Below are 57,671 nucleotides of genomic sequence, written 5' to 3'. Positions count from 1 at the left end.
AACTTCTTATGGTACAGGGGTATGTTAGTGCAAGTTTTCTAACAGGAGGCAAATATGAAAGTATATGGAGACTTATTAGTAGAGACGATATCAAAGAATGAACCATTAATTAGAGTTTTGAAGGTTCTTAAAGAATTAAATCTACCTTTTGAATATTATGTTGGTGCAGGTTGTATCACAAACACAGTATGGAATGACATTTCTGGCTATCCTCTTGAATATGGAATTTCAGACATTGATATAGTTTATTATGAATCTGAAGATATAACTTCTGAAAGTGAGAAGATTCTCAAAGATAAATTGTTAAATCGACTCGGAGATTTTCAATTTAAGCTAGATGTGAAAAACCAGGCAAGAGTACACCTTTGGTATGAGAATAAGTTTGGCTTTTCCATAAAGCCATACGACTCTCTTGAAGAAGCAATAGATAGTTGGCCAACCACTGCAACTGCTCTGGGATTAAGGGAAGAACAAGATGGTTCATATAAAATCTACGCGCCTTACGATTTGGATGATTTATTTTCAATGGTAGTGAGACCAAATAAACTGATGATAACTAAGGAAATCTTTGATAATAAAGCAAAGAAATGGCGAGAAAAATGGCCAAAACTTATGATAGTTCCTTGGTAGGCCCGTATTTGTTGTTAGAAATTCTATTCAACTAAAAATAGGTTATTTTTGAACTAATAGGTGCAATAGCATATGATGTTTATTTTAAAAAGGTGTATTACTTTAATATAAAGAGCTGTCGTTCATAGTAACGGATTTAGTTTTTAAATGGTAAAATTGAACAAATGGTAAAATGGGGGGGAGATTATGTTCATACATAAGATTGATGAAAATGTTTCATTAAAATTAATTGAATTGAATGACACTGAAAGAGTTTTCGAACTAACGGAGCAATCAAGAAGTCATTTAAGAGAATGGTTGCCTTGGCTTGACTTTACCAAGAATGTGGAAGATACAAAAGAATTTATTCAAGGATGTTTAAAAGGTTATGCTGAGAATAAAAGTTTAAATACCGTTATTTTATTCAATGAAGAAATTGTTGGAGTGGCAGGCTTCAACAGTATAAATTGGTCCAATAAGACAGCATATATTGGATATTGGCTTGGCGAAGAATATCAAGGAAAAGGGATTATGACCAAGGTTGCCAAAGCATTGACCAACTATGCTTTTAATCATCTTAATTTAAATAAAGTGGAAATTCGAGCTGCTGTGGAAAATAAAAAAAGCAGAAGCGTTCCCGAACGATTAGGCTTTATGAATGAAGGAAGCATTAGGCAAGCAGAATGGCTTTATGATCATTTTGTTGACCATACCGTTTATGGGGTTTTAGCAGAAGAATGGAGAGAGAATGATTAATAACGTTAAAACCCATTTAAAAGCACCTGATTGTTCAGGTGCTTCAGACTGTAGACAAATTCGAATTGTTTCGGATTCGTCTACAGTCTTTTTCTTTTGTATAGGAAAAATCAAACAAAGAGAACGAAATAGTTTGAAACCATTCTTTTTTGAGATATGATGAACGAAAAAAGGATGCGGTTTTGTTGGAGAAAATTACTTCATTAGAACAATTACAAGAAGTGGCAAACTTGCCTGGATTGCAAATAGTGTTTATTAAGACAAATAATTGTGGGGTATGTGAAGCCGTGTTATATCGACTACAACAGGAGCTAACGGAAGCACAGCTTGAGCATTTGTATCTTGTCCAATCAGAAGAATCGAAAGAAATTGTTGGGCAATACTTACTTTATGCAGCCCCAACGATTCTCTTTTTTAATGAAGGAAAGGAAATTCATAGAGAATCACGTTTTGTGTCATTTGAAAATATCCATCGATTGCTTACCACTTTTGAGGAAGAATGAAAATAAAAAATAGAGGTTAAAATGAAAAAGGCATCCGAATGAGCTTCATTCGGATGCCTTTTGTCGATAGATTTCAAATGCGGTAAATATAATCAGTGCAAGCAATAGTGTTAATAAGGCTGAGCTAACATTGGTTTCTGGAATATAAACTTCCCAAAATGAATTAATGAAGGCATGAAAGATCATACATAGAAAAATACTTTTAGTAGCTAAATAAATGACCGTCAGTAAAAAAGATAATGCCAAAGCAATCAACGTAAACCAGAGAAAATTCATGTTCAATTGATTGGAGCCAACGACAAACCATAACGGCAAATGCCATATTGCCCAAATCGCCCCGACAATAAGTGTACTTGTGAATGGTGACCATCTTTTTTGTAATGTAGGCTGTAAATATCCCCGCCAACCTATCTCTTCTAAGCCACCTCCGATTATCATGATTGGCACATTAATGAATGCTAGATATAGAGGGTTCTTCATAGTTGCACCACCCCAAAGAGTTGGCAAGAAACAAGCCAGAAATGCAAGGCCAATCGTCAATACATACCATACGAATGGATACCGAGGATTTTTGATATTACCGATAAATGATGTGAATTCTGCTTTCGAGCTATACTTCTTTTTTAGCCAAATCTCACAAATAGCAGGTGTCACGCCACCAAGAATAAATAATATATATGATAATGCCGACCCAAATGTAAGTAGATGAAACTGTGTTAATAATGCTAAGGTACCCCATAGTAACCATGATGAAAAAAACGTAAAGAAAAGGAACCTTCTTACCTCTTTCAGCATTGGTTTTCCTCCTTATTTAGATCCCAATAGTAATAGTATAGACTTGCAAAGCGTATTCATTAGACGATTTTCATCAAGGAGTGCTTGCTCATTTCGGAACATCCCATAACATTTTTGTAAAACAACATCTCTTACAATTCCATCAATCGATGTCATGATAAAAGTAAATAAATCTTCGAGTGCTAATTCAGATTGAAAGGTACCTAAAGAAATTCCTTCATGAATAGCATTAATCAATTGATTGATTAAGTATTGTCCGCTTTCATTTTCCGTAATGTGGGGTAAGATTTTCTGTTGCCTTTTCGGATTGTTAGCAAAAAGAATCGTGAGTTCAAATTGAATCTTGCCAACCGTTGATAAGTTTTCTTTAATATAGTTTCCGAGAAAAGCAAACAGCTTTTCTATCGTTTCTTGAGGAGTATTACTGCTCTCAATAATGGCATCTATAGCCTGCTTATAGTTCGCATTCGCATTAGATTGATTAATAATAGCAACAAGTATTTCATCTATATCAGAATAATAGCGATAAATCCCTCCTTGGCTAACTCCAGAAGCCTTAATGATATCTCTCATCGTAATTTCATAGAGTGGCTTAACTTTGCATACGGATAAAGCTGCTTCTAAAATGGCTTCTTTCTTCTTTATGACGTATTCATGGCTTACTTTTGGCATATGTACCTCCTCATAAAAATAAAAGTGACACTATTGTCATTTTTATTTTATATCAAGAGTGATTGATTGTCATTTTTAACCATTGTAATTTATGTAAAAATTGTAAGAAGGTTAGTGGAACATTGATTTGTCAGATAAAATATGAGTAGGGAGGGGATTGGAATTAACTTAACGGTCAAAATTTTAGGAGTATTTTCAGGTCTTTTTAGTATTTGTTTATGGATTATCCTTAATTACTTTACTATTTATTCTAGTCCAACTAACTACGATACTAAGCTAATAACATTTTTACTGTTATTTCTTCCTGCATGCTTAGCTATCAGCGCAACTCTAAGATTCCAAAAGAGCTTAATGTTGCTTGCATTTTTAAGTTCATTACCAATTAGCTTATATTTAGTCGGAACGCCTGGGATTTTTGCTTTGTTTGGGGTCACTAATGTTTCTTATTTGATTTGTTTTTTATTGATGAAAGTAGCCAAGTAGCATTAGAAAAGGAGAGTACAATGTACACAATTGGTCAAGTAGCAAAGTTTTTAGGTATAACAAGAGATACGTTAAAATTCTATGAGGAAAAGGAATTAGTAAAGCCTCAGCAAGACATTGAGAATGGGTATAGAAAGTATAATCATTTTGATATATATGATATTACAACAATCAATTTCTATCGAGAAATGGATATTGAAATAAAAAAAATCCAGGAATTAAGAAAAAGTAAGAGTGTAGACGGAATACAGTCATTATTAGAAGAAAAAGAACAAGATATTTTAGAGGAAATTGAATATAAAAGGCTTCTTTTGAAAAAGCTTCAGAAGGTAAAAGAGGATTGTAAAAAAGTAAAACAATTCTTAGGAGAATATACGCTAAAAGAAATGAAGCCTTTAGAAATAAAAGGAGAATTAGAACATTTCACTGATTATGATGAATACGAAATTTTAAGAAAGAAAACAGATCGCTTAAAACAAGCAGTTACCTTAACTTCTTTAAGAAGAGTCATTCGATTCAATGAAGAAGGTATTATAGGAGAGAAGTTTATCATTGTAAGTAATGTAGAAGACAATCATCAAGAAATAGAAGGGGAAATTCTATCTCATCTAAAATGTCTTTACACTGTTATTGAAGATGGAAGATGGTCAACTGGAGGAAAAAATATTGATCATACCGTGGAAGATCGTTTAAGAAAAGCAGTAGTAGAAAAGGGATATGAGTTTTTAGGATTAGTGTATGTGAATATCTTACTCACCACCTATGAAGAGGGGCTTGAACGTATCTTTTTAGAAATCTATGCACCTATCAAATAATGCAATATGTATTGACCTGAGTCTAACTCCTAGGTTTACACTTATTTTGAAGGTATTAATTCAAAATGAGGATTGGTTCAGATGAGAAAAAAATTAAAAAGACCGATAGCAAGTTTTATTCTATTAACAAATTTGATTTTTTGGCCACTTTTTTTATTAGTGGTAGCTACTAAATTGTTAGGGCTACCTAACATAGTATTTGATTTCATGCTATGCGTATCATCTTGGTCGTCGACTTTTGCGTTTGTTATACTCTTTAGAAAAATGTATCCTGGGCAAAGTTTGATTGCGTATGTAAAAACGCAATTTAAAAATCGACTTCATTTTTCAATCATAACTGTAGTCGTTAGCATACAAGTCTTCGTAGCTATAGTAGTACTAGTTATAATGGCATCTGAAAATGACGGGTTAAGCTCTAGTTTTACCATTTCATCATTTGGAATGCTGGTATATTTATTTTTTAAAAACTCATTGGCGGGTCCGTTAGGTGAAGAATTGGGTTGGAGAGGATTTGCCTTGAATGAACTTCAAAAGAGATATTCACCATTAAGCGCATCAGTCATACTAGGTTTTTGGTGGGGATTATGGCATTTTCCAGTCTGGTTTACTACAGGATTCATAGGGGTTAATCTAATAAACTATATAGTCTTTTTTATGGTTGCTATAATATCAATCAGTATTATTATTACAGCATTTTACAACTTGAATAAAAATTTAGTTATTCCTATCATAATACATCTATTCTTTAATTTTTTTATCGGTTTGATTGGTGGAAATGCAATTGAACTAATCAAATACAATGCCATTTTATATGCTGTAGTGGCACTTATATTAATCGTTTTAAATCCTAAGAAAGTATTATTTGGGAAGAAAGAGACAAGCAGTGTAAAGAGTTCCCTTCAATTAGAAGTAAAAAAATAAATAAAAAAGGACGATAACATGTTAACGTAAGTTCATATTATCGGCCTTTTCCACTTTCTAATAACTGTAACTACAATCGCAAGAAGAAATACGATGAGACTATTGATGATTAAATAGTAGCCAAGTTGAAATCCGTAAAAAATCGCAAAGGCATCATTGAGGATGAATAGTGCTAATACTCCTCCAAAACCACCTAAAACGAAAGCAAGAATGAGTATGGTAAATGCAGATAAATAAAGGTTTTTCTTCTTTTTGAAAATGAAAAATGCAATGATGTTCGAAGCAATGATAAAAACGCCCATCAATGGCAATAAAATAGTTTCCACTTCATTCCCCCGTTCTTATAATATATTATACTCGTAATTTACAAATTTTGTAATGTGTCATTAAGTTACCTCCTGAATAAAAATTTTTACAGACAATAAAACAGAAATATATAGCGATTGAGGGCTTAGAACGATAAAAAGAAACTCTAATTATTCAATCAGAGTTTCTTAAGGCCGTTGAGAAAGTTGTTTTTAATGTCTCAATTACTGACCAGTTTTTTAGATTTATAGTTGTAACACAAAATCGAACATTTAATGATTTTTCTTTTTAATTTCTTTCTCTTTTTTATTATCCGAAATCCACATTCCGGCTACATATCCAATTATGGTTAAAGGAACCACAACCATTAAATACAGCCCTGTCGTTATACTTGGATTAGTCCAAAGGGGATAATTAATACCCTCCTCTTGCTTCACCTGAATACGTAATTCGATGAATAAATAAAGCGACAGGAAGGAGAGGGTGATAGCCGGCAAGTACGGTATCCATCTTTTGTTAAGAAACACTTTATGAAATTTGAACACTAAAATAATTAGTACATAAATAATCAAAAACCAAATTAAAGCCATTTTTCTACCTCAATTATTCACTAAATGAATTTGTTTTAGTTTAGCACTTTCCCATTACTAGCTCCAAAAATTCGCTCGACTGCAAACAAACATAAGAAGAAAGTACCGTATGCGAAGGATTTAGAGATAGATCCAGTACTTCACATCACTGGGAAAAACAAGGAAAGGATATTAAAGCTAAATCAATTATTATATATGAGAAATAATGGTTGATAGAAAAAAAGAGAGGGTTGAACACGACGGTATATGTGTTTAATCTTCTCCTTTGTCATGTAGCAATTACAGCGATAAATTAAGAAATTCAATAAAATTTCCACAGACTACTGAAATAGTCTTGACTTATTCAGACTACCGGAGTAGTATAAACTTACAGTAAATTATTGCAATAGTCTACTTATGTAAGGAGTACGCGCGTATGGAAATTAAATTATTTGATTCAGAATTACAGGTTATGAATGTTTTATGGGAAGAAGGGGATTTGACAGCCAAACAAATCTCTCAAATATTGAATGAACAAATTGGCTGGAATAAAAATACGACGTATACAGTCATCAAGAAATGTATCAAAAAGGGCGCAATTGAAAGAGTTGAACCGAATTTTGTTTGTCATCCTCTCATTGCCAAGGAGCAAATCCAAGAGCAAGAAACAACCGAATTGATTGATAAAATGTTTGATGGTTCAACATCTTTACTGTTTGCCTCTTTATTAGACCAAAAAAAATTATCATCTAGTGAAATTGATAAATTAAAACAAATTGTCAAAGATCTTGAGTGAGGAATACAACATGAATATTATACGCATGAGTTTAGACGCTTCGATTCTACTTGTTGTTGTCATATTGGTGAGGTTTTTAGTCATCAATAAGCTACCAAGAGTAACGTTTTTACTTCTTTGGGGCATTGTTGCCTTAAAGCTGACCATTCCCTATTCTTTCTATTCAAGATTTGATGTTCAGTCATTGCTGCACAATTTGTTTGCTTATTTCACGAATGTAGAGGGTTCTAGCCATATACAAGGTGCTGTTCAAGGTTCTCAAACGCCAAATCCCTTGTACAGTCAGCTTCTACTGTTGATGAAGAGTGATATGGTTCTAGCCATATGGTTACTTGGTGCTATCACGGTTTCTTTATTCTTTGTCGTATCTTATGTTAGATCATATAGGGAATTTCAAGCCGCAGTCCCAATCAAGAATAATGCTTATCTGAATGAATGGCTGCGAAAGCATAAGCTAAAGAGAAGCATTCAAATCTCTGTATCCGATAGAATTACATCACCTTTAACATACAAGCTGTTTAAACCAGTGATAATTTTTCCAAAATCAACAGATTGGAGCGATGAAAAAAGCATTCAATTTGTGTTGGCACACGAATATGTTCACATTAAGCGATGGGATGTATTGTGGAAAGTGCTATTGACGGCTGTTTTAGCGCTGCATTGGTTTAATCCTCTTGTGTGGGTAATGTATTTTATCGTCAATCGAGATATGGAACTGTCCTGTGATGAAAGAGTCATTCGACGATTTGGAGAGGAAGCGAAATCAGAATATGCTTTATCGCTTATAAATATGGCTGCAAAAACCCAGCAAATAAGCCCTCTCTGTAATAGTTTCAGTAAAAACGGAATTGAAGAAAGGATTGTATCCATCATGAAATTAAAGAAAACATCGATTTTAGGAGTAGCCCTTGCAGGTGCATTAGTAGTTGGAGGTATTACTATTTTTGCGACAACTGGACAAGCTTCAGAAGTGCCGAAAGAAAACATCAAACAGGTAGAGAAGCCAACTAATCAAACGATTAATCAAGATGTAAAATTACAGAGCGAAGAACAACATTCAGTTAAAATAAATGGGAAAGAAGTGAAAGGTGAAACAATTGAACCTCTCCTAGTAGAAACAACGGAAGGTGATTTTGAAATCTCTAAAAAGGGAAATATCATTACTATTAATGATGCATCAAATAAAGAGGTTATAACAGAGAGCCCTGGTGATTATCATTTAATAGCAGATACAGAGTCCAAATAAACCATTAAAAGAAGTAGCTTTACATGGGAACTGACATAAGTCAGTTCTTTTTTGTCCGTCGGGAAATTGAAAAAAACAAGTTATCCATGCAAGAACCATCAAGCATAGAATGATGATAAAACAATCAATCAAGTTATGCTAATAAGTATTATAGTTTTAAAAGTGTTCATAATATAATAATTCATCATATTAAATCAGAAAATTATCTATTAAAATAAAAATTGAATATGTATAATGAAATCGTAAATTTAGTTAGATTTTACTATGTCTATGAAGCAAGTTTAAGAATAATTGATATTGCAGGTGTTATTGTTAAATTTTGCACACTAATGTAAAGATTAATTTTATTAATATAATTGGTTACTCAATAGTTAAAGAATAATCAATTATGTAGACGTAGGAGGAAGTAATTTGAATGTAGATAGAATAATAGAACAAAATACTAGTTTTCGTAATGCACTTATAGATATTCTTCGCTTTAAAGACTCTGTACCAGAGTACGCTCTTCAAGAGATTATTGAACTCGCTAAAAAAGTACTTCATGAAAATCAGTCATGTATAACTGTTCTTAAACAAATCAACGGTGTTGGCCCCATTTACAAACTAGAAGTATGTCAAAATAGTTTAGAAGTGATCGAGCAAGAAGTTATTGAGAGGATTCCTTCTGAATGGTCTGTTGAAGAATTCTGTACTTTATTAGCTAAAGGTAATAGTTTAGAAATTACTATAACAAAACCACGATAGTTGGAATATATTTTATTATCTAATCGTTGCTACTAGTCATCATATTTGTTATTTTAATCGTAAATTTACTTTATTAATCTTTTCATTACTATTTTTTGCACAAAATGTGAAACTACATAATGAAATTAAACCTTTGATAGTTATTAGAAAAACAGTTCATACTAGGTGTCTGTCTTTTAATTCAATAATTTCAAAGGTTTTTTTTTGTGGCTTAAACGAAAAGAAAGGGAAAAATATCCAAAATTTTAAAAATACTGTCTTGAAATAACAAATAACAAAATATTTTAAAAAATTATTTGAAATACATTTTATATAGAAGTACCTTATCAATGAAGGGAGGAATAAAAGATGAAAATGACTATTGAAGAAATTGCTGAATCAAAGATTGCTTATTTTCGTAGTGTTGGAGAATATGGTGGCAAACAAAATAAAGAACGGATGGAATCCTTTAAAGAGTGGGCGCAGGTGAATGGTGTATTAGATGATTCGACTATTTTAGGTATACCTCAAGATAACCCGAATATTACGCCTAAAGAAGAGTGTCGTTATGACGTTTGCGTGATGATAAATCAGGATTTTAAGGTGACAGAACCAGCTCAACTGGGTACATTCTCTGGTGGAAAGTACGCTGTTTTCCTGCTCGATCATACAAAAGAAGCAATCAACGAATTTTGGGGCAATCTTTTTGGCGAAATTGAAAAAAAAATTTATCAATGAAAAAGCAACCAGTTGTAGAAAGATATACTTCGCACATGATTGATAATCATTTGTGTGAAATATTAGTGCCTATTGAGTAATAAACTGCTTAAGAGACTGTAAATGGAAAAGTGGTGTAGGGTATGAAAAAGTTTGAATATAAATGTGTATCCATTTTAGGTGGAGAAGAAAGGACTTCAAGAATACTTAACGAATATGGGCAACAAGGTTGGGAATTAGTAAGTACGTGGTGGATTTGGCATTATTTCAAAAGAGAAATACAGGATTAGAGTACACAAAAGATAGGAGCTATGGTTGGCTCCTATCTTTTGTGCAGCTATAAGAGGAAACTAGCTATATAACAAAAAACGGCGTATATATATATTAAGATTGGAAATTATTAATCATATAAAATCTAATTTAGTTTGATATTGATTTGTAAACTTTATGTTATGTATGATTTTTCATGTATTATACATATAAAATCAGTTACCGGGATAGTTGTTATCCTGTTAGGGATAGTAATGGTGGATTTTTTAATCTAACTGCCCATCAATTTCGAAGAACATTAGCTACAGATATGATATCCAAGGGAATTGAGTTACAAGCTGTTAAAGACCTTTTAAGACATTCAAATGCAAAAGTTACCTGGCAACATTACTCGGAGGTTAAAGATCAAGAAAGGATACGAATTTTCAATAATATCAGAATAATCGGTAAGGATCAAATAAAACAACTAAAAGAAGAATCTAAATGTAGCAATGCTTTTAAAGTTGTTTAATTTATTATCAAGACCTAAATTGTAAAAAGTCAAAAAAATAAAAAGTGATACATATTAGACATGAGACTAATATATATCGCCCTTTTACTTCATGTTCAACAATTGCTCCCTTTTTTCGAAGAACTTAGACTTAAAATCAATTAATTCTTCTTTCGCTAACACACCCGTTTATTTAAGTACATTTATTCACAAACTTATACTGTTTAATTCATTACAGAAATGCTGCCCCGATAGTGAAATAAGATTTGTTAAACAAGTTTATTATCTCTGCACATTTTTTTTATGTGGCTACGGTACAAGGGGAGAATATTCGTATTTAAGATAACTATTAGTAACATCCTGTGGTGTGATCTGAAATTTGACCATTGTGGCATTCCTAATTAATTCTACATCTTTTTCTGGATGAAAGTCTTTACCTTTTTTAGTTAAGATGTTAAAGAATCTCTTCTGATATTGATAAATTATAAAATCATCATATCCATTTATTTTCTCCACTTTTGATTGAGCATAAAGTTTCTCTATTTCTCTTTTGAAATCCGCAGTGGTATATATGACTTTATCATTTTTTTTAAAGGTACACTGAGCAGTATCTATAACCGTTTTTATAGGCAATTCACTCTGAAATGTAAAAATATCCGAATTTACTTGAAAATGAATAGATATGTTGGTTCTGTCTAATTGACTTTGAAAAACTTTTTGAAGGGTAAATCTATAATCCTTACTTATACTATTTAATACAAAAAAGTATTCAAAAGTAGTGTATTCTTTATCTATCGTTTTTTCTACTTCAATATCAATATTCCCTTTTTTGACTTGCACATCTCGTATAGAAAACATTTTATTAAATGTATGTGCATTTCCCATGACGACCTCAAAAGCTTTCTTCACCAATACAGCATTTTCGCTTTGAGAAATAGAGATGAATCCTACTAATATTAATACTAGAAAAAGGAGTATAAAACGAATATAATTCCTCATAGCAAAGCTCTCTTTCAATGTTGTTATTCTGTAATAATTTAATTTTAATTATAAATTTAGAGTATAGTTTGATATTACTTTGTCAAAGTAGAGGAATCGAAATAAAAAAACAGCTCGATTATTTTTTCCTATTAAACTATCCTGCTCCGTTAGCTGCATAAGAAAAGGAACTGCATTTACAGTTCCTTAATGTATTAAAGCACCCAATAATTTATTGTATCTATTTACAAAATTAGTTGGATTAGCATAACAAATCTAACCAACAAAAATATTCTTAATCAAAATGTAGAAAGCTGTTCAGAAAAAAGGTATAAATTAAGAGTGACAAATGCCACTAAACTGACCGTAATTCTCTCCAATTCATAGTAATCTTTGCAAATGCTTCAAAACGTATTTAAAATGAGTAAAAAAATTTTAAAAACTCTATATAACGAATACATAGCAGAGGGTAATGAAGTAGGGTTTCATGTTGTTTTCTAAAATAAAAAAGAAAAAATTTGTTAATTGTTGATTTGAAATAAAATGATGTTTATAAAAGCACGATACTTTTGCCTTGGAATAATCTCTAAGGCTTGTTTTATTTGGCTAAACCACATAATAACTCGTGAATAAGGAAACACAAGGGTGATTTTGCAAAAAAAGGATGCATCTTAAATTATTGAAGCATCCAACATACCTAACAGATAGGTTTGATAAATTTTACTGTATTCTTTTGGCGTGATATTGAATTTTTTACACACTGCATCCACTATGATTAAAGAATCATTTGAAGGGTCGTAGTATTTACCAAAGTGTGTAACTAAATTAAAAAAGCTAGTAGCATATTCAAGTATCTCTTTATCACTTTTTTCTGGTAAGTCAGCCAAGTATTTGTTCCTCTGTTGTTTGAACATACAAGAAGTATATGTTTTCTTACCGTTGCAATAGAAGGTACTTACACTCTTTGTAAATGCATTTCCATTTGGTACAACATTAGTGAAGTAGTAGTTATTGACAGAAGATTTAGCACTTAACTTTACTTTGGAATTTTTCATGTGAGAATTGGCACTAGTATTGCGCATATAGTATCGAATTTGCTTATGGAAGTATTCTAAGATACAAAATTGTTTGATGACATTGAGTTCGTCATATGCATCATTAAGATTGAGATCAAGGTTAATAGTATCTGTCTTTATGTCATATTGAGCATTAGCATTTTTAATATGATCTTTAAATGTGACAGAGTCTTTTACACTTAATGTTGTTTCTTTTAAAACTTGCACTTCTTTAGAAAGATGTCTAAAGTACCAAAACGCTAATATAATAGCAGAAATTCCTATTATTGATAGAATCGTCTTTTTTCTCATAACACCTAACCCTTTTTAACTTAATTCGAGATTAAAGATTATATCAAAATTAATAAAAATTTAAACAATAAAAATTTGGAAAAGTAGTGCTACTAATTCAAAAATCTGAAGGGGAAAAAATGATGGATAAGTTACTAAAAGAAATTTTAAGTTGGCACTGTATGACAGGTGAACAGATTGTTATTGGCATTTCAGGGCATGGAGCATATGGAGAAACAGAATTAATAAGAAGGTCTACTCGTGATATTGTTGAAAGAGGGGTCGATATCAATTATTTAAGGCAATCTCATGATGAACGTCGAATTCAGTTCGAAATATATATGCACCCGTATAGTCGGCATTTTGATATTATTATCAAAAATACCGATGAAATCATATGTTTTGAGAAAAATGCATTTTCGTTTGGAGTTTAAATTTTATTTGATAGCTTTATGAAAAAGATAAAAGCAGTGTGATTTCGCATATGAAATCCACTGCTTTTATAGTTGTTGTTATATGTGTTTTATACCCGTGGTTACCCCGAAAGAAAACGATTTACTTTATTCTAAGGCTTATTTTTATTTAAGATCACAAGTTTACTCCCATTTTTTATAGTTGCTGTATACCTTCCATGTAGAGTTTGGCTCTTTTTTCAAGTATATCGTGTACCATAGAGGTTGTTGCAGTCCGTCCCTCTTGAAGTATTGGGTTATTTCGATATATTGGACATTATTTTTTGTATAGAAAACATGCGTTGGCTTTTTATCCTGATTTTTTAAATACCAGTCAAATGGCGTTAGGATAAATGTGCGATAATCAGTTCCCTTGACTCTATATAATGGATTTCCCTTTGAATCTTTGCGGAAGGACATCATTTCCACTTTGAAATACTGGTTAATATAGTCTGTTGTGAAAGCAGGAGACATAGCTTTATAGAATTGTTGTTTGGTTAAGTCTTTATAAATGGTGCTTTGTTCCACGCCCCAAACTTTGTCATGGATTAGCTTCACGCTATAAAGGGAAGTAGTATGGTAGAACCTTACATAGTCGGCTGATACAAAGGCTTTCTTATTGTTGTATCTGATTTCGTGCCAGCCATTTTGCGTTGAATAGACTTTTACATTGTCGCTTCGTTTCAGTGATCCTACTACTTTTGCCTTGCTGCTCGCACCGTCACGGACTTGAAGGCTTCCTGACCTAATATCAACTACACCATTTTTGACAGTTGCAGCACTTGCTTCGCTCGCTATACTTGTCGTGAAAAGTACTGAAAGCAATAGAATGAAAGAAAGCGAGAACTTAAGAAGTTTTGTTTTCAAAATAATCCCTCCTACAATGATTACATTCTTAATATGTATTTTTTATTGAATATCTCGTATTCTGTAATAATTGTATCTTATTTGTAACATAAATGTAATATATAAAAATAGAATGAATATTTAGTAATGATTCCTTTTTGTAAGTTTCATTTTTTGATAGGTCTATTAGATGTTTATTTATAGTACGAACGGTTTGGTTTAGGTTACGAAGGGTTTATGTGTATGTCTAAGGAATTATTGTTATTAGACAATTGCCATTTGAGGTGAGGATATTGAGAGACGATTTGATTATAGAACGATTATATAGAGTAGAAGAAAAATGATCATCACTTTTCACTCTCATTTTTCTTATCTTTTTCTAGTAATTCAATAATCGTATCAAGCTTTTCTTCTATTGACTTGGAATTGCTAGAGTGACTTTTGTACGTAAACAAAGATTTAATAGCAAAATAAATAGTAAAAATAAGCATGAGTAAGAAAATTAAAGAAAATACTTGGAAAGCTATATCTCCTAAATTCATTTTGTAAATATCCCCTTTTTTAGCTTAGTATACCATATTCATTAGGTGAGAATTTATTCGCTACAATTGTTGCTGTCTTTGTGCATGCTCACTTTTTATCATTCTATGGACTCGTATTGAACTTTGTAAACATTTTCTGATTTTTCTATTTGAAAATAGCAAAATAATATATACTAGAATATAGATTTCCGAAAATTCCTGAAAAGAACTTCGTCGTTATAATATGAAAGATGGATGGAATCTATATGAATTTTGAAGAATTAGCAAGAGAAAGACGTTCAGCTGTTAAGTTTATCGAGGGTGTACAAATTCCGGATGAAGATTTAAATAAAATATTTGAATTAACAAAGCTTTCACCGTCATGTTTTAATCTTCAGCATACGAACTATCTTGTAATTAGAGATGAAGAAAGAAAAGAAAAAATTAGAGAACACGCTTTTGGCCAATATAAAATTAAAACAGCGTCAGCAGTGATTGTTGTTTTTGGTGATAAGCATGCATATAAAAATGTAGAAAACATATACAGTGGCATGAAAATGTTAAAGATGATTGACGAGTGCGAGTATAAAGAAATGATCGAACAAACAAATACTTTGTACGAGGGTAAGGGTGAAAGATTTCAAGAGGATGAAGCAATAAGAAACGCTTCTATTCATGCAATGAATTTCATGTATGCTGCTAAATATTATGGTTGGGATACTTGTCCAATGGTAGGTTTTGATGAAAATGCTGTACATAAAGAATTAAATGCACTGAATCATTTGATTCCTGTTCTTTTGATTGCGATAGGAAAATCTGATAATAGTAAAATTAGACAAAGAGGATATAGAAAACCAATTAGTGAATTTGTTAAAAATGAATCTTTTTAATTACTTCCCTCTGCTTTTTTAAAAAGCATAAGAAAAGACAAAAGAGGTATAGAAAAGCGACTCGTGTTTCTATACCTCTTTTTTGGTGTGGAGATTATTTCATCTGTATTTGAATGGTCTCTTTGTTTGGAATTAATCAGTCTGTTTATTTTGCAATATTTCTAGATATTTCTCGAAATTGTCGTTGAATCTATACAGTTCGTTATTTATACCCCCATTAGAGTTAGAGATGCTTGATTCTCTGATGGCGGTAGCGAGAGTATTTAAAGAGAATGAAATAGTGAGGATTAAAATAATTAAAACAATCATTAAGCCACGAAATTGATTTTGATTCACTGAATGTAGCTTCTGAAATGTTTTACTAAATTATACCAAATGGGATAAGTGCTTTTATGAGATGAATCAATATAATTTCATGAAGGAGGTTTAGTAATGCATCATTGGAGATTCGATAATGGTTCTAAAAGGAAACTAAGAGGAATAAAGAGAAGGTATGCATCATTAGTGGATGATAGCATTGAACTAACGGAAAGACTGGTTTGTTGGTGAATTATAATAGAGTAAGAATTATTTCAACTAATAGGGAGTCGTTTCTAATTAGGTAGCTATAGGTAATGAATGATGGCATTGTTTGAGCTTAATCAAACAGGGAAAATAATGATTATGCTGTGTAGTATTAAATGGAGGTTATACAAATGACCGATAAAACAATTGTTATAGGCACTGAAACAAAGTACCCACTTAATGGAATATTAACTATCCCTGATATAAATAATGAATTGCTTCCTGCAGTTGTATTAGTCCACGGATCAGGTCCATCTGATATGGACGAAAAAATCGGCAATAATACCCCTTTTAAAGACCTTGCTGAAGGTTTGGCGGAAATAGGAATTGCTGTGCTACGTTATGATAAGAGAACATTTGTGTATGGGAAGGAAATGATAAACGATACTGGATTATCAGTAAAAGAAGAAACCATTGAAGATGCCATTCTCGCAAAGGACTTCTTGCAAAAAGACCCACGTATTGATTCAAATAAGATTTTTATTGTAGGTCATAGTTTAGGAGGAATGTTAGCTCCTCGAATTGATGCAGAAGGCGGAGATTTTGCAGGAATAGTAATTATGGGCGGGTCTCCTCGTAAGTTTGAAGAAATTATCATGGACCAAAACAATGCTGTTTTAAATTCGCTCAATAAGTTTTTGAAAATCATTGCTAGGAAACAAATCGAAGCATTATCATCTAAGTTTGACAATATCTACAATATAAGTGATGAAGAAGCAAAAACGATTCCGGTTTTGGGAAAAAGCTGTAGAGCGTATTACTTAAAAGAAATGGGTCAACATCCATCGATTGATTATTTAAAGGTGCTAGACAAGCCCGTGTTCATATTACAAGGAGATAAAGACTTCCAAGTATCGGTGGAAAAAGATTTCAATGGATACAAAGAAATTTTAGGAGATAAGCCGAATATATCTTTCAAATTATATCCGAACTTAAATCATTTATTTATGCCTTCTGTTTTTGGAGAAATACGAAAAGCAAAAAAAGAATACGAAGTTGCTCAGCATTTAGATAAACAAGTTGTGAAAGACATTTCTGATTGGATACTTTCCATTTAAATTGTTCTATCCTTTGACAGTAATAAAATAAATCAGAAGGTAAGAGATGGCTATCATTTAGATAGCTTTTCCTTATTAAGTAAGAATGTATATCGTTTTGTGGGGTGTCTAACCTTACATCTGCTATGCCCGTCTTATTTCTGCCGCATAGCTCTTTTTCGATTGAGAGTAAATCAAGGAGCCTAGGCATCAATCGAAAAAGACCGGTGACGGTTTTTCTTATATTAGGCATAGTAATTATTTGAAGCCCAAGTCATATACTGTGAAAAAGAATTTTTTTCCTAACATTCCTATGAGAGGAGCGTCATGATGGATAAACGAACTGATAATCAAGTGGAGAGAAACATTCCACAACCCATCAGAAGTGATGGAGCTGGAACGATTGACTCAGGCCCGCGTAATATTATCCAAGATATTCAAAATCCGAATATGCTCGTTCCCCCTAAAACGGATGCAGGCTTAGTGCCTAACTTGAAATTTTCATTCTCAGACACGTATATGAATTTAAATCATGGAGGATGGTCTCGAGAAATCACAGCAAGGGAACTTCCCATAGCGACCACCCTTGCCGGTGTAAATATGAGTTTAACAGCCGGAGGGGTTCGCGAACTCCATTGGCATAAACAAGCAGAATGGTCTTATATGTTGTTAGGACGGGCACGTATAACGTCAGTCGACCAAGAAGGACGAAATTTTATTGCTGACGTTGGCCCTGGCGATCTATGGTACTTCCCTCCAGGTATCCCACATTCGATTCAAGGGTTGGAGCATTGTGAATTTCTACTTGTCTTCGATGACGGAAACTTTTCTGATCTTTCCACCTTGTCTATTTCTGATTGGTTTGCGCATACTCCAAAAGATGTACTGTCGGCCAATTTTGGAGTATCAGAGAGTGCATTTGACTCCATTCCTTCTGAACAGGTCTATATTTATCAGGGGAAAGTACCTGGTTCATTAGAAAGTCAAGCAGTCCAGTCGCCCTATGGAGAAGTTCCCTTAAACTTCAAGCATGAGCTTTTGGAACAAACGCCAATCAAAACGCCAGGTGGCAGTGTACGAATTGTAGATTCTACTAACTTTCCAATCTCAAAAACAATCGCGGCAGCACTTGTTGAGATTGAGCCTGGTGCAATGAGGGAACTTCATTGGCATCCTAATAACGATGAGTGGCAGTATTACCTTACTGGAGAAGGGCGAATGACCGTATTTACTGGAAGTGGTACAGCACGTACATTTGATTATAGAGCTGGTGATGTCGGATACGTACCTTTTGCTACAGGGCATTATATTCAAAATACTGGTACAGAAACATTATGGTTCTTAGAAATGTTCAAAAGTGACCGTTTTGAAAGCGTGTCGCTGAATCAATGGATGGCACTGACTCCTAAAGAAATAGTTCAAAGCAACTTAAACGTTGGTTCAGAATTGCTCAATGCTCTACGCAAGGAGAAATCACCAGTTGTGAAATATCCAGGGTTTACGTACTACCCGAAAAACAGGTAAGGTAATTTAACTCATCGATTTGTTTTTATGGAGTCCTAAGGGAATGATCTTTAAGGACTTTTTTTATTGGGATTTTAAATGTAAATGAATAGTAGTGGTATCTTTTGCTTATTAAGGGTTTAAGATGTTATAATTTCCAATCAATAGCTAAAGGAGTGAAGTACATGATTAATCAAGTTGGCCAAATTATGTTGTATGTAAATAACCAAGATGAAGCAGTAAAGTTTTGGACAGAAACATTAGGATTTAGCGTAGTTGCTGATGAAAATAACGGTCAAGGAATGAGATGGATTGAGATTTCCCCATCAACGGATGCTGAAACAAGCATTATTCTTCACGATAAAGATTTAATTTCTAAAATGTCGCCAGAAATGAATCTTGGTACACCTTCTTTAATGTTCTTCTCAGATAATTTCGAGCAATTACATAACGGTTTAAAAAAGAAAAATGTCAAAGTTGGAGAAATTGTAAGCATGCCTTCGGGGAGAGTGTTTAACTTTACTGATAGTGAAGAAAATTACTTTGCTGTAATGGAAAAATGATGGCTTTTAAGTCCCAAGCTTATCTATAGCTATATAGATAAGCTTGGGATTTTTTGTTTTAAAAACGAGAAATGTGAAGGGAAAATAGAGAACTCATTTTATTTGTTGCATTAGAGCATCTTATCTTCTTCAACTAACGATAAAAGAGCCTGTGGGGGAAGTATCAGAGTTGAAAGAGAAGGTAAGCGAGATTGTCGTCTATAAGTTCAAAAAAGTGAAAAAGGGGATAAAAAATAGATTGATAAACCATAAGAAAGCGATAGATAATTTTTAGGTAATACAATGAAAATAAGCTAATGTGGATAAATTTAGCCTATATTTTTAAATCCTAGGGAAACATCTACAACTCGTCCCCACCTTTTGCATAATATGTATTGTGAAATAACAATATAAAAGGTGGTATGGATATGGGACGTAATTGTCGTAAATGTAGAGAAGAGTCAGAGAGAGAAAGAGAGTGCGAAAGAGAAGAAGTTGTTACTTGCCCCACTGAAACTGAGGTAAGAACAAAAACAAAAGAGAAAATAAGAAGGCACATTCATCCAAAAGAAATTATTAATGTTCATCGTACTGTAATAAAGAATGTACATGAATTTCCTGTTTGTGAAAGAGATGTATTTGAGACAGTAGAGGAAGGTCATAGAGGCTGTGATTTTCATAAACACTGTGAGGATCATAAACATTGCCATTGTAAATGTCGTTGTCATGACGAGAGCTCTAGTAGCTGTGGACATAAAAAATAATTGATGTTGGTTTAAGTAGTAAAACAGTATCCGTTGAGGGTGCTGTTTTATTTTTGGGTTAATAATAGGATGGTTAAACAAGTATTTAAGAGCGTTAGTGAGCGAGTTAAAGTTAGTATGTTTCTATCTCTGCAATGAGAAGAAATTCCTTATTTTTTCTTACAAATTACAATAATGAATACGGTTAATGAAATAAGAAAGAAGAGACCATTTACATAAAAATCAAGTATAGAATCTTTATTGAAGTTATAGATAGTACCACTAAGAAAGAGCAGAGAGAGAACAAGCCAAATCAAGGTTTTAAATCGACTATAAAGTATTCGGAACATTCAATTCACCTCTGTAATGTATTCATATATAATATATTTTGATTGAAGTTCGTTTAATACAAAAACAAATGGTTTCAAAATAAAAATAGGACCATTTAAAATGGATCAGTATTCTCATACTTGATTATCTGTTAAAAAAACAACTTCGATAAATCTGCCTATTTGTCAAGATAAACACAACTTTATAATAGTAAGATAACAAAAAATGTATTAAATCCCTAATCTGGGTTCATTAGCAAAGAACAGAGCTGTCAACTAGACGGCTTTTTTTATGTAGCTAACTGGGACATACGTAAGGGTCAAGAATTTAAAATATACAAAGGATTTTAGACGTTATCAGTCTTGTTATAAGCCAGTGAAGCTATTAAAAAAACAAAAATTCATAATTTAATTAAATAAATACTATAATTTTCCGAATAATATTATATAAGTATAGCAATGAAGAAATAACAAAAATCTGGGTGTGAAAGGTTCTGATAGTAGAAGGATAGCAGAATACAAGTTTATAAAATTGATTAATAACCAATATAAAAGATTCAAAGTGACATCAGAGCCAGACTATATTTACTACTTTGTATACAAGGAGAACTTCCAATGAATTTGAAAACGAAAATGCTTGTTGGTTTATTAATACCTGTCATTATTTTTATTACAATCTTAAGCTTTTATGCGTATGATACTTCTAAAAATGCTTTAAACGAGCAAATTTTACAGTCCAATCAATTAACGACTAAGTATAATAGCGAATCCATAAATAAAGATTTAGTAAGACATGAAGCTAGCGTCAAAAGTCTTGCATTGTCATTAGCAAAACAAAATCCTACACCAGAGGCAATGAGAGAAATGGTTAAATATCCATTAGATAAAGAAAATGGGATTACAACAATAGCTTTTGCATACGAAAATAAGACCTACGTAGACAGCGATAATTGGGTACCACCTAGTGATTATGACCATCGTAAGCGTGATTGGTACAAACAAATATTTGCGTCCGATGGTGAACCTGTTTATTCAGATGTTTATAGAGATATAGCAGGAACAAAAGATTTATTATCCATTTTAGGTGCACCGATTATCAAAAATGGCGAGAAAATCGGAGTAGTAACATCAAATGTAAATTTGAATCATTTGTTGAATAAATTAAAAAAAGTAAAAATTGGAGAAACAGGATTTGTTTTTGTTGTAAGTAATAAAGGTGAATTGATTAGTCATCCTAAATTTCAACCGGATAAACTAGTACAGAATGTTTACGATGGCAGTTTGAAAAACTTTTATGAAAACATGAAAAAGAAACAAAATGTAGTAGAAACGATTAAAATCGATGGAGAAGAACAATTACTTAGTTCTGCACCGATAGGAAATACTGGATGGTATTTATGTTCAAGTGTTAATAAGGAAGAATTGTTTGCCAAAGTAGATAAGATGGCGTATATGCTTGCTATAGGATGTGTTATTGTTGCCATAATTTTGTGCGGAATTATTGTTTGGATTACGATGAAAATTACTAAACCATTGAAAGAAATGATGGAGCAGGCATGCGAAATGGCAGATGGGAATTTCAGTGACCAACCTCAGACAATCACGTCTCGTGATGAGCTTGGTGTTTTAGCGACATCTTTCCATGAAATGAAACAGAAACTACGTCAATTAATTGGAAGTGTCAATACATCAGCTGAACAGTTAGCCGCATCAAGTGAGGAATTAACTGCTAATGCAGAACAATCTGCACAGGCTGCTGAGCAAATAGCTGAATCGATAACCTCGGTGGCTTATGGTGCGGACAATCAAATGAAATTAGTAGAACAGGCTGTTGAAGTTGTTAATCAAATGTCCCATGATATTGAAAACTTAACAGGTAATGCAGCAGTAATAGTAGATAAGTCGGTACAAACAGCTAATCGAACAAAATCGGGTAAAGAGATTGTAAGTAAAGTCATTACCCAGATGTCGACGATTGAGCAAAGTGTTACAGCTTCATCGGAGTTAGTTGGAAGTCTTGGTGAACGCTCTAAGGAAATCAGTCAAATTGTGGATACAATATCTAGTATCGCAGAACAAACCAATTTACTTGCATTAAACGCAGCTATTGAAGCAGCACGTGCTGGCGATAATGGTAAAGGATTCGCTGTTGTTGCTGAGGAAGTACGAAGATTAGCAGAACAATCACATAGGGAAGCAAAACAAATTTCTGAGCTAGTTGAAAGAATTCAAAATGATACTGCCAATGTTATAGTATCAATGTCAGAAGAAAAGAAAGAAGTATCAGTAGGAACAAATGTTGTTCAAGAGGCACAGGTTATTTTTGGCGAAATTGATGAAATGATTTCTGAAATTAGTACAATGACAGAAAAAATACAGGAATTATCGGATCGTATTTCGGGTGGTAGTAGAAAAATCGAGAAAGAGATCCTAGAAATTAATAAGGATAGCCAAGCTACCGCAGGAGAGACGCAGACAGTATCGGCAGCTACAGAAGAACAGGCAGCTTCAATGGAAGAAATGTCTTCTGCAAGTCAAGTCCTAGCAAATTTAGCACAGGAGTTAAATACTGCTGTGAGTAAGTATAAAATTTAAGAAAAAGTGGAAGTTAAAGGTGACGCATCCCAAAAGTTAGAATAAAAAATTACTTTTACTTATTGATGTTTTTATGGCGTATATTGCTTCAGCTCATTTTGGAGTCATCTTACATTGGTTAAACACGGGTATGAAACAATCACCGGAAGAAATAGCTGAGATCGTATTTAATTTGTCTTTTGAAGGACCTATTAATGCAATGGGATTAAGGAATTTCAGTAACCATTGATACTTTCGCAGCTAAAGGCAAAAGCTGACTAACGGTAATGGGATTCTTGAAAGACTATTATTGCCAACCACAGGTGCATGAATGATATTCATTGCACCTTCATCACTTGTGGCTGTATTACCTTTTGATTTATATTTGTCTAATAAAAAAATCCAGTATAAAAATATACCGGATTAAGCGTTGAAAGGATTATCAAAAGCGAAGAAATACCATCTAAAAAAAATTTTGTTAAAATCATCAAAGGTTAACTTATACTTTTCCATGGTTTCTGTAGCTATTAAATGACCATCTTTATTTAGATTTATATTCATTCCATTTTTAGTTAATAGGTTCGCAAACCTTTGCATATATTCAATAATCTCAACATCATAGTAGCCATTTGTTTTGTATTTGATGTTTGGTTCAATGTGATTCGTTATAAAGGTAGTCGAATTTTTAACAGTGGTTTCAAGAATTTTGGATTGACCAATTTCTAAAACACCTTTATGTATGTATAGACTAAACCTTTCATTATGTACATCATAATACTTATATGGAATGTTATTCACCTTAAGATGAAATCTAATATCCTTTGAATAATAAGAATTCATAGTAGGACCATTTTTAAGATGAAATCTTAATAGCCTATGAAATTGTGATAAATATACAAATTGGTCTTCAGTACTTAATGATTCAAATGTTTTAGTTGGTGTAAAGGATATATTTATGGTGTTACCTTCTTGATTTAAATCATTATAAACTAACAGATCATTCATTTTTGTCTTACTAATTAGTAATTGTGCTTCGTTTTTGAAATTCTTAATAGCTACGGCATTATAAACTGAAGAAAGTATAAAACTCATAAATAATGCACTTACAAAACACGTAATTAAGTATTTTAACCTCAATAAAAACTCACTCCCTAAAAATATTTTATGCATTAAAATCATTTGAAAACATCAGGTAAATATAGGGAAATGTCACATTATCACTCCCGAAAAACTAGTTCATTAAATATTTCAGATTTGATTTGAATAAAATACATTTAGTATAGAATTACTAATGAATTATCAGAAGGATTGATGTTTCATTACCAAATTTTCGATTAAAATAATCTAAATTGTTATTTGAAAAATGATAGTATAGGTATAAATAAAAATCCCAAGCTGACCATCTAGGAGAAGCTTGGGATTTTTTTTGACTATGTAAACAAAATGGGGAGATTTTACTTTAAACCAACAGATACTTTAGTAAAAAAATGAGCGCCCTAATGGCACTCTTTATCAAAACACGAACATTTTTTATTGGTGAATAAAACAAGTGAAATGAATGCTGATTATAAGTCTTGTGATGATAAAAAAACACGAACATTTTTATACTGTTACCTCGTGAATGTATATGTTTTCTAAAAATCCCCACTTGTAAAGATTAAATTATACTGATATATTAAATTTCCATAAAAACAATATGAATGTTGTTTTTATACAAAATAATATCATGAGGTGACATAATGAATTATCTATGGGGGTTGTTAGGGATTCTTTGTATTTTAGGAATTGCTTTTCTTTTCTCTAATAACAAACGAAAAATTAATATTCGCACGGTGGTAGTGGCATTAGCCATTCAAATTTCCTTTGCTTTTATCGTGTTGAAATGGCCACTAGGACGAACTATTTTACAAAAGGTAACTGATGGCGTTAACGCTGTTATCGGTTATGCTAATGAAGGAATTAACTTTCTAGTTGGTGGTCTTTACACGCCAGAATCAGGTATTACACACGTTTTCTTATTTAATGTTTTAGGTATTATTATTTTCTTCTCTGCATTAATCTCTGTTTTATATTATTTAGGCATTATGCAAATTGTAATCAAATATGTTGGTGGTGCCCTTTCAAAACTATTAGGTACGAAAAAGGCTGAATCGTTTTCTGCAACTGCAAACATCTTCGTAGGTTGTACGGAAGCTCCTCTCGTTATAAAACCTTTCATTGACAAATTGACTAAATCAGAATTATTCTCCGTTATGGTCTGTGGTTTAGCTTCTGTATCTGGTAGTGTGTTAGTCGGATATTCTTTAATGGGTGTTCCATTGGAATATTTACTTGCTGCAAGTGTGATGTCAGCACCAGCTGGACTATTACTTGCTAAAATCATGATTCCTGAAACGGAACAAAGCCAAGAAGATGCGGAAGGATTTGAGATGGCTAAAGATGAAGCATCTTCAAACGTAATTGATGCGGCAGCAAATGGTGCATCAACGGGTCTGCAACTTGCTCTAAATGTTGGAGCGATGCTTCTTGCCTTTATTGCATTAATCGCATTACTGAATGGACTTTTAGGTTTAGTTGGTGGTTGGTTTGGTTACGATCAACTATCGATTGAATTAATATTAAGCTATATTTTTGCTCCATTAGCTTTTGTAATCGGTGTTCCTTGGGAAGAAGCCTTACAAGCAGGTAACTTTATTGGGCAAAAACTAGTAGTAAATGAATTTGTTGCATACAGCAACTTTGCTCCAATTATCGATACTTTATCTGAGAAATCAGTTATCATTATCAGCTTTGCATTATGCGGTTTTGCGAACCTTTCTTCTCTAGGTATCTTACTTGGAGGACTTGGAAAGCTTTCACCAAAACGTAGACCAGACATTGCACGCTTAGGCGTAAAAGCGATCATTGCTGGTGCATTAGCATCATGTTTAAGTGCTGCGATTGCTGGAATGATTATTGGATAATAAATCACGGTTTATTTAAAAAAATGAATATCGTGAAAATAAACGACATTAATGGGGAATTAATGTCGTTTATTTTTTTAGAAAGCTATAGCTTTCAATATTTCGTCGTTTAGTAGAAATATTTTTATCCTTGCATGGGTATTTACATATGTGTAACAATATGAATACAAATGTATATTTAAAGGGCTGAATATAATGGAGTGCGAAAAAAGTAAAAAGATGGTTGAGGCAGCTAAACTTTATTATCAAATGGATTTCAGCCAGATGGAGGTAGCCAAGAAGTTAGGCGTATCTAGACCAACTGTATCAAGGCTATTACAACAGGCCAAAGAGGAAGGCATTGTTGAAATAAAAATAATGGACCCTTCTGAAAATTGTCGTGTACTAGGGACTGAACTGGAAGAAAAACTAGGATTAAAAAAAGCAATAGTTGTTTCTGTTCCAATGTATGAAGAGAATATTGTTAAGCAAGCGATAGGCAAAATTGCGGCAGACTATGTGAGCAGTATTGTTAAGGATGAAGATGTGATTGGTGTTACTTGGGGTACAACTTTGTATCAAGTAGCAACTCATTTGGAACATAAATCAGTGCGAGATGTGAAGGTTGTACAGTTAAAAGGCGGAGTCAGTCATTCACAGAAGAAAACCTACGCTTCTGAAACGTTACACTTGTTTGAGAAAGCATTTGATGCAACGCTGTATCAGTTACCTTTGCCAGCTATAGTAGACCATGTTGTGGTTAAGCAAGCGATAGAAGCAGACCGTCATATTCGTAGCTTACTAACGATAGGAAAAGAAGCTAATATTGCTGTTTATACAGTGGGCGTTCCGCAAACAGATTCTCTTCTTTTTCAATTAGGTTATTTTACCGATGAAGACGAAAAGGTCATCTCAGAGCATGCGGTAGGGGATATAGCCTCTCGATTCTTTGATAAAGATGGTCATATTTGCAATGAAGAGCTGAATGCGAGAACCATTGGCATTGAGTTAGAGGATTTAAAGAAGAAAGAACAATCCATTCTAGTTGCAGGTGGTTTGAAAAAAGTAGATGGAATATGGGGAGCAATTAAGTCGAAGATGTGTAATGTTTTAATAACAGATGCATATACGGCTAAAATTCTTCTCAATAAAGAAGAATCCAACGACTAGAAAAGCATGGCAGTCATCTAGAGACTGCCATGCTTTTTTTGATTGGGCATAAGCCAAGGAGCATCAGTATCCATCAAAAAAGACCAATGATGGTTTTTACAAAAGTTCATTATTTGTTTTACAAATGTCAAATGAGCTGTTATAGTGAAATAGGAAAAACGAACTTCACTATTAAAATGAGATTTCATAAGGTTGACAGCGCTTTCTTACATAGAATTTTGATTACAATCTCACATGGTAATGCAATTGGAACAATGAGTGTATATGTATATTTATGTGAGAATCTATATGAATATAGCTAAAATATTATCTTTTTGCTAGATTCATTTTTACAAAAAGTGCAGAAAGTACTTGTCTGACATCTGACTACTGATTTTTTTAGTTAAGGTCTAGCTGTTGTTCATACTTCGATATGTCTACAGAATGAGCGAAAAAAAGGCTTGTAGTATGAAGTACGAACGCCAAAAAATAAGATATATATTGATGGAGGAGCTTATGAGATACTTAATATCTTTTTGTGGATTGCTACTTGTTTTTGGTTTAGCTCTGGTAATGAGTAAAAATAAAAAGGAAATCAAGTACAAAAATATAGTCCTAATGCTGATTATCCAATTTTTATTGGCAGCATTATTGCTAAATACAAAGTTTGGTTATGTTCTAATTAAAGGAATAGCCAATGTATTTGATCATTTACTGTCTTACGCAAATACAGGTATATCATTTGTTTTTGGCGGGTTAGCGAATGATGGAGAGTCTCCTTTCTTTATAGATGTATTATTACCGATTGTCTTTGTATCTGTATTGATAGGAATTTTGCAGCACTTTAAAATCCTTCCTTTCTTCATGAAGTGGGTAGGTTTATTAATTAGTAAAGTAAATGGCATGGGTAAATTGGAATCATACAATGCTGTTGCTTCTGCAATGGTAGGTCAATCTGAAGTATTCATTACTGTAAAAAAACAATTAGATAAGCTTACACCACAGCGAATGTATACATTATGTGCGTCGGCAATGTCGACCGTTTCTATGGCGATTGTTGGGGCATATATGACGATGATTGAACCGAAATATGTGGTAACGGCGATTGTATTGAACTTATTTGGTGGATTTATTATTGTTTCAATCATTAATCCATATAAAGTAGATGAAAGCGAAGATATTTTAACGATTGAAGATGAGCATAAGCAATCATTCTTCCAAATGCTTGGCGAATATATCATGGATGGATTTAAGGTAGCCATTATTGTTGGAGCGATGCTGATCGGTTTCGTAGCGTTAATGGATTTAATCAACTCCTTATTTGATATGGTAATCGGTATATCGTTCCAAGAAATACTAGGATATATCTTTGCTCCAGTTGCTTTCCTTATGGGGGTACCGTGGGCAGATGCTGTTTCTGCCGGAGGAATTATGGCAACTAAATTAGTAACGAATGAGTTTGTTGCTATGGTTAGCCTTGGGGAAGTATCTAAGTCTATGAGTGCGCATACACTTGGTATTATTTCAGTATTCCTTGTATCTTTTGCAAACTTTTCATCTATCGGTATTATTTCCGGAGCAGTTAAAGGTTTGAATGAAAAGCAAGGGAATGTAGTAGCACGTTTTGGCTTAAAGTTATTGTTTGGAGCTACACTTGTTAGTATCTTAACGGCTACAATTGTTGGTTTAGTTATTTAATTTAAATTTTAAAAAAGAAGTAGTTGTTGCTATTTAGTTATCACTGCTTCTTTTTTGATTCCCTTATAGCAAATAAGGGATTCAGATGAAAAATGGAGGTAAAAAATAATGGCTAATGTAGGCGTACTGCTCTCAGGGGCAGTTTTATTTTTGAATAGTTTAATGCTACGTAAAAAGGCAGAGACAAAGAGCGTAGCGATTTTTAATTTTTTTGTGGGGATTCTTCAAATTATCATTCCTCTTTATCTCATTATGGTTTCAGATCAAAATACTTGGACAATCTATGGTTATACGGCGACTTTCTTGTTTGGTCTGACCTTCTTATATGTGTCTTTTACTTTTTATAAAGGAATGGACGGAAGTGGGCTTGGTTGGTTTAGTGCATGGGTAACGATGATTGCTATTTTTTATGCGTTTGTTTCTGCATTCCACTTTCAAAATTATGTGCAGGCTCTTACTTGGGTCATGTGGGCATTTTTATGGTATTTGTTTTATGTTTTAAACGTTTTAAAGAAGCCGATTGCAGATTATGTAGGTAAAGTAGCGTTTGTTCAATCTTTTGTCACTTTGACTTTTCCTGCTTTACTAACCTTGATAGGAATATGGGAAGAAGTAATGATTCAAAGAATATGGATTGTCGTATTAGTGGTGTCTGTTCTTTATTTTGTGAAGGCAGGATTTGAATTGCGTACTAATCAACAAGCATTAGAATAAATAGGTTTTACAAAAGTTCAATAATGTTTTTACATTTGTTCAAAAAGGTGTTATAGTATTATCGATTACATAAGTATAAGTAACCCATTTGGGTAAATGAATAGACAATTAGAACAATAAATAACTGGAAAGAGGAGTTGGATTTTTATGAGAATGGTAGATTTAATTGAGAAAAAACGCGACGGTGGCGAATTAACAAAAGAAGAAATCTATTTTATGGTTGATGGTTATACAAATGGTTCCATTCCTGATTACCAAATGTCATCTTTCTTAATGTCTGTATTCTTTAAAGGAATGACGGCTGAAGAAACAGCTAACATGACAATGGCGATGGTTGAATCAGGTGATCAAATTGATTTGTCTGCGATTGAAGGTATAAAAGTAGACAAGCACAGCACAGGTGGTGTTGGTGATACAACAACAATTGTATTAGCTCCTCTTGTAGCAGCTGTAGGTGTACCAGTCGCAAAGCTTTCTGGTCGCGGACTTGGTCACACAGGTGGAACAGTTGATAAATTTGAAGCTATTCCTGGTTTCCAATCAGAGATTGAGGCAGATCAATTTATTAAGCAAGTAAATGAAGTGAAAGTGGCTGTAACAGGTCCAACTGGCAATTTAACACCAGCAGATAAGAAAATCTATGGTTTAAGAGACGTTACTGCTACAGTTAACTCTATTCCTTTAATGGCAAGTTCTATTATGAGTAAAAAAATCGCTTCTGGTTCGGATGCAATCGTACTTGATGTAAAAGTAGGTGCTGGCGCATTTATGAAAGATGTAGAAAGTGCGAAAGAGCTTGCGCATGCAATGGTTGAAATCGGAAAGAATGTTGGGCGTGATACAATGGCTGTTATTTCTGATATGAATCAACCACTTGGATTGGCTATTGGTAATGCTTTAGAAGTAAAAGAAGCGATTGATACTCTTCGTGGGCAAGGACCAAAAGATTTAGAAGAGCTTTGCTTAACTTTAGGAAGCAAGATGGTTGTTTTAGCTAAACATGCTGAAACGGTTGAAGAAGCACGTCAAATGTTAGAAGAAGTTATTGCAAATGGCAAAGCGTTAGAAGTATTTAAAGAGTTCGTTACAGCGCAGGGTGGAGACGCATCTGTCATTGATGACCCATCTAAATTAGCAGCAGCAAAATACGAAATTCCAGTATTGGCTAAAGAAGATGGCTTCGTAGCAGAAATTGAAGCTGATAGCATTGGAACAGCAGCAATGATTCTTGGTGCCGGTCGCGCAACAAAAGAATCAATTGTTGATCTGGCAGTTGGTTTAATGCTTCATAAGAAAATCGGTGACGAAGTGAAAAAAGGCGATACAATCGTTACAATCCACAGCAATCGTGAAAATGTAGAGGATGTAATGGAACGTATTTATGATTCATACAGAATTTCATCTACAAAAGTTGAAAATCCTGTCCTTGTACATGCAGAAATTCATTAATTAATCATTTAAATAGATAATATCAACCAAACGGAGGAATACAACATGAATAAAGAACAAGTAGCACGTTTAATCGACCACACATTATTAAAGGCGGATGCTAGCCGTGAAGCAGTCATCCAATTAGCAAAAGAAGCAAAGGAACATCGCTTTGCATCTGTATGTGTGAACCCATCACAAATTGCGACAGCATACGAAATCTTAAAGGACACTCCTGAAGTAAAAGTATGTACAGTAATCGGATTCCCATTAGGTGCTTCAACTCCTGAAACAAAAGCGTTTGAAACGAAGGATGCAATTGAAAAAGGTGCAACTGAAGTAGATATGGTTATCAACATTGGTGCTCTTAAAGATAAGAATGATGAGCTTGTTTTAAGAGACATTCAAGCAGTTGTAGACGCAGCTAAAGGAAAAGCATTAACGAAAGTAATTATTGAAACATGCTTATTAACAGATGAAGAAAAAGTACGTGCTTGTGAGCTTTCTGTAAAAGCTGGAGCAGATTTTGTGAAAACATCAACAGGTTTCTCTACTGGTGGAGCAACAGTAGCTGATATCGCATTAATGCGTAAAACAGTTGGACCTGATTTAGGAGTTAAAGCTTCAGGTGGTGTACGTAATCTTGCTGATGTTGAAGCATTAGTAGCAGCAGGTGCAACACGAATTGGAGCAAGTTCTGGTATTGCTATTGTGAACGGACAACAATCTAATTCTGCTTATTAATCGACATTAAAAGGCTCGTGAAAGCTAAGCCTTTAAATAAAAAAGAAGCTATCCTAAAAGTAAGTTCAAAAAACAACTTTTAGGATAGCTTTTTTCTTTATTACTTATAAGTTCTTAAGGAAAAAACAGGTGCTTCATTCTTCTGAAGCATTTATATGAACTAACTGACCATAGCCTTTTCCTAAATAGTTTCTTTCGATAAGAGCTTCATATTCATCGCTGGACATTCCATACTTTCTTTCCAGTGCATTTAATACAATTTTTGAGTCCATTTTATGATTGTGATACTTTCCTGCCGAGCTTATTAACATGAAAATTTTATCTGCATATTGAAGAATTTCTTTTTCACGGTTACTTATAAGGCTTTCTCTCCTAAACTTATGAATTTCATTTTGGAATGTTCTTTTGTTATAGACTTTCTGCTCATTTATTTTAAATGTGCTTTCAGTAGCATGGGCAAGCCCTTTTTGAGTAACAGGGTTGCTATAGAGGTAGTTGTTCAGCTTAGTCCGCCCAAATATATTAAAGTCATAATTATAAAATGAATTTTGGAATGTTCCCGTCAGTAAATAGTGACGGATTTGTCTGTTTAAGTATTCAAATACAGCGTATTGCTCAATTACTTTTAAATCATCATACGGGTCTACCAACTCTATACGAATCGTAATGGTTGATTTATTCCTTTCAACATTAGCACTTTCAATGACGTTGTTGAAAGATTTAGAGTGTATAGTTTCCAATGTAATATTTTTTAGGTTTTGAATTTTTATCCGATCAATTGCGAAGTAAATAAATAAGATTAGTAATAATGAGAAAATAGTGCAAATAGCTAGTCTTTCTTTTAACATATATATTTCACCTATTTTTTGAATAGGGTAAATTATATCAGAGAAAGTAGATATGATATAGAGGTGAACATTGGAAATAACAGCGTACAGATATCTATTATCGAGGGATTAACGCTGGATGATTAAAAATTTCTTCTGCCATTATCATTCTTACTTTATATTCTGCTTAACCCTTTTTTGTTTAGAGATTTTTATTAAGACGAAGAAGCCTACTAGTAAAGCGAGTAGATTAAGTGAATCACCGAAATGAATAGATAAACTAAAGTTATTATTTACATTTACATCGTTTTTATTTGTTCTAGAGATTCAAGAATGCATTTCCTTGTTCGTCATTGTTATACCTCCAATTAAGATTGTCAGACTGCTTGTACACATTGATACATTATATGAACAATTGAATAGTTGTATGCGAGGTGTGGAGGTAGAAGGATTTTAAAACGCAAATATAGAAATGGTCAATAGACTCAATTGGAATATTGTGTAAAATATAAGTGAGGGGTGATGATTATGAAGAAATTCCTTTTTCTTGCTGTAACAGTCTTTCTTTTAGCTATAGCAGGGTGTTCTGAGAAAAATGAAGCTGAAGAGATCCAACCAAAAGAAGAGGAACAAAAGCAAACGAATAATGAATCGTCCTCAGGTCTTCCTGAGAAGTTAAGTGAAGGTAAAGCGACTTTTGCTGTAGGTCGTGATTGGAAAGAGAGTGAACACTTTAAAAACGGCAATTCGTCACTAATTGGAACGCCTAATCTTTTAGGAGTTTCATTTGATTTAAATGATAAGTTTTATACGAATAAGCCACAAAAGCATATTTGGTATTTCTGGGGAAGTGCTGCCAAGTTAAGTGGGAAGTTTACTGTAAAAGCCATACATAAAGACACGGCTGAACAGGTTGAATTAATTAAAGATAACTCTTTAGGTGGTCCACTTAACGGGGCTGATAACCACACTCCAACATCAATGAAATTTACGAAAAGTGGTATGTGGGCATTAGATGCCTATATTAATGATAAGTTGTTCGGGAGTGTTACGGTTATAGTTGAAGATCAAAAATAAGTATTGATCTGTTTAATATGTGAAGGAGCTGTGATGACAGTTCCTTTTCTCATGTAACAAACGGTGTAGGCTAGAATAATATGTTGAAATTTAGAAAAAGAGGTGATTGCGTTGGAATTGCTTTTTTTCTTAATAATCCTCGTGTTGTTAGGAATCACAAATGTTCTAGTGTTTAAAATCTCAGGGGACAGTAAAAGGAAACGAATTTGGTCAGGGATTGTGGTTATGCTTCTTTCACCTATTGTCTTTTTTGTAACGTTCTCATCCGTAATTCCCTTTGATTCAGGTGGATTTGGAGCAGCTATGATTGCTATGATGTATAGTTTTTTGTTTTTCATAAATGGAATTATTGTTGTGTTGATAGGTTTGTTTACACGTGGATTGACAAAAGAAGAGTAAATGGATTCTTTCAATGTGTTTTATTCATGAAAGAAAGGTAGTACTACAAATAGAAGAGGGTGTTCACTATCGTAAACACCCTCTTCATGCATTCTACTCGATTGTCTCTTCATCCCAAAATAAATCGTTTAATGTACGTGATAGCACTTTGCAAATTTTAATACATAAATTCAGTGATGGATTGTATTTTCCGGCTTCAATTAGCCCGATAGTTTGTCTGGAAACCCCGACTAACGTAGCGAGTTCTTCTTGCGATAAATCCTTTTCCACTCTCGCTAACTTCAATTTTATATTTTTCACGTTAAACACCTACAATTATTTATCATCTTCCTGTTTTTTAGAACTGATTTTCTTTGAAATATAGAAAATCCCACCACTTAACAGTAACAAAAACGGCAAATAAATCAAAATAGAAACAAGTGCAACTAAAGTGAAATACCATAATCCTTGAGAGCTGCCCTCTGCATAAGAAACGGCACTGTTTACCCCCATTACAATTGACATTACAACAGCAAAACCAATACTACCATACAATGTCTTTTTACTCAGTGGTGTTTTACTTTGACGATCATGCATTTCAACCTCATCTGAGAATACCCCTAGAGAAACCGAACGAGCTAGATAATACAGACTACCTCCAAAAATGATGATATATTCTAAGACGAAGTCTTGGTTGCCAATCCCATATTTGTACGTTTTAACTAACATGCTAATAACACAGCACGCCATTATTATATGATAAAGCTCTTTGTAAATCATATTTCGAGTGTTTTCAATTCGCTCATCTTTTACTTTGTGAGTACGCTTTAATAGCATCATTATAATCACCCTCCAAGATTGTTACTCCTTACCTTTATTATAATATATATATATCTTTATGCAATATATATATTGCATAAAATAAAATATTTATGTCATTACTTGATTGAAGTAAAGAACAAAGAACTCGCTTTTCCCGTTAAGGAAAGCGAGTTCTTTTACGTATTATATCTAATACATTATTATATTTTGGAGCCAAATCGAGAGCAATTTCAATAGTGGGATTTTTGTATTGGAACTCTGCTTTTTCATATGCAGTGGGTAAATGTAATAGAACTTTTTTTATAAATTGACTTCTTTTAGAAAGAAGAACCATCTTAAAAAAATGATATCAATTTCTTCTTTTGTCATATCAAATTTTGTTGCCGCTGCTTCTCGAGCAAGATTAAAATCATTTGATTGGATGTCTTTGGAGTTTTTGGTGATTAATTTGAAGAAATTATTCATGAACTCTAGGATGTCTGTTTCTAAATAACCATTGGAAGTTCGATTATGTTGATTAGGGGCTTGAAAAATTTCTATGTTACTCTCTAGATTTTTAATACTTTTATAAGTGTAGCTTTTATCGTTAATTTTCAGGACGCCATTATTTGCTGAGAAAAAATTATTATCAAATTGATGTTCTTCATATAAAAATATATGCTCATTCATAGTTCCCTCAAACTGAATGTTTTTTGACAATAGAGACCTAGAGATATACTCGTACTTGGTTACAAGATTAAATCTTAACCAATTGTAAAAATGAGAAAAGGCTATAAATTGTTTTCCTACAGTAAGATTAAGAAAGTTCTCAGTGAGGCTAAGATTAAGTTTAATGGACGTTGTGTCAAACGTAATAGTATAGTCCGAAAAATTATTACTAAAAAGGTCTAAATCTAGATTCATTAAACTTTCGACTTCTTGAGTAAAGACCTTTTTCTGAAGTGATATACTACCCAAAACAATCAAAAGTGTTAGTAAAACACCTAGTAGAAAAGATAATGAAATTTTAACGATATTGCTATTCATACATACACCTACTTGTTAGATTACCAGTATATCTTGTCATGTAAATGTGAAATTACTATGAAGAGAATATGGTGAAAGTGAGAAATGCAGGTGTAAGACGATTTTATTGTAAACTAAATTGTTAGTGTGTTAACATATTTCTGGAAATATATTCAAGGTGAAAGGGGAGGGGGAAGCTGAGAAATAAAATGATATTGTCGCTTGTAAGTAGCGCAGCTATTTTCGGAGTTGGTTTAAATAATGTTCTTTCTGGAACATTTGCATCAACATCTTTGTTTGTTCAATATATTTTTTTAGTTTGTGGATTTATTGGAGCGTTAGCTTCTGGAGTGCAATTGTTTAAATTAAGAAATCAAAGCGAATAAGTAAAATGAAATCTCAAGCTTATCTTTAGCAATAAGGATAGGGTTGGGATTTTTATATAGGAATCTGTTCAAAACTGGTTCAGTGTAATACGAATGCGAGAGATTCTTTGCTATGAAGAATCTCTTTTCACCTAAATAGCCCTTTCTAATGTAAATCGTTGAGTAGGGTATCCGAATTCTACTAATAACTCATCCTCTGAAAAACCTAATTCTTTTAGTGCTTTTCGATAACCAGTATCGGCTTTATCTCCTTCTCTGTATGTCGTAATGCTAACTGTTTTATTCTTTAACAGTTCATTTGTCGCTTTTTCTATAAATCTTTCAGTAATACCTTTCTTTCTGTACAGGGGATGCACACCTAAAAAGTCAATGCTTCCTCTGGTATAACTAATCATCATTATTCCAATTGCAATATGATTGTCTTTTAGTATGAATGCTTGGTTTATATGGATATATGTTGATAACACCTCCATATATGTTTCTTCATTCAAACAAGGAAAACCATCCACAACAAGTCGGACTAAATCCATCCAAGTGGGGATATCATCTTTTATGGCCATCCGAATAGTTGGGCTATCTATTAAATTACGACTTTCCAAAGCAACATCATCATTAAATGTAAATGCCAGTTGTAATGGGTAAAACTCTTTGCTTTCTCTGAATTTATTGGGTGACATTTTGTACATCGCTTTAAAAATAGTCGAAAATGCCTGTTGTGTATCATATCCTGCTTGATGGGCAATCGTAACGATTGTTTTTTTTGAAAAAACAAGCTGTTTCGCAGCTTCAGTAAGTTGTCTTCGTTTTAAATAATCATGTATAGTTAGCCCCACCGTTTCAGTAAAAACGCGATGAAGGTGATATTTTGAATAATGAACAGCCTTTGCAACGTCAGTTAATTCTAGCCTGTCATGCAAGTTACTCTCCATAAACATAATCGCTCTATTAATCATCTCAATTTTCTTATTCAAGTAACTTCCCGCCCTTCTACTAAAGACTACATTATTGTTAACTAGTGAATTATATCATTTATTTTTAGTAAGTTTTTGCTCATTCTTGCGGTTTTTCAGTGCAAGAATATTTTCCAATTCTCCTTGGAAAATTCAGCCTTTATTTCTCTTAATCATACATAGCAAGATTAAAGAAAACAGGGCAGAAATACTTTGCTATTCTACTTAAAAGATGAACTTACAAGCAGAATGAAAGAGCTTTGGAAAAATGATGAAGGAGATTCATAATGAAATCAAATAAAAATAGAAAGCAAGCCCTTGACCCCAAAAACGAGAATCGTGGATCGACGCCCATTCCTTTTCCAGAAGAAGTAGAACACCTTAAAAATATGCTAGTTTTTATAGGTGACGAATTGCAAGAATCTATTAACAGGGTAGAGAGACACGATAAAGAATACAATGAATTTAAACGGTACATGGCAGAGTACCGACATGAAATCGATCCGAAAGAGTTATTTCAGAATGAGTTATTTTTAAAAAATATTGAAATTCCTGGGGTTATTGCGACTAAGGAAAGAGAGAGGTTAAGAAAACTATTAGATTCACCCTATTTTTCACGCATAGATTTTCGGATAGATGGTGATTCTGAAACAGCAGTCTACTATATTGGTCGTTTTACATTTGGGAAGAAGGATCAAATACATATATTTGATTGGCGTGCCCCAATTGCCAGTATGTTTTATGATGTAGAGGTTGGGAGAGCTGGTTATGACGCTCCGATAGGGAGAATTGATGGTGAATTGACTAGAAAAAGACAATTCAAGATTCGAAATGGGGAAATGGAGTATGTATTAGAAAGCTCGACGAATATTCAAGACGATGTGCTACAGCGTGAATTGAGTAGTACCTCTGACGAAAAGATGAAAAGCATTATAGCCACTTTACAACGAGAACAAAACCAAATCATACGAAATGAACAGGCTGGAACGATGGTGATTCAAGGAGTTGCTGGTTCAGGTAAAACATCTATAGCCTTGCATAGGATTGCGTATTTGTTATATCGATTTAAGGATACTTTGTCAGCCGAGAATATCGTTGTTTTATCTCCAAATAAAGTGTTCGGAGATTATATCTCAAGTGTATTGCCAGAGCTTGGTGAGGAACCTATCCTTGAAATGAGCTTTGTTGACGTTGCAAAAGATCAGCTAGATGGTGTCATTTCCTTTGAGTTAGATAAAGATTCACTAGAGACTAATGATTTGTCTTGGGCTGAACGTGTACGCTTCAAATCAACCTTAGATTTTATTATTATGCTGGACGATTATATGGATGATGTTGAAGATGCTATTTTTGCTCCGTCAGATTATATGTATGGTGGATTTACTGCGACGTCTGCTTGGATATGGAAGCGCTATAAAGCATATAAGAGATATTCTATCAAACGACGATTAGAAGAGATTGCTAATGACATACACAATAAATTTGTAGCAGAGAATATTTACAATGAAAAATTGCCAGGGGAGCGCACGATACTCAAAGGTTTGACTTCTATGCTTACGGTGAAGAATACGTTAGCTTTATATAAAGGATTTTTCCGACATATAAACAAGCCAGATTACTTTGTGATGCCTGAAAAGAAAACATTGGAGTGGGCTGACGTGTATCCTTTTATGTACTTACATTCTTCTTTCGTAGGTATGAAAGAAAACAAAAATATTAAGCATTTAGTCATTGATGAAATGCAGGATTATACACCGATACAATATGAAGTGATGAATCTATTGTTTAAATGCAATAAAACTATTTTAGGTGATTTTGGCCAAGCCATTAATCCGAACAATCTTCATTCACTCGATTTTATGCGAGACATATATGTGGAAGGGAAGATTGTTGAATTAAACAAAAGCTATCGCTCTAGCTATGAAATTATCAATTTCGCCAAAAGAGTTCTTTCTGTCTCAAAACTAGAGCCCGTTGAGCGCCACGGTGAGGAGCCTAGTTTAATTAAATGTCAAACTAAACAAGAGGAAATGGAACAAATTAAGGTCCATATAGACGCATTCTTACAAAGCCACAACGTTACAATGGGGATTATTACAAAAACAAATACGGATGCAAAGATACTTTATGATGTACTTTGCCAGAAGTATAACGTCCATTTGCTAACACCAGATAGCGACAAATTTACAAGTGGCATTACAATTACATCCATTCAAATGTCAAAAGGTTTAGAGTTTGACGAAGTCATTATCACTTCGGTTAATCAAGCAACCTATTATAACGAATATGATCGAGGTCTATTGTATATCGCTTGTACCCGTGCTATGCACCGATTAACTTTGATTTATGATGGTGAGCTGACGAAATTGATAAAGTGAAACTTTAATTGGTGGGGGTTTTCCTTCATCCCCCACCGATTATTAGTTGAACCAATCGGGTTCTTACTGGTGCTTGATCTCGCACTTACTCGTCTATGTGCATTCACTACCTTGTTGAAGTGGGAGTCTTAGCACCAGTTTGAACGGGATAAATTAACCACTCTTTTAAATTAACAAAGAAAGACCTCAGACGTTGTGTGAGGGCTTTTTGGCGTTCTATTAGAGTATTTGACTTAAGGTAATGAATAGGCTGAGATAGTCAAAAATCCGTTCTTTTTTTATGGTTTTAGCATAAATGTAATATGCATATTTTGTAAAATATGACATCAATGTAGGCTTTTTTTCATACTATATTTTTGGGGTGAGAAAATGCCGAGAGTTAAATACAGAGATGCGGACGTTAGTTTAATGGCAAGGATGATGAGGGCAGAAGCCGAGGGTGAAGGCGTACAAGGGATGTTATATGTTGGCAATGTCATTGTGAATCGTGCTGTAGCCGATTGTTTAGACTTCAAAGATGTAAGAACCATTGAAGATGTCATCTTTCAGGTACAGGGAGGAAATTATTCTTTTGAAGCTGTTCAAAAAGGGAATGTGTTTTATCAACGAGCAAGAGATTCTGAAAGAAGATTAGCAAGACGGAATTTAGAATCCTGGAGAGACCATCCAGCGAAATTTGCCCTTTGGTATTTCAATCCACATGCTCCTTGCCCACCAACATGGTACAATCAACCCTTTACTGGTCAATTTAAAAATCATTGTTTTTATGAACCAATAGCTGACACATGTCCAAGTGTTTATTCTGGTTAGGTTGTTTAGGAGATAGTATTAGATATCCCTTCACTGTTAAAGTTGAAAAAAACTTCAAATCATAACCGTAGCCTATATTCAGTAAAAGTAATTTTCAGGGAAGTAAGATGGGATAAATCGAAATAAAAAGAAAGAGAATTGCTACAAGTTATACGTAGCAATTCTCTTTTTTTTATATGCCTGTTTTAGGGCTCTTTTTGCTTTGTACAATAGCTATTATGTAAAATATTTAATATTTTGAGATGTGGTATAATTAGGAAAAAAAGGTGAGGTGCGTGATTTTTCGTTCAAATAACATGCAAAAGTATATAGTATAGGCTCAATTTGCCAGTAGAAACTGGAGCATTCATATAAAAAAGGAACTGTCCTAACAGTTCCTTTTTTTGACGTAAATTAGCTGAATGTATGATAACCTATAGAGCATCCTGTAAGCCTAATTGATATTTTTGATAGAGCTTATCGAAATCCTCAGCGCTAATATCAAACTTATTACTAATAGCGTCTAGAATAATTGGAGCATCTACTTTGGCGTTAAAGTATTTACCGGATCGAGTGAGTGTGTTGTAAAACTGTGTTGCGTAGTTAAGTATTTCAAAATCTTGGATAATGTCAGGCTGAGTATCCCAATATTGATTCATAAACTGCTTGAACATTCCTGATGTGTATATTTTTTCTCCATTTTTATAATATGTACTTTGGTTTTTGGTAAAAGTCTGTTTATTTGGAATATGATTAGATAAGTTATATTTATTTTGAGTAGTCTGTGCTTGTAGGTGCAGTTGAGAGCCATATAAAGACGATGAGAATGGACCATTTCGCATAAAATATCTAAGTTGTTTGTTGTAGTATTCTAAAATACTAAACTGTTTTAATTCATTTAAATCATCGAATGTATCTGAAAGGTTTATGTTTACAGTAATGACTTGTTTCATGTTTTCATATTGAGCTTCGGCACTTTCAATATGATCTTTAAAAGATATAGATTGAGTGAGTCTGTTCGTGATTTCTTTCATATTTGCTATATCTTTATTTTGATTTTTATAATAGAAACCAAATAAAATAATAGCTGTTATCCCTATAGTACTTAAAATGAGTTTGATACTCATTGTAGCCTCCTTTAATTGAAGTATAAAAACCTCTGATGTAATTAATAATTCTTAAATAAAAACCTTCTAAGCCGTAAGCTTCGTTCCTATAGAATTAGTTTATCTACTATTATAGCTAAAAAGGTAGTAATATGGAAATTAATATTTCGAAATAATAAAAGGGTGGCATAGATGGGGTATGCATTAATAGTATTGGGGCTAGCAGTGATTGTTACCTCATTAGTTTATTATTACAAGGATTATAAGAAAGAATATAAAGAGTCGTATCAGCAGGGAGGCTTTAAAGAAGCGACATTTTGTTTGTTTAATTTTGTATGTGATATTATGTCAGGCGTTAGCTTTCTAACGCTGTACTTATTAATCGGCTTAGGGCTTATTGTTTTGGGACTAGATGTGGAACTGAATATATTGAGCTAATAAGAATGGTGGATGAACGGAGAAAAGAGCCTCGTGATTTGATGAGATCCTTTATTTAATATCCCATTCCATCTGTCCATCCTTATACACCGTATGAATGACAATGTTCGGGCTCTTTAGTTTTTCTTGGCTACTTTTGATTTCAGCTCCTGCATATGCTTGTTCTTCATTAAAATAATAGCCTAAAAAAAGTTGTTTATTTGAATCGATATCGTTTAATGGAATACTGATCTTTGTTTGCTTATTAATAACTGGTATTTCTTTGAGAATATTTCCGATTTCATCTTTTAAATACAGTGTATTTGTAGCGTAATCTGCATGGTTTATAAACGTTATTTTCTTGTTTTGGCCTAAATTTAGTAAAACAAATGAACCTATTAAGAGAATAGTAGCAGCTAGTATGATAGATGTTTGCTCCTTTTTCAAAAAACGAAATCGCTTTCTTTATCACTTATTTACTATTTTAATATAGTTTTGTGAAAAAAGTATGAGATGCATGATTTTTTTTGAGAAAAAGGTTAATAAGTAGGACATACCTTTCATAAACATCTATGTGAAAAAAGCGATTCTATAATAAGAATCGCTTCAGATTGTAAACTATTGTTTATTTAACAAACAGTATGAATCAATCAGTTGGATTAATACTAGAATTTGCTATCCTACTCTTGTTCCATTAGGAACTTCTTTCTCAGGTGTTGCCAAAACGGGAATGATTCCATCCTCATATCCTATATCATAGAGCATCCCATGTGAAGTTAAGCCAAACATTTGCTTTGGAGCCAAATTAACCACAAACAAGGCTTGCTTTCCTTCCACTTCTTTTGGATTTTCTCGTTCCTTTTTCATGCCAACTAAGATCGTACGCTCAAAAGAACCAAAATCAACTTGCAGTTTCACAAGTTTATCTGACTTTGGAACATCCTCAACAAGTCGTATCGTCCCTACTCTAATATCAATTTTCTCCAAATCTTTTATGCTAATTTCTGGCTTTACAGTATTCATGTTAACCCTCCACTATTACTTTTATTGTATTTTGGAAAATTATTGACACGGTCTACAGTTTGAAGTAACTCTTTCATTACAAGAATCGCTTTTTGGGCGGTTTTTCTTTCTTTTTTTTACCTCATACATACTGTCATCAGCCTTCTTCATTAAAGCTGTTATAGTGTTGCGTTCACTTTCAGTAGAAATAGAATGACCAATACTTATTGAAATTGAAAACGGTAAGTCATTCTGTGAGTTGTTTTGTATAATTTCATTTTCAATAGTCGTTATTTTCTTTTGAAGATGTAACTTGTCGGAACAATAACCAAGGACAAAAAATTCATCACCACCATAACGGACAATATAATCGTTTCGGATACAGGCGGCTTTTAACGTATTTGCGACTTCAATTAAAGCGAAATCTCCAGATAAATGTCCATATGTATCATTAATGGTCTTAAAGTTGTCAATATCAATCATGAGTGTAAATAAATGCTTTCCTTTTTGAGTTGGCATAAAGGGATTCCTCAATTGATTTTCAAAAAAACGTCGATTATATAAGCCTGTTAAACTATCTTTATATATTTGCTTATTTTGAATATGGATAAAGATAATGAAGGTCGAAATGAGCATGCCTACCCAAATGAGTGATACACCGTAGTATAACAATTGAATAATCGCTCCAAGAATAGGCGGTATTGGAAACAAGAAAAAATAACGATACATTTCCTTTGAAATGATGCTTTGTTTCTTACGTGATTGTTTGAGCACAATATAAGACATGATAAAGAAATAGCTAAAAGGCAGTATAGCTGTGAAATTCATAAGGTCTCCACGATGATAAATATTCATTTCATCAATGTAGAAAATCCATCCTGTTTTTATCGATGCGATTACTAAAATGGTGTTGATGATCACAGGTATCAAATATAGCTGTAAATGCTTGATCGTAAACTTGGTTTCCGCACTTAGTTTATGTTTACCGTAAAGCAACCAAAAAAAGCATGTGACAGGATTCAATATGAGATAGATAGTTGTGGTGATATAGTTTATTGCTTTTGCGTATGTAAACGTCTTACCATCTATAAACCACATGCCACTATCAAACACAAAGATAGCAATGACAGATAAGATTAATAGCTTAAAGAGGTTCTGGTCTATAGAATTTTTTCCTGCATGGGATTGTGTAACATTTACATACATGATGATAAGCAATAGGATTCCGATAATGTTTATTTGTAAATATAAGAATGTCGACATATAAATGTTCTACTCCTGAAATGGTGTAAAGCAGACTTGCTCTATTCAATTTGTAAAAGGTTTATGATGATTTTTTCTTTTCTTGGTATAATTTTATCATATATTTTTATTGAGAAATATGGAGATTGTCAGACTGCTTTTTGATCTATTAAAACTTATATTTGATTTCGCATTCTGTTAGAAAAAATCGGAATATAAAATAATTCATTCCAACCAATCCTAAAATTCCTATTAAAATTAGGATAGAATACTGTTTTGAATACAACATATTTACGGCAAATAATACGAAACATATTAACGTAAATAGTAAATCTAATGAGATACGTTTATTTTTCAAAGAATTAGTCCCTCTAACAGGCAATAATTTATTTCTGTTTAATTTAACATAAAATCCCATATGAGTCTTGGAGGAAGTATCATGCACCTTTAATCATAAAAAAGACTGTCAAAATGACAGTCCCAATTCAAAAGTTTTTCTTATTTATTCAAATTCATATTCACAAAATCAGAAACGGCTACTTCTAGTTGGCCAGTTTCTTTGTAGGTGATTTTGACGCGATCATTAACCTCTACAAACTTAGAGTAGATAAAGTCGACGGAGGAAACAACAAAGACGGTTTCTTGATTTTTCAACAAGATGTAAACTATTGTTTCATCATCTTCTCGTGTTTCTTTAAAGACGCGTAATACTTCACCTTCAATCGTTTTTTCTTTTCCGATTTCAGAAGATGGTTTTGATATTGCTGTTTTTTTCTCTAATGCTGTATTATATTTTTTCAATGCTTCTTTAATGGTCGTGCCTGATGCAAATACCTTTGCATTTGTACCCGATACAACCGCATAAGCACGAATTAAGCCTCCATTATCGACAACTGGAACTAACCAGCTTGGATTTCCGTAGATGTTATATAAGACAGGCATTGTTCCCGTCCATTTTTCTTTTTTGAAAGAGTTATCGACCACTTCGACTGCACCACTGCTGTCCATGACACCATCAATTTGTTTGCCTGAATAATAGACAACCTCTCCAGTACGTCCATTAACTAAGGAATAGCCTAAGGCAGAGTCAATCTCTTCCTTTGGTGAAGTGAAATCAGTGAAGTAATACATGCTGCCATCTTTAGCGAAAATCGGAGTGACCGTTTCGTATTCACCGTAAAAAGTCGGCTCCTTCACATCAGTGTTTGAAAACCAACTATTGAATACACCGTGCACCATTGTTCCAAATGTTTCATTTAGGTAATCGGCGGTCTCGTCATTAACCACTCCATCAATGAATGTTGGGGCATCCTTAGTCGTATATTTTTGCACTTTGCCTGTTTGTGGGTTAATGACCACGACTCCTTTTGGATCGAAACCAGAACGTCCTGAAACAAAATTACCATATGTCATCACATAATACGGTGTACCGTCATCATCAATTTCCAACGTTGGTTCTCCTTTGAAAATGACACTCGGCTCTGATTTTCGTACAAGACGTTCTAAATTATGTCTAAAGTACAGGCTTGGTGCATACTTCATCTTGAAGCCGTTATGCAGCTCTGCTTCAGCATCTGGATCTGTTCCAGACATCGTAATATAGCCAGGTAAATGACCTGCTTTTCTTGCTTTCATAAAACTAGAAGATTCGATTGGAGCAACGTAAACAAATTCACCATTTACGTTTTGAGGTGTCAGCTCGCCCAATTCATAGTAGCTGACTTGATCAATATTCCCGAACACTTTTTTCATCTTATTTCGAGCTGTTTCAGGTGGCACAACAAACGGTGTGTCTTTTTCTGTAATCAGCTCTGAAATTTCCTCAGATTTATGATGAACAGCCTCGTATCGGTCTTTACCGGTAAATAATCCATGAATCATACCAAAGTAAATAAAAGAAAGACCAAGTAGTAATGACAGCCCGACCTTAATCAATAATTCCTTTGTAAACGACGCCTCCAATACAACTGGAAATAATGTAGATAAAAAGATACAAACGCCACTCAAAAGTGCATAAAACACGAGAACGGAGCTCACATTATTATCTAGCAAAAAGAAGTATTCGACGCTTCCTACAATCACCCAAAACAAAAGTGGGATGATGAATGAAGGGAGTTTGAGCACTCTTTCCTTTGAAAATGGAAGCATGCACAAACTTAATAAAAGTAATACGATAAATTTCATTTTTTCTTCCTCTCAACACATATAGAAGAATCCTCTATACACTAAATTTATTTTGAAATTATACCATAATATATACTTTTAGGAATTTTTTAAAATATTTAAAGGGCCTTCCTTCGTATTTGAATTTTAGTTGGTATCTTGAAATCATGTGTGAATATATGAAACTTGCAAGTTTTAATTAATAGTAAACTCAAAACTTCAGGGCTGGATACAACATTATTTAGCTTTGTAAGGGCAATTTGATCAGATATAGTGGTTTATGTTATGGGGAATTTGGTAAAATTTATACGATGTAGCAAGAGAAGGGCGTGTTGAGCTGAATAGCTTAATCTATATTATTCTTGCTTCTTAATTTAGGCTTTTACAGTTTGATATATGATGTTCAGAATAGAGATTATATTTAGGAGGCAGGAGAGAATGGCATTAGAAGTAGGTTTTTGGAAAGTAGATTGTAATCAAGATGGTGAGTATGCGAAACCAATCAGTTCTTTGCAGATTGATTCTGAGAAAAAATTAGAAAATGTTCTTGTGAATTCGCCTGATGTATTGGATGAGGAGTTATTAATCATTGGACGTCATATTAGAACAGACTTCGGTAAATATATTGATATGCTTGCGATTGATGTTGAAGGAACTATCCATGTTATTGAATTGAATAAAGCGCAAACATCTCGAGAGGTGGTTGCGCAAACTTTAGATTATGCATCGTGGATACAAAATTTGGATAGTACAAACATTAAAGAATTATATGAGAAATACAATCAGCAAGGAAACTTAGAGAGTGCTTTTGAAGAGAAGTTTAAAATTTCATTACCTGATTTAATCAATGATTCACATCAAATTACTATTGTTGCATCGAATTTAGATGTAGAGACAGAACGTATTATTCATTATCTTTCGTCCAATTACGACGTGCCCATCAACGTTGTATTCTTTAGATTCTTTAAGGATGGAGATAGTGAATATATTTCACGTAGTTGGTTAATTGATCCGAATAAGGTGGAAGAGCAGACTAATCAAGTCAAAAAGTCGGGAGCGAAAGAAAAGTGGAATGGAAATGATTATGTTGTCAACTTTGAAGATGGACGAAGCCGGTCATGGCAGGATGCGATGGAATATGGGTTTGTGAGCGCTGGTAATGGAAGTTGGTATAGTCGTACACTGTATAACTTATCAAAAGGTAATCGTATTTTTTGTATGATGCCTGGGGTTGGCTATATCGGTATAGGAGAGGTTGATGAGGAAGCCAAGCCTTTACGAGAAGTAGTGTATCAACAGGATGACAATACTAAGAGATTAATAGATTATCCTATTTTTGAAGGAATGAAACATGATTTAGAGAATGATGAGCTTTGTGAGCATGTAGTAAAAGTAAAATGGATAGCAAAAGTACCATTAAATGAAGCATTTAAAACACCAGGACTTAAGGCTAATCAAAATACGGCATTTAAGCTGAATCATCAATTTACCATTGAGAAAGTGACTGCATATTTTAATATTTAAAGATTACGTTGTATATAGTTGTAAGAAAGTTAGTATGAATAAAGTTAAATAAAAGCAGAGTTCAGAAGCTTCTTACGTTACAATCTATATGAGTTTTATGAGAAGCATTGCTAAACAAAGAAGCAACGAGCCAACATTCGTTGCTTCTTCTATTTCTTTTTCCTGTTGATCCATTTTGTAATAAAATAAGCGACTACAATAGAAAGAGATGCAAAAAGAAATAATTTCAGGTAAGAAAAATCTATGTACATAGAACCCTTTTCTGGATTTGTGATAATAAACGACCACCATTGATCGTTCATACCGTGAAAAAGAGACACTATGAGCCACAAACCAAATAAAAACAATGCCCATAGAGAATAGATTATAAAGTTAGCCATTCTTTTCACCATATATACTTCCAGAATGAACATATGAACTAATAGAATGTGAATCAACTGGTGCTCGCTTAAAGTACTAAACTTATCGCAATCAAGTTATATGTTTCATTTTTATCTCTTGATTATTTTCTGTAATTCTTCCTAAAAGAATCGAAATGAATAATGTGATCATGGTCAGCCCCACAATCATTGTAACAACACCTGCCCAATCAAAACTTTTATAGATGATTCCACTTACCGTACCGCCAATACTTGAGCCTGCGTAATAAAAGAACAAATATAACGAGGAAGCTTGAGCTTTATCGTGAGTAGCTGCTTTACCGACCCATCCACTCGCAATAGAATGACTGGCAAAAAAACCAAAAGTAAATATAGCAATTCCAAGAATTTTAATAAATAGGTTGGTATTCAAAGTGATAAAAATGCCTGATAACAAGATTAATAGTGAAAGTTGTAATATTTTTTTTCTTCCATATCGATCAGATAACATCCCCATCCATGTCGAACTTACTGAGCCAAAGATATATACAATAAAAATAAACCCGACAAGGGTCTGACTTAACGAATAAGGAGGATCAATTAATTGAAATCCAATATAGTTGTATAAAGACACGAAACTAGCCATGGATAAGCCACCAATCAAAAACAGGTAAACGAGGCTACGCTTCTTGAATTGCTTGAACAGTGAACTTGTAAGCTGCTTGATGTCGAATTTCTTAGGTTTAAAGTGGGCGGATTGCGGTAAGAATACTAGAAAAATAACGCTAGCTAATAAACTAATTAGTCCTACCCCTAGTAACGCTATATGCCAACTAAAGAAATCTGTAAGTATCCCACTAATAATACGACCTGCCATGCCACCAATAGAATTACCACTAATATATAAGCCCATTGCCATACCGAGACTACGAGCTTCAATCTCTTCTCCCAAATATGCCATGGCTACTGCAGGTAAACCAGCTAAGGTAATTCCTTGCAAAATTCTACCTAGTAGTAGCAAATGAAAATTCGGAGTAAAAGCCGTTAATATCGAAAGAATGGATGATACAAAGAGAGCCACCGTCATTACGGATTTACGTCCTAATACTTCAGATATGGAACCTGCGAGTAAAAGAGCAATGGATAGAGCAATGGTTGTAGCAGATAAAGTTAAACTTGAAACTGCAGGGGAAACATCGAAATCTTTCGAAATTTCCGGTAGCAACGGTTGAGTTCCCCACATGATAGCAAACGTACTAAAACCACCAGCGAATAAAGCCAAATTAACTTTATGAAAAGTAACTGTACCACGTTGAATATACTTCATTTTTGATAATACCCCTTCTACCTTTGAAATGATAAAGGCTTGTAACGTAGCGATTAACAATCTCAAATAGTTCGTATTACTATATTCTAGCTAACTAGTACTTTGTAAATCAAATAGATGGAATCATAGTGATTACACTCTGCTTCTCTTGAATAACCATTGGCTCATTGTTACTCTTCTTAACATTATACTGCTATTATTCTGCTTCTATCTTCACAAATGGCGCTATGAATCTATGATAAGCTGTCATCATATTAGCTAGAAAGGGCGTATGGAGAGATGTGGAAAGAGCTTGTAGAGAAAATTCCCGGAGAATGGACATTTAAAAAAGGTGTAACAACTGGTGATTTAGAGGATGTTGAACAAGCACTGAATATGAAACTAGAGGATGAAAATGACATTGTAAGCCTTCTTAAAGAAACGGATGGCATCGAGCATGATGGTTTTTCCCTCATTTATTCTACCGGTGAAATGATATACCATAACTTGGAGCTGCGTGATGATGAAATGCTAGATTTATATATGCCTTTTGATTGTCTACTGTTCATTTCAGATGCAGGGAATGGTGACTACTTCGGTTTTCCTGTGCTGAATGGCAAGATTCCTAATGATCAAGTGTTTGTGTGGAGACACGAGGATGACAGCCGTATTTGGGTAGCTGGCTCATTGAGAGAGTTTATTGAGTTATGGTCAACCGATCGTTTGGAATACTGATAGATGTGAAAAGTTACAGGGGAAGAACAAGATTTAGATTTGTTGCATAACGTAGTTAATGGGCAATAGAATTTAACAAGCAGTTGAAATGGATTTGACTATGGAATATATGTGTTTATATAATAAATATATTAAAATAATTACAATGTCCTATGATGAGGAGTAGTAATTAAACGTAGCTTCATTACAGAGAGTTAGGGTAGTTGAGAGCCTAGCAAGAAGAAGTTTACTGAATGGACCTCTAAGGAACAAGGTGAAATCTGTAAAGAGAGTATCTAAGTGGTGGGCTGCACCTTACAGCAGATAGAGTATGTTAGTACTTGATAATGAGTGGTGTAATTATATTTATATATAATAATTGCACAATCTAGGTGGCAACACGGAAATAATCTCCGTCCTATTAATTTAGGGCGGAGTTTTTTTATTTTTTCTAATAAAAATAGCAAGGAGTAGAGCATATGAAAAAGGAAATTTTATTAACGGGTGATCGACCTACAGGTAAGCTTCACATCGGGCATTATATAGGTTCGTTGAAGAATCGAGTTCAACTACAAGACCAATATAACAGTTTCATCATGATTGCGGATCAACAGGCATTAACGGATAATGCGAGAAACCCTGAGAAAATTAGAAATAGCCTTACTGAAGTAGCTTTAGATTACTTATCAGTAGGCATCAATCCTTCTAAAGTAAATATCTTTGTTCAGTCCCAAATACCAGAGCTGAATGAATTAACAATGCATTATTTAAATATCGTGACTGTCTCTCGACTTAAAAGAAATCCTACTGTTAAAAATGAAATTAAGGAAAAGAACTTTAACGAGAGTTTGCCTGCTGGTTTTCTCATTTATCCAGTAAGCCAAGCCGCAGATATTACAGCTTTTAAAGCAACAGTAGTTCCAGTTGGAGAAGATCAAGTACCAATGATTGAACAAACAAAAGAAATTGTAAGAAGCTTTAATTCAATTTATCAAAAAGAAGTGCTAGTTGAACCAACTGCTTTACTTCCGAAGAAAGGATTAGGGAGATTACCTGGTATTGATGGAAAGGCAAAAATGAGTAAATCATTAGATAATGCGATTTACTTATCGGATTCTCCAGATGTGGTTCAAAAGAAAATCATGTCTATGTACACCGATCCAAATCATATCAGAGTAGAAGACCCTGGTAATGTGGAGAATAATACGGTTTTCACTTACTTAGATGCTTTTTGTTCAGATAAAGAAACATTAGAGGAAATGAAAGCTCATTATCGAAGAGGGGGCTTAGGAGATGTAAAAGTAAAACGATATTTGAATGATATACTGCAAGCAGAATTAGATCCAATTAGAAATAAACGAAACGATTACGAAAAAAATCTGGATTACGTGTTTGAAGTATTGAAAAGAGGAAGTCTAAATGCACGTTCGGTGGCAGGAGAAACTCTTCAAGAAGTACGAGAAGCAATAGGCATTAATTATTTTATTTAAGGGGTTGATGGGTAGGAGCTGTGATTACAGCTCTTTTTTTATGTAACGATGGAGCAGGTTAGCGAAAGAAGGAATAAACAATTCGGATAAAGAATGTAATGGTATAAGTAGGTATTGAAACAATGAACATATTAGGGGGATTTTATTGAAAAGAATTTTCATTGGTGTAGTTATAATGTTAAGTGGATTACTAGTTACACTAAGTATTATTATAGTAGGCGCTGTATATGCAACTCATATTAATGCCTGGTCTGGCAAGTCAAAATTGTGGTTTGCTATTTTTGGGGAAAAACAATATGGGGATGAAGTCGTTGATTCTTTATTCTTAGGATTTCCATTTGTGATAGGAGTAATATTTTTTTTATTAGGGTTTATTATCTTAGTGTATGAATATTATAAAACCTTTAAAGATCAAGGTTGATTTGAAAATGGATTGTTGAAGAACTATTGGATGCTAGCGCTGAAAATCAAAGTTGCTATTTAGTAGTCTTTTTTTGTTATGCAGCGCTTGGCACAGGTTAGCGAAAGAAGAAAACAATGAAAAAATGGCGATTTCTATTTAATAGAACAAATAAGTGGGATACTTCATTATGGAGTATCTCTTTTTATGCTATTTAAATAGAAATTTAAAAAGCAAACAAAAAATGCAAACAGACATTTTAGCAAAAATGGAACAGCATCGCATTTTTCAAGTTGTTATAATAAATTTGCCATACAGAAGAAGGTAGGGTGATACATTGAATTATAGTGATGACATTAAGCGTAGTATCGAATATATTGAAATGCACATCAAGAAAGATCTTACCGCAAATGAAATTGCAGAGCATGTCGGTTATTCTGTTTTCCACTTTTGCAGAGTTTTCAGTTTGTGTCAGGGAACACCTCTTATGGATTATGTCCGTAAAAAAAGATTAATTCAAGCTAGAGGAGAACTTCTATCAAACAGAAAAATCATTGACATTGCGTTTGATTATGGTTTTAAAACAGCAAGTGGATTTTCAAAAGCGTTTCGGAAAGAATTTGGTTACAGTCCAACTGTTTATATTGCAAGAAACAGTAGCTTGCGTACAAGCAAAAATATAATAAAGATTGAAGGTTTTAACATGAATCCTACCTTTATTAAAAAATCTGCTTTTAAGGTTGCTGGTTATGGAATCGAAACGAATATCTCGAATGGGTATATGAAAGATATTGCTGCATATTGGGATACTTATACTGGTGAAAATTTAGAGAATAAAATGTATGAACAATTGAATCCACCAAAGCATGGAGAAGTTGGAATTTGTGTATCTTCATCTGACGAAAGTAATGTCAAATATTTGTTCGGCGTCATTGTAGATGATTATTCAAAGGTAACGACGGATATGATGACATTCGATGTTCCAGAAGCAGAATATGCAGTTTTCACAACTCCGCCAGTTGACAATGTTGCAACAGCTGCAACATACGATGCAGATCCATTATCAGAAGTGGTAAAGGCAACATGGAAATACATTTTTGATGAATGGTTTCAAGAAAGTAATTATGTTTTTGATGAAACAAAAGTAGATTTTGAATATTACGATGAACGCTGTCATGGGTTAGAAAATGCAGTAATGGAAATTTATGTCCCGATTAAAAAGAAATCATAAGTTTTCATTATGAAAAATGGTTCCTGAAAGTATCTTCTTAGGAATAGGCATCGTAATTTCTAAGTAATAGTCTGTTAATAATGAGTGGATATTAGGAGGAAATATTATTTATGGATAAATATTATTATGGTGAATTATGTTCGTTGTTTTATGATATTGATAAGCCAGAAGCGCCAAAAGATGAACTGGATTTTTTGCTTTCATTTGCAAAGAAAAATATGAAAATCCTAGAACCTATGTGTGGTTCAGGGAGATTTTTAATTCCTTTTTTACAAGAAGGTTACGATATTGATGGTTTTGATCTATCCAAAGATATGATAGCTCGATGTAAAGAAAAGCTTTCATCAATGAATTTATCAACCAGAATTGATTTATGTGATTTTGCTACATTTGAACAACCAAAAGAGCAATATGACCTTATTTTTATTGCAGCAACTTCTTTTTCGTTGCTAACTGAACATGAAGATATTAACAGAGCATTGCTAGTAATGAAAAACAGTTTAAAACCAACAGGTTGCATAGTCTTTGGGATTGAAACGGATATTAACTATCGGAATAATAAATCTGATCTTGACGAGTATACGTTTGAAAGTGAAGTGCTTCAAGAAGGGAAAAGAGTAAAAAAAGGTTCCGTAGAAGTTTTATCTAAAGGGAAATCTGCATATAATCCATACCGAAAAATTATGTATGCTACGGGAGTATACCAACTCTATGTTGATGGCGAGTATATTCGTGAAGAGTGTGAAGATTTCTATTTGAGACTGTATAAACCTAATGAATTGGATGGAATTATTGAAAAAAGTGGATTATCAATCGCTAATAAATATACAAATTTTGCTAAAAATGATTTTAACTTTAATAGTGCTGAAGAAATATTTTACGAACTACATAAATAATCAAAATATAGATGTATATTGAGAGTTATTGTAGATTAAAGTTTGTGAATAATTACATTTAAACAAACAGGTGCTAGAGCTGAAGAACAAGGCTGCTAATAAGCAGTCTTATATTTGTTATGACGTTAACGGGCAGGATAGTTTAAGAAGGGTATATATGATGAATTATCGAATGTTTGTAACAAATATTTTTCGTAAGGGATACTTTATTTGAGTAATTAGAGTGGAACACCATTTGTAAATGAAACAGCAATGTACATACGAATGTTCTTATTGAAAAAAGTTTTCGAACGAATCCGTTGGATGAGAGAGTTGTTTCTGTTCGCGTAACGCGGACAGAAACAACGTCCTTGCACCTCGTAAAATGAAAGATATTTTTTTGTTCTTATTGTTTAAATGCTTCTAATCTTTGAAATTGAATTCCTTTGTCATCAAAGTTTTCCTCTGCCAACCATTGAGTTAATACCTGTTTATGTAGAGGCCATTCTTCTATTAGCATTGAAAACCAGTCGGTGCTTCGTGCTCGGTTTTTATAGATAACGGCATTTCTAAAGGTGCCTTCATACTTAAATCCTAAACGTTTTGCTGTTTGAATGGAGGGAACATTAAGAGAATCACATTTCCATTCATAGCGTCGGTATTGGAGTTCTTCGAAAACATACTTGGCTAATAAATAGTGTGCTTCGGTAGATATTCTGGTTCTTCTTAAAGCATCCGAAAAATTAATACTTCCTACTTCGACCACCCCATTAGCCTGATCTATCCTCATTAAACTAAATATCCCAAGTGGTTTGTTTGTCTCTTTATTTAACACAGCATAATAGATGTTTGTGCTACTTTCTATTTTTTCTAGTAATGTTTGTTCAAATTCTTCATAGTTGTATGGTGGTTTGTCGGTTAAATAAGTCCAATTACTAGGATGAGAATTTTTATAGGCGTTATAGAGTTCTTTAGTATGTGTACGAGATAGTCTAGTGACAATAGTATATTTTCCAACATAATACATATCAGAAGGGAATTTTCTTTTCTGCCAATTGGACAACTCCTCACCAATTGGTTGGTTGTATTTGTTTATTCTCTGACTCATTTAATCACCACATTTTATTTTATTTTAATACAGTACAGATGGAAGGAGTTCTGAATTTAATGTGTTAAAACCATTTTAGTCATCTCCTTTACCTTTATTTAAACACAAACTGGTATAATCAAAAGTGCCAGATACGACAATTTGAATGATACCAGTATTGAAATGGGAGTGAAAAATTGATTGAGATAACACCTGTTTTGGATAGTAAAAATGAAAAACCTATGTACATACAACTAGCCAATTACATTAAAAAAGAAATTTTATCTGGAAGAATAAAACCAAAAGAAAAATTACCATCAAAACGAAATTTATCAAATTACCTTGAAGTAAGCTTAAACACCATTCAGTCGGCTTACGAACAATTATGTGCAGAGGGGTATGTGGAAAGTAAACCCCGAAAAGGAATGTTTGTTACAACCTTTGATAATGATTTAATTATTCACCAAACAGGCTTAGAAAAATTGGAGGTAGCTTCCAATAAAGTACACGTAAATACCAAGATTGATTTCAATTCGGGTAAGGTTGATTTAAAACACTTTCCATATAACATTTGGAGAAAATTAACTGTTCAATCATTATATGTAGATCAGGGAGAACTATTTAATATTGGAGATCCTCAAGGGGAACAACTTCTTCGTGAACAAATTGCAGCCTATCTTTATGCTTCCAGAGGTGTAAGATGCTCTGCGGAACAAATAATAATTGGTGCTGGTACACAGATACTTATTGGATTATTGAGTATGTTAATCGGTAAAAAACATATCTATGCTCTTGAGGATCCTGGTTTCCATAGAACAAGAATAACTTTAGAAGATCTAGGAGTACATACGGTTTCTGTACCCCTTGACGAAGATGGGATAAATATAAACCAGTTAAAAAATACGGATGCAAATGTTGTTTATGTTACACCGTCTCATCAATTTCCTTCTGGGATGATAATGCCAATTTCAAGAAGAATGGATTTGATAAAATGGGCAGAAGAAGAGAATGGATATATTATTGAAGATGACTATGACGGTGAATATCGATATAAAGGGAAGCCGATTCCGTCCTTACAAGGGCTGAGTACAAAGGAAAGAGTTGTGTATTTAGGTACATTTTCGAAGTCTTTAATTCCATCCATACGTATTAGCTATATGGTTTTACCATCTCCACTAGTGAAAAAATATATGGAGTACTTTACTATTTATAAACAGACCGTTTCCCGTATTCACCAGGATACTCTTTATCGCTTTATGAAAGAAGGATTTTGGCAAAGTCATTTAAATAAAATGAGAACTCTTTACCGTAAAAAGCATAATACATTAATGTTAGCCATTAACAATTATTTTGGACAAAATGTAACCATAATTGGTGAAAAATCAGGACTTCATATTGTTTTGGAAGTAAAAAACAATATGGAGGAAGATGAGTTAATTAATACTGCAATGAACGTCGGTGTAAAGGTTTATCCATTATCAATATATTATAACGGAGTAACAGGAACTATGAGTTCTAGAATCCTACTTGGCTTTGGAGGATTAACAGAAGCTGAAATTAATAAAGGTATTAAGTTATTAAAAGAAGCCTGGAGGCTCTAGATAATACCATATATTTTTTCAAGTATTAATGAGTTTATCCATATTAATTTCTAATCCTTCTTCCACTATCAGGTGCTTTAGTAAAAGATCAAGGCTATCATTTGATGGTCTTTTTCTTCTGAAGCTACGTGGCAGGTTAGTTGAAGAAGGTAATTGTTTTTTCCATCTACAATATGTCTATTGAGAACTGTTGAAAGGTGTAAAAAATCCATGTTGCCAAAAGGGTAATTATCAAAGTACTTGAATCATAATCTTTTGAGGAGAGCTTCAGCCAATATTTTAGGAGGGTTATAATGGATAAAAGAGTTCAATTTGACTTTGAATTGGAGTTTACTAATGGCGGTGGGCTTCAAGGGCAAGAATTCCGCCTTGATATTGATGGAGAGAACATCACTGACCAAGAGTTAGCCAAGTATATTGTAGAAGATATGAGGTTACTAATGGTTGGAGAAGTTAGGATATTTAATAAAAAAATCATTAATGAAAAACATAAACGCAAAGCCTTTGATGAGAACTCTGGAAAGTAACCGACTTCTTCAACTAACGGGTGCTAGAGCTGAAGAACAAGGCTGCTAATAAGCAGTCTCTTTTTTTATGGCACTAACGGTGCAGGTTAGTGATATAAAAAATCTCAAACTTTTCTGTATTCCAGAATATGTTTGAAATTTTTAAATTATAGGTTTAGTTACTACCAAGCATTATGGGTTGGTTAATTCGTAATGAGTGTTTTTGAAAATTCTTTCGAGAAAGAGAAAAGGATGCAACTCTGTAGATTACAGAATTACATCCCCTTTCTAGGAAAAAGTTAATTATCCTTTTTGAACGTTAGTTGCTTGAGGACCGCGTTGTCCTGCTTCAACTTCAAACGTTA

At 33.4% G+C, this 57,671-nt stretch carries 58 protein-coding genes, 2 pseudogenes and 1 other annotated feature; of the genes and pseudogenes, 39 read left to right on the top strand and 21 right to left on the bottom strand.

Annotated features, from left to right (window positions below):
• The first annotated feature begins 54 nt into the window (after window positions 1-54).
• From TX86_RS19515 to TX86_RS19505, 3 genes are all read left to right on the top strand, one after another.
• Window positions 55-630, top strand: coding sequence for a nucleotidyltransferase family protein (locus TX86_RS19515; RefSeq protein WP_042351465.1), 576 nt, complete (start codon window positions 55-57; stop codon window positions 628-630).
• A gap of 186 nt (window positions 631-816) precedes the next feature.
• On the top strand, window positions 817-1,365 hold the full coding sequence (locus TX86_RS19510; protein ID WP_042351464.1) for a GNAT family N-acetyltransferase: 549 nt from the start codon (window positions 817-819) through the stop codon (window positions 1,363-1,365).
• A 185-nt stretch (window positions 1,366-1,550) separates the two neighbouring features.
• On the top strand, window positions 1,551-1,868 hold the full coding sequence (locus TX86_RS19505) for a thioredoxin family protein (RefSeq protein ID WP_042351463.1): 318 nt from the start codon (window positions 1,551-1,553) through the stop codon (window positions 1,866-1,868).
• A gap of 45 nt (window positions 1,869-1,913) precedes the next feature.
• On the opposite strand, the gene TX86_RS19500 is transcribed toward TX86_RS19505, so the two are convergent.
• Together TX86_RS19500 and TX86_RS19495 are read right to left on the bottom strand one after the other, a co-directional pair.
• Window positions 1,914-2,663 (bottom strand): CPBP family intramembrane glutamic endopeptidase, encoded by a 750-nt coding sequence (locus tag TX86_RS19500; protein WP_042351462.1) that lies wholly within the window; start codon window positions 2,661-2,663, stop codon window positions 1,914-1,916.
• Between the two features lie 12 nt (window positions 2,664-2,675).
• Window positions 2,676-3,335, bottom strand: a complete 660-nt coding sequence (locus TX86_RS19495; protein ID WP_042351461.1) for a TetR/AcrR family transcriptional regulator — start codon at window positions 3,333-3,335, stop codon at window positions 2,676-2,678.
• A 503-nt stretch (window positions 3,336-3,838) separates the two neighbouring features.
• On the opposite strand from TX86_RS19495, the gene TX86_RS19485 reads away from it, so the two are divergent.
• Window positions 3,839-4,633, top strand: coding sequence for a MerR family transcriptional regulator (locus TX86_RS19485; protein ID WP_042351458.1), 795 nt, complete (start codon window positions 3,839-3,841; stop codon window positions 4,631-4,633).
• Between the two features lie 81 nt (window positions 4,634-4,714).
• The gene (locus tag TX86_RS19480) at window positions 4,715-5,554 is read left to right on the top strand and encodes a CPBP family intramembrane glutamic endopeptidase (protein WP_042351456.1); all 840 of its coding nucleotides are present in this window, start codon (window positions 4,715-4,717) and stop codon (window positions 5,552-5,554) included.
• Window positions 5,555-5,586: 32 nt separating this feature from the next.
• Here the strand turns inward: TX86_RS19480 and TX86_RS19475 are convergent, their stop codons facing one another.
• On the bottom strand, window positions 5,587-5,880 hold the full coding sequence (locus TX86_RS19475; protein WP_230203688.1) for a 3-isopropylmalate dehydrogenase: 294 nt from the start codon (window positions 5,878-5,880) through the stop codon (window positions 5,587-5,589).
• Window positions 5,881-6,132: 252 nt separating this feature from the next.
• Window positions 6,133-6,450 carry a hypothetical protein gene (locus tag TX86_RS19470; protein WP_042351455.1) on the bottom strand — a complete coding sequence of 106 codons (318 nt, stop codon included), beginning with the start codon at window positions 6,448-6,450 and terminating at the stop codon, window positions 6,133-6,135.
• A gap of 415 nt (window positions 6,451-6,865) precedes the next feature.
• Here TX86_RS19470 and TX86_RS19465 point away from each other — a divergent pair, with 415 nt between their 5' ends.
• From TX86_RS19465 to TX86_RS27645, 6 genes and pseudogenes are all read left to right on the top strand, one after another.
• Window positions 6,866-7,225 (top strand): BlaI/MecI/CopY family transcriptional regulator, encoded by a 360-nt coding sequence (locus TX86_RS19465; protein ID WP_042351454.1) that lies wholly within the window; start codon window positions 6,866-6,868, stop codon window positions 7,223-7,225.
• 10 nt (window positions 7,226-7,235) lie between these two features.
• Window positions 7,236-8,471 carry a M56 family metallopeptidase gene (locus tag TX86_RS19460; RefSeq protein WP_052343768.1) on the top strand — a complete coding sequence of 412 codons (1,236 nt, stop codon included), beginning with the start codon at window positions 7,236-7,238 and terminating at the stop codon, window positions 8,469-8,471.
• A gap of 411 nt (window positions 8,472-8,882) precedes the next feature.
• Window positions 8,883-9,215: a hypothetical protein gene (locus TX86_RS19455; RefSeq protein ID WP_042351453.1), complete on the top strand. Its 333-nt coding sequence runs from the start codon at window positions 8,883-8,885 to the stop codon at window positions 9,213-9,215.
• 348 nt (window positions 9,216-9,563) lie between these two features.
• A pseudogene (locus TX86_RS19450) lies at window positions 9,564-10,012 on the top strand (AraC family transcriptional regulator).
• Window positions 10,013-10,054: 42 nt separating this feature from the next.
• Window positions 10,055-10,201, top strand: coding sequence for a DUF4177 domain-containing protein (locus tag TX86_RS26405; protein WP_081707772.1), 147 nt, complete (start codon window positions 10,055-10,057; stop codon window positions 10,199-10,201).
• A gap of 176 nt (window positions 10,202-10,377) precedes the next feature.
• Window positions 10,378-10,692, top strand: coding sequence for a tyrosine-type recombinase/integrase (locus tag TX86_RS27645; RefSeq protein WP_042351451.1), 315 nt, complete (start codon window positions 10,378-10,380; stop codon window positions 10,690-10,692).
• 288 nt (window positions 10,693-10,980) lie between these two features.
• Here TX86_RS27645 and TX86_RS19440 read toward each other — a convergent pair whose 3' ends face one another.
• Window positions 10,981-11,670 carry a hypothetical protein gene (locus TX86_RS19440; protein WP_042351449.1) on the bottom strand — a complete coding sequence of 230 codons (690 nt, stop codon included), beginning with the start codon at window positions 11,668-11,670 and terminating at the stop codon, window positions 10,981-10,983.
• Window positions 11,671-12,320: 650 nt separating this feature from the next.
• A complete protein-coding gene (locus tag TX86_RS19435) occupies window positions 12,321-13,016 on the bottom strand; it encodes a hypothetical protein (protein ID WP_042351448.1) in 696 nt (231 codons plus the stop codon).
• Window positions 13,017-13,225: 209 nt separating this feature from the next.
• Here TX86_RS19435 and TX86_RS19430 point away from each other — a divergent pair.
• Window positions 13,226-13,429: pseudogene (locus tag TX86_RS19430) on the top strand (phosphoribulokinase); the annotation flags it as partial.
• Window positions 13,430-13,591: 162 nt separating this feature from the next.
• Here TX86_RS19430 and TX86_RS19425 read toward each other — a convergent pair.
• Window positions 13,592-14,314 (bottom strand): SH3 domain-containing protein, encoded by a 723-nt coding sequence (locus TX86_RS19425; RefSeq protein ID WP_042351446.1) that lies wholly within the window; start codon window positions 14,312-14,314, stop codon window positions 13,592-13,594.
• Between the two features lie 326 nt (window positions 14,315-14,640).
• A complete protein-coding gene (locus TX86_RS19420; protein WP_042351445.1) occupies window positions 14,641-14,835 on the bottom strand; it encodes a DUF4083 family protein in 195 nt (64 codons plus the stop codon).
• A gap of 245 nt (window positions 14,836-15,080) precedes the next feature.
• Between TX86_RS19420 and TX86_RS19415 the strand changes: the two genes are divergently transcribed.
• From TX86_RS19415 to TX86_RS27640, 7 genes are all read left to right on the top strand, one after another.
• On the top strand, window positions 15,081-15,704 hold the full coding sequence (locus TX86_RS19415; RefSeq protein WP_042351444.1) for a nitroreductase family protein: 624 nt from the start codon (window positions 15,081-15,083) through the stop codon (window positions 15,702-15,704).
• Window positions 15,705-16,399: 695 nt separating this feature from the next.
• Window positions 16,400-17,326, top strand: a complete 927-nt coding sequence (locus TX86_RS19410) for an alpha/beta hydrolase family protein (RefSeq protein ID WP_042351442.1) — start codon at window positions 16,400-16,402, stop codon at window positions 17,324-17,326.
• Window positions 17,327-17,635: 309 nt separating this feature from the next.
• On the top strand, window positions 17,636-18,829 hold the full coding sequence (locus TX86_RS19405; protein ID WP_042351440.1) for an oxalate decarboxylase family bicupin: 1,194 nt from the start codon (window positions 17,636-17,638) through the stop codon (window positions 18,827-18,829).
• Between the two features lie 164 nt (window positions 18,830-18,993).
• Entirely contained in the window at window positions 18,994-19,371 is a 378-nt protein-coding gene (locus TX86_RS19400) for a VOC family protein (RefSeq protein ID WP_042351439.1), read from the top strand.
• A 407-nt stretch (window positions 19,372-19,778) separates the two neighbouring features.
• The gene (locus tag TX86_RS19395) at window positions 19,779-20,114 is read left to right on the top strand and encodes a CotD family spore coat protein (RefSeq protein ID WP_042351437.1); all 336 of its coding nucleotides are present in this window, start codon (window positions 19,779-19,781) and stop codon (window positions 20,112-20,114) included.
• A gap of 923 nt (window positions 20,115-21,037) precedes the next feature.
• On the top strand, window positions 21,038-23,017 hold the full coding sequence (locus TX86_RS19390; RefSeq protein ID WP_042351436.1) for a methyl-accepting chemotaxis protein: 1,980 nt from the start codon (window positions 21,038-21,040) through the stop codon (window positions 23,015-23,017).
• A gap of 73 nt (window positions 23,018-23,090) precedes the next feature.
• Complete coding sequence (locus TX86_RS27640; RefSeq protein ID WP_195892930.1) at window positions 23,091-23,246, top strand: TetR-like C-terminal domain-containing protein; 156 nt, start codon at window positions 23,091-23,093, stop codon at window positions 23,244-23,246.
• 173 nt (window positions 23,247-23,419) lie between these two features.
• On the opposite strand, the gene TX86_RS19385 is transcribed toward TX86_RS27640, so the two are convergent.
• Complete coding sequence (locus TX86_RS19385; protein WP_154663178.1) at window positions 23,420-24,088, bottom strand: hypothetical protein; 669 nt, start codon at window positions 24,086-24,088, stop codon at window positions 23,420-23,422.
• Window positions 24,089-24,735: 647 nt separating this feature from the next.
• Between TX86_RS19385 and TX86_RS19380 the strand changes: the two genes are divergently transcribed.
• The 6 genes from TX86_RS19380 (at window position 24,736) to deoC (ending at window position 31,671) form a co-directional block, all read left to right on the top strand.
• Window positions 24,736-25,959 (top strand): NupC/NupG family nucleoside CNT transporter, encoded by a 1,224-nt coding sequence (locus TX86_RS19380; RefSeq protein ID WP_042351433.1) that lies wholly within the window; start codon window positions 24,736-24,738, stop codon window positions 25,957-25,959.
• A 195-nt stretch (window positions 25,960-26,154) separates the two neighbouring features.
• A complete protein-coding gene (gene deoR, locus TX86_RS19375) occupies window positions 26,155-27,108 on the top strand; it encodes a DNA-binding transcriptional repressor DeoR (RefSeq protein WP_042351431.1) in 954 nt (317 codons plus the stop codon).
• Between the two features lie 495 nt (window positions 27,109-27,603).
• Window positions 27,604-28,785: a NupC/NupG family nucleoside CNT transporter gene (locus TX86_RS19370; protein ID WP_042351429.1), complete on the top strand. Its 1,182-nt coding sequence runs from the start codon at window positions 27,604-27,606 to the stop codon at window positions 28,783-28,785.
• 108 nt (window positions 28,786-28,893) lie between these two features.
• The gene (locus tag TX86_RS19365; RefSeq protein ID WP_042351428.1) at window positions 28,894-29,499 is read left to right on the top strand and encodes an AmiS/UreI family transporter; all 606 of its coding nucleotides are present in this window, start codon (window positions 28,894-28,896) and stop codon (window positions 29,497-29,499) included.
• A gap of 147 nt (window positions 29,500-29,646) precedes the next feature.
• Window positions 29,647-30,948: a pyrimidine-nucleoside phosphorylase gene (locus TX86_RS19360; protein ID WP_042351426.1), complete on the top strand. Its 1,302-nt coding sequence runs from the start codon at window positions 29,647-29,649 to the stop codon at window positions 30,946-30,948.
• 45 nt (window positions 30,949-30,993) lie between these two features.
• Window positions 30,994-31,671 carry a deoxyribose-phosphate aldolase gene (deoC, locus tag TX86_RS19355; RefSeq protein WP_042351424.1) on the top strand — a complete coding sequence of 226 codons (678 nt, stop codon included), beginning with the start codon at window positions 30,994-30,996 and terminating at the stop codon, window positions 31,669-31,671.
• Between the two features lie 134 nt (window positions 31,672-31,805).
• Here deoC and TX86_RS19350 read toward each other — a convergent pair whose 3' ends face one another.
• Window positions 31,806-32,519 carry a hypothetical protein gene (locus tag TX86_RS19350; RefSeq protein ID WP_042351423.1) on the bottom strand — a complete coding sequence of 238 codons (714 nt, stop codon included), beginning with the start codon at window positions 32,517-32,519 and terminating at the stop codon, window positions 31,806-31,808.
• A 507-nt stretch (window positions 32,520-33,026) separates the two neighbouring features.
• On the opposite strand from TX86_RS19350, the gene TX86_RS19345 reads away from it, so the two are divergent.
• Both TX86_RS19345 and TX86_RS19340 read left to right on the top strand, forming a co-directional pair.
• Window positions 33,027-33,575 (top strand): DUF4871 domain-containing protein, encoded by a 549-nt coding sequence (locus TX86_RS19345; protein ID WP_052343766.1) that lies wholly within the window; start codon window positions 33,027-33,029, stop codon window positions 33,573-33,575.
• Window positions 33,576-33,686: 111 nt separating this feature from the next.
• A complete protein-coding gene (locus tag TX86_RS19340; protein ID WP_042351422.1) occupies window positions 33,687-33,974 on the top strand; it encodes a hypothetical protein in 288 nt (95 codons plus the stop codon).
• 93 nt (window positions 33,975-34,067) lie between these two features.
• On the opposite strand, the gene TX86_RS19335 is transcribed toward TX86_RS19340, so the two are convergent.
• From TX86_RS19335 to TX86_RS19325, 3 genes are all read right to left on the bottom strand, one after another.
• The gene (locus tag TX86_RS19335) at window positions 34,068-34,274 is read right to left on the bottom strand and encodes a helix-turn-helix transcriptional regulator (protein ID WP_042351421.1); all 207 of its coding nucleotides are present in this window, start codon (window positions 34,272-34,274) and stop codon (window positions 34,068-34,070) included.
• 15 nt (window positions 34,275-34,289) lie between these two features.
• Window positions 34,290-34,793, bottom strand: coding sequence for a DUF6773 family protein (locus TX86_RS19330; RefSeq protein WP_042351420.1), 504 nt, complete (start codon window positions 34,791-34,793; stop codon window positions 34,290-34,292).
• Between the two features lie 282 nt (window positions 34,794-35,075).
• Entirely contained in the window at window positions 35,076-35,801 is a 726-nt protein-coding gene (locus tag TX86_RS19325; protein WP_042351419.1) for a hypothetical protein, read from the bottom strand.
• A gap of 188 nt (window positions 35,802-35,989) precedes the next feature.
• Here TX86_RS19325 and TX86_RS26810 point away from each other — a divergent pair, with 188 nt between their 5' ends.
• Window positions 35,990-36,166 carry a hypothetical protein gene (locus TX86_RS26810; RefSeq protein WP_154663177.1) on the top strand — a complete coding sequence of 59 codons (177 nt, stop codon included), beginning with the start codon at window positions 35,990-35,992 and terminating at the stop codon, window positions 36,164-36,166.
• Window positions 36,167-36,297: 131 nt separating this feature from the next.
• Here TX86_RS26810 and TX86_RS19320 read toward each other — a convergent pair whose 3' ends face one another.
• Entirely contained in the window at window positions 36,298-37,137 is an 840-nt protein-coding gene (locus TX86_RS19320; protein ID WP_230203687.1) for a helix-turn-helix domain-containing protein, read from the bottom strand.
• A 266-nt stretch (window positions 37,138-37,403) separates the two neighbouring features.
• Here TX86_RS19320 and TX86_RS19315 point away from each other — a divergent pair, with 266 nt between their 5' ends.
• Complete coding sequence (locus TX86_RS19315) at window positions 37,404-39,494, top strand: HelD family protein (protein ID WP_081707768.1); 2,091 nt, start codon at window positions 37,404-37,406, stop codon at window positions 39,492-39,494.
• Window positions 39,495-39,863: 369 nt separating this feature from the next.
• A complete protein-coding gene (locus TX86_RS19310) occupies window positions 39,864-40,304 on the top strand; it encodes a cell wall hydrolase (RefSeq protein WP_042351417.1) in 441 nt (146 codons plus the stop codon).
• A gap of 413 nt (window positions 40,305-40,717) precedes the next feature.
• On the opposite strand, the gene TX86_RS19305 is transcribed toward TX86_RS19310, so the two are convergent.
• Window positions 40,718-41,410 carry a hypothetical protein gene (locus TX86_RS19305; protein ID WP_042351416.1) on the bottom strand — a complete coding sequence of 231 codons (693 nt, stop codon included), beginning with the start codon at window positions 41,408-41,410 and terminating at the stop codon, window positions 40,718-40,720.
• 171 nt (window positions 41,411-41,581) lie between these two features.
• On the opposite strand from TX86_RS19305, the gene TX86_RS19300 reads away from it, so the two are divergent.
• Window positions 41,582-41,827 carry a hypothetical protein gene (locus TX86_RS19300; RefSeq protein WP_042351414.1) on the top strand — a complete coding sequence of 82 codons (246 nt, stop codon included), beginning with the start codon at window positions 41,582-41,584 and terminating at the stop codon, window positions 41,825-41,827.
• 51 nt (window positions 41,828-41,878) lie between these two features.
• On the opposite strand, the gene TX86_RS19295 is transcribed toward TX86_RS19300, so the two are convergent.
• The 4 genes from TX86_RS19295 to TX86_RS19280 all read right to left on the bottom strand — a co-directional run bounded on the left by TX86_RS19295 (window position 41,879) and on the right by TX86_RS19280 (window position 46,234).
• Window positions 41,879-42,253: a hypothetical protein gene (locus TX86_RS19295; protein WP_042351413.1), complete on the bottom strand. Its 375-nt coding sequence runs from the start codon at window positions 42,251-42,253 to the stop codon at window positions 41,879-41,881.
• 228 nt (window positions 42,254-42,481) lie between these two features.
• Window positions 42,482-42,829 carry a tRNA-binding protein gene (locus TX86_RS19290; RefSeq protein WP_042351411.1) on the bottom strand — a complete coding sequence of 116 codons (348 nt, stop codon included), beginning with the start codon at window positions 42,827-42,829 and terminating at the stop codon, window positions 42,482-42,484.
• Between the two features lie 39 nt (window positions 42,830-42,868).
• Window positions 42,869-44,071 carry a GGDEF domain-containing protein gene (locus TX86_RS19285; RefSeq protein WP_042351410.1) on the bottom strand — a complete coding sequence of 401 codons (1,203 nt, stop codon included), beginning with the start codon at window positions 44,069-44,071 and terminating at the stop codon, window positions 42,869-42,871.
• 477 nt (window positions 44,072-44,548) lie between these two features.
• A complete protein-coding gene (locus TX86_RS19280) occupies window positions 44,549-46,234 on the bottom strand; it encodes a DUF3981 domain-containing protein (protein WP_042351409.1) in 1,686 nt (561 codons plus the stop codon).
• A 417-nt stretch (window positions 46,235-46,651) separates the two neighbouring features.
• On the opposite strand from TX86_RS19280, the gene TX86_RS19275 reads away from it, so the two are divergent.
• The gene (locus TX86_RS19275; RefSeq protein WP_081707767.1) at window positions 46,652-47,737 is read left to right on the top strand and encodes a DUF8606 domain-containing protein; all 1,086 of its coding nucleotides are present in this window, start codon (window positions 46,652-46,654) and stop codon (window positions 47,735-47,737) included.
• A 471-nt stretch (window positions 47,738-48,208) separates the two neighbouring features.
• On the opposite strand, the gene TX86_RS19265 is transcribed toward TX86_RS19275, so the two are convergent.
• Window positions 48,209-49,423, bottom strand: coding sequence for an MFS transporter (locus TX86_RS19265; protein WP_042351405.1), 1,215 nt, complete (start codon window positions 49,421-49,423; stop codon window positions 48,209-48,211).
• Between the two features lie 279 nt (window positions 49,424-49,702).
• Here TX86_RS19265 and TX86_RS19260 point away from each other — a divergent pair, with 279 nt between their 5' ends.
• The 5 genes from TX86_RS19260 to TX86_RS19240 all read left to right on the top strand — a co-directional run bounded on the left by TX86_RS19260 (window position 49,703) and on the right by TX86_RS19240 (window position 54,133).
• Window positions 49,703-50,137, top strand: a complete 435-nt coding sequence (locus tag TX86_RS19260; protein WP_042351404.1) for an SMI1/KNR4 family protein — start codon at window positions 49,703-49,705, stop codon at window positions 50,135-50,137.
• A gap of 143 nt (window positions 50,138-50,280) precedes the next feature.
• Window positions 50,281-50,540: a binding site (T-box leader), on the top strand.
• A 55-nt stretch (window positions 50,541-50,595) separates the two neighbouring features.
• Window positions 50,596-51,606 carry a tryptophan--tRNA ligase gene (trpS, locus tag TX86_RS19255; protein WP_042351403.1) on the top strand — a complete coding sequence of 337 codons (1,011 nt, stop codon included), beginning with the start codon at window positions 50,596-50,598 and terminating at the stop codon, window positions 51,604-51,606.
• A gap of 145 nt (window positions 51,607-51,751) precedes the next feature.
• Window positions 51,752-52,027 (top strand): hypothetical protein, encoded by a 276-nt coding sequence (locus TX86_RS19250; protein WP_042351401.1) that lies wholly within the window; start codon window positions 51,752-51,754, stop codon window positions 52,025-52,027.
• A 316-nt stretch (window positions 52,028-52,343) separates the two neighbouring features.
• Entirely contained in the window at window positions 52,344-53,237 is an 894-nt protein-coding gene (locus TX86_RS19245; protein WP_042351399.1) for an AraC family transcriptional regulator, read from the top strand.
• A 110-nt stretch (window positions 53,238-53,347) separates the two neighbouring features.
• On the top strand, window positions 53,348-54,133 hold the full coding sequence (locus TX86_RS19240) for a class I SAM-dependent methyltransferase (RefSeq protein WP_042351397.1): 786 nt from the start codon (window positions 53,348-53,350) through the stop codon (window positions 54,131-54,133).
• A 385-nt stretch (window positions 54,134-54,518) separates the two neighbouring features.
• Here TX86_RS19240 and TX86_RS19235 read toward each other — a convergent pair whose 3' ends face one another.
• Complete coding sequence (locus TX86_RS19235) at window positions 54,519-55,220, bottom strand: GNAT family N-acetyltransferase (protein ID WP_042351395.1); 702 nt, start codon at window positions 55,218-55,220, stop codon at window positions 54,519-54,521.
• A gap of 176 nt (window positions 55,221-55,396) precedes the next feature.
• On the opposite strand from TX86_RS19235, the gene pdxR reads away from it, so the two are divergent.
• Together pdxR and TX86_RS19225 are read left to right on the top strand one after the other, a co-directional pair.
• Window positions 55,397-56,800: a MocR-like pyridoxine biosynthesis transcription factor PdxR gene (gene pdxR, locus TX86_RS19230; RefSeq protein WP_042351394.1), complete on the top strand. Its 1,404-nt coding sequence runs from the start codon at window positions 55,397-55,399 to the stop codon at window positions 56,798-56,800.
• Window positions 56,801-57,093: 293 nt separating this feature from the next.
• A complete protein-coding gene (locus TX86_RS19225) occupies window positions 57,094-57,327 on the top strand; it encodes a hypothetical protein (protein WP_042351393.1) in 234 nt (77 codons plus the stop codon).
• Window positions 57,328-57,671 lie beyond the last annotated feature (344 nt).

This window comes from Bacillus massiliigorillae (assembly GCF_000380245.2).
Classification (GTDB): Bacteria; Bacillota; Bacilli; order Bacillales; family DSM-1321; genus Bacillus_AD; species Bacillus_AD massiliigorillae.
The sequence above is the reverse complement of the archived record's forward strand: the minus strand, read 5'-3'. Positions and strand labels throughout refer to the sequence as shown.

What these genes read in the sequence shown, in the direction of transcription:
- TX86_RS19225 (WP_042351393.1), top strand. Translation starts at nt 57,094, where the DNA reads ATGGATAAAAGAGTTCAATTTGACTTTGAATTGGAGTTTACTAATGGC.
- trpS (WP_042351403.1), top strand. Translation starts at nt 50,596, where the DNA reads ATGAAAAAGGAAATTTTATTAACGGGTGATCGACCTACAGGTAAGCTT.
- TX86_RS19410 (WP_042351442.1), top strand. Translation starts at nt 16,400, where the DNA reads ATGACCGATAAAACAATTGTTATAGGCACTGAAACAAAGTACCCACTT.
- TX86_RS19510 (WP_042351464.1), top strand. Translation starts at nt 817, where the DNA reads ATGTTCATACATAAGATTGATGAAAATGTTTCATTAAAATTAATTGAA.
- TX86_RS19290 (WP_042351411.1), bottom strand. Translation starts at nt 42,829, where the DNA reads ATGAATACTGTAAAGCCAGAAATTAGCATAAAAGATTTGGAGAAAATT.
- TX86_RS19385 (WP_154663178.1), bottom strand. Translation starts at nt 24,088, where the DNA reads ATGAGTTTTATACTTTCTTCAGTTTATAATGCCGTAGCTATTAAGAAT.
- TX86_RS19280 (WP_042351409.1), bottom strand. Translation starts at nt 46,234, where the DNA reads ATGAAATTTATCGTATTACTTTTATTAAGTTTGTGCATGCTTCCATTT.
- TX86_RS19235 (WP_042351395.1), bottom strand. Translation starts at nt 55,220, where the DNA reads ATGAGTCAGAGAATAAACAAATACAACCAACCAATTGGTGAGGAGTTG.
- TX86_RS26405 (WP_081707772.1), top strand. Translation starts at nt 10,055, where the DNA reads ATGAAAAAGTTTGAATATAAATGTGTATCCATTTTAGGTGGAGAAGAA.
- TX86_RS19360 (WP_042351426.1), top strand. Translation starts at nt 29,647, where the DNA reads ATGAGAATGGTAGATTTAATTGAGAAAAAACGCGACGGTGGCGAATTA.
- TX86_RS26810 (WP_154663177.1), top strand. Translation starts at nt 35,990, where the DNA reads ATGATATTGTCGCTTGTAAGTAGCGCAGCTATTTTCGGAGTTGGTTTA.
- TX86_RS19370 (WP_042351429.1), top strand. Translation starts at nt 27,604, where the DNA reads ATGAGATACTTAATATCTTTTTGTGGATTGCTACTTGTTTTTGGTTTA.
- TX86_RS27640 (WP_195892930.1), top strand. Translation starts at nt 23,091, where the DNA reads ATGGCGTATATTGCTTCAGCTCATTTTGGAGTCATCTTACATTGGTTA.
- TX86_RS19310 (WP_042351417.1), top strand. Translation starts at nt 39,864, where the DNA reads ATGCCGAGAGTTAAATACAGAGATGCGGACGTTAGTTTAATGGCAAGG.
- TX86_RS19485 (WP_042351458.1), top strand. Translation starts at nt 3,839, where the DNA reads ATGTACACAATTGGTCAAGTAGCAAAGTTTTTAGGTATAACAAGAGAT.
- TX86_RS19365 (WP_042351428.1), top strand. Translation starts at nt 28,894, where the DNA reads ATGGCTAATGTAGGCGTACTGCTCTCAGGGGCAGTTTTATTTTTGAAT.
- TX86_RS19460 (WP_052343768.1), top strand. Translation starts at nt 7,236, where the DNA reads ATGAATATTATACGCATGAGTTTAGACGCTTCGATTCTACTTGTTGTT.
- deoC (WP_042351424.1), top strand. Translation starts at nt 30,994, where the DNA reads ATGAATAAAGAACAAGTAGCACGTTTAATCGACCACACATTATTAAAG.
- TX86_RS19305 (WP_042351416.1), bottom strand. Translation starts at nt 41,410, where the DNA reads ATGAGTATCAAACTCATTTTAAGTACTATAGGGATAACAGCTATTATT.
- TX86_RS19400 (WP_042351439.1), top strand. Translation starts at nt 18,994, where the DNA reads ATGATTAATCAAGTTGGCCAAATTATGTTGTATGTAAATAACCAAGAT.
- TX86_RS19325 (WP_042351419.1), bottom strand. Translation starts at nt 35,801, where the DNA reads ATGAATAGCAATATCGTTAAAATTTCATTATCTTTTCTACTAGGTGTT.
- TX86_RS19495 (WP_042351461.1), bottom strand. Translation starts at nt 3,335, where the DNA reads ATGCCAAAAGTAAGCCATGAATACGTCATAAAGAAGAAAGAAGCCATT.
- TX86_RS19285 (WP_042351410.1), bottom strand. Translation starts at nt 44,071, where the DNA reads ATGTCGACATTCTTATATTTACAAATAAACATTATCGGAATCCTATTG.
- TX86_RS19440 (WP_042351449.1), bottom strand. Translation starts at nt 11,670, where the DNA reads ATGAGGAATTATATTCGTTTTATACTCCTTTTTCTAGTATTAATATTA.
- TX86_RS19500 (WP_042351462.1), bottom strand. Translation starts at nt 2,663, where the DNA reads ATGCTGAAAGAGGTAAGAAGGTTCCTTTTCTTTACGTTTTTTTCATCA.
- TX86_RS19350 (WP_042351423.1), bottom strand. Translation starts at nt 32,519, where the DNA reads ATGTTAAAAGAAAGACTAGCTATTTGCACTATTTTCTCATTATTACTA.
- TX86_RS19345 (WP_052343766.1), top strand. Translation starts at nt 33,027, where the DNA reads ATGAAGAAATTCCTTTTTCTTGCTGTAACAGTCTTTCTTTTAGCTATA.
- TX86_RS19300 (WP_042351414.1), top strand. Translation starts at nt 41,582, where the DNA reads ATGGGGTATGCATTAATAGTATTGGGGCTAGCAGTGATTGTTACCTCA.
- deoR (WP_042351431.1), top strand. Translation starts at nt 26,155, where the DNA reads ATGGAGTGCGAAAAAAGTAAAAAGATGGTTGAGGCAGCTAAACTTTAT.
- TX86_RS19265 (WP_042351405.1), bottom strand. Translation starts at nt 49,423, where the DNA reads ATGAAGTATATTCAACGTGGTACAGTTACTTTTCATAAAGTTAATTTG.
- TX86_RS19420 (WP_042351445.1), bottom strand. Translation starts at nt 14,835, where the DNA reads ATGAATTTAGGAGATATAGCTTTCCAAGTATTTTCTTTAATTTTCTTA.
- TX86_RS19480 (WP_042351456.1), top strand. Translation starts at nt 4,715, where the DNA reads ATGAGAAAAAAATTAAAAAGACCGATAGCAAGTTTTATTCTATTAACA.
- TX86_RS27645 (WP_042351451.1), top strand. Translation starts at nt 10,378, where the DNA reads ATGTATTATACATATAAAATCAGTTACCGGGATAGTTGTTATCCTGTT.
- TX86_RS19395 (WP_042351437.1), top strand. Translation starts at nt 19,779, where the DNA reads ATGGGACGTAATTGTCGTAAATGTAGAGAAGAGTCAGAGAGAGAAAGA.
- TX86_RS19380 (WP_042351433.1), top strand. Translation starts at nt 24,736, where the DNA reads ATGAATTATCTATGGGGGTTGTTAGGGATTCTTTGTATTTTAGGAATT.
- TX86_RS19315 (WP_081707768.1), top strand. Translation starts at nt 37,404, where the DNA reads ATGAAATCAAATAAAAATAGAAAGCAAGCCCTTGACCCCAAAAACGAG.
- TX86_RS19330 (WP_042351420.1), bottom strand. Translation starts at nt 34,793, where the DNA reads ATGATGCTATTAAAGCGTACTCACAAAGTAAAAGATGAGCGAATTGAA.
- TX86_RS19515 (WP_042351465.1), top strand. Translation starts at nt 55, where the DNA reads ATGAAAGTATATGGAGACTTATTAGTAGAGACGATATCAAAGAATGAA.
- TX86_RS19275 (WP_081707767.1), top strand. Translation starts at nt 46,652, where the DNA reads ATGGCATTAGAAGTAGGTTTTTGGAAAGTAGATTGTAATCAAGATGGT.
- TX86_RS19470 (WP_042351455.1), bottom strand. Translation starts at nt 6,450, where the DNA reads ATGGCTTTAATTTGGTTTTTGATTATTTATGTACTAATTATTTTAGTG.
- TX86_RS19260 (WP_042351404.1), top strand. Translation starts at nt 49,703, where the DNA reads ATGTGGAAAGAGCTTGTAGAGAAAATTCCCGGAGAATGGACATTTAAA.
- TX86_RS19240 (WP_042351397.1), top strand. Translation starts at nt 53,348, where the DNA reads ATGGATAAATATTATTATGGTGAATTATGTTCGTTGTTTTATGATATT.
- TX86_RS19465 (WP_042351454.1), top strand. Translation starts at nt 6,866, where the DNA reads ATGGAAATTAAATTATTTGATTCAGAATTACAGGTTATGAATGTTTTA.
- TX86_RS19415 (WP_042351444.1), top strand. Translation starts at nt 15,081, where the DNA reads ATGAATTTTGAAGAATTAGCAAGAGAAAGACGTTCAGCTGTTAAGTTT.
- TX86_RS19435 (WP_042351448.1), bottom strand. Translation starts at nt 13,016, where the DNA reads ATGAGAAAAAAGACGATTCTATCAATAATAGGAATTTCTGCTATTATA.
- TX86_RS19390 (WP_042351436.1), top strand. Translation starts at nt 21,038, where the DNA reads ATGAATTTGAAAACGAAAATGCTTGTTGGTTTATTAATACCTGTCATT.
- TX86_RS19405 (WP_042351440.1), top strand. Translation starts at nt 17,636, where the DNA reads ATGGATAAACGAACTGATAATCAAGTGGAGAGAAACATTCCACAACCC.